Genomic DNA, 43,275 nt, shown 5'->3' on the forward strand with positions numbered 1-43,275 from the left:
AAAGAAAGACTCAGACCTATTCATTGCCATGCTGGAGAAGCTAAAGTGGCACTACCGCCGAGCCAAAAGTGTCACCTTGATACTGGATAACTACATCATCCACAAAAGTAAAAAAACGAAGGCTTGGCTCAAGAAGAACCCAAAGTTCAGGCTGCTGTTCCAGCCCGTTTATTGCCCTTGGGTCAACGTCATAGAACGATTGTGGAATGCTCTCCATGAGACAATTACTCGGAATCACAGGTGTAAACATATGTGGCAATTGCTCAGGAAGGTGAAGCACTTTATGGATAACGTATCGCCGTACCCGGGAGGTTGCCACGGCACGGCGAAAATGTAGCACTATTCGGATCAGTTATTTAGTTGACTTCCTTTTACCGAGTCAATTTCAGAGACCATTACCCCTAAAGTTTTGTTGAACTTATCCTTTCGTAAAGCAACAAAATCTTTGTCTTCTGCGCAATGTGTAAACCATAAGCCTTTAACATATGCTTCAAATAGGGGGCGTAACAAGGTACAAGCAGAACTGTACAATTTTCTTTCAACTAACAGAATGATGCTTCTATGGTGTTCAATTACGGTCGAATGAAAAAGAGAAGGAAAGAACTTATCATCATCAACCGAGATCTCTAAACCTTCATGGCACTTATTAATATCCACCGATAATTGATAGGCCTTTTCTATATCAACACTCATATTTTCCTCTAGGCTTATAACAATTAATTAGATCCCAAAGTGGGGTAATTAAACACATCACTTTAGGATTTTTACGCATCCGCTGGACACTTGGACTCAGCATAAGCGCATGTTTTAAAAAAGTATTATCATACGACGCATAATCACGAACGAGAAAACACGACAAGATGGCGTGTGTCTACAAAGCTCTGATTTTGTATTAGGAAATCTATCTAGATTTCTTGACGTAAGACTGACTGGTTTTGCATTTGCCAACAAGGAAAGGGGAAAAACCAACCAAATATCCCCTAACCTTCCCCTTGCAAAGGGAAGAATACAAAACCCTACCCAAACTCCCCCAACACCCACGCACACACGTCATTCGCGGTCAGCCTTTCCAGTTTAACCACTGAAAGGCAATGCTTTCTGGCATGAGTCAACAATGCTGGCAGATCAGAAACAATGGTTTCATTGCATGACATATAAAGACGCTTTTTGGTTTCGACAGCAACTTCAATCAACTTGAGAAGATCAGTTGTGTTTAAAAGATGGGCATCATCGACGGTGATAAATGGGTAATCGCGTTGTACGATTTGCTGCCATTCGGCATCAGTGATGGTAGTGTCGCCTCCGCAGTAGGCAAGCGTGGCTTTAGAGATATCAATGGCGAAATGCATATCACCATATTGTTCGACCAGAAACTTAGTTTTATCTGAGCGGTTGGGGCCAACGATGAAGCTAATATCGTGAAGTTCTAGCTGGTTTTGAACCTTATGCCAGAGCATGTTTTCCCTATATGCAACTGAATTAACTTAAAGAAAATTTATCTTAGTTGCGCTTGCCTAAGAAGTCTAATGATATGAATCTTTTATGTATGTAAAACGGGACATCAACAAGCTTGTTGTAGGATTGTGTCTGTTCTTACCTGACGTCTCATTCCTACCCCACCTCGAACTTCTCTCCTGTTCTATTCTCACTGGGATTTCTCACTTCTACCAACAGGAAGATCTATGAACGAGCTCGTGTCGCTGGCGCAGCCAGGTGTATTGTCTAATCCTACTACCCATGCTGAATTTCTGACTTTCACGCTTAAAGATCAGTGGCTCAATATTGACCAGATCAACGAGGCACTTTCCCAGCTACCGGGCATTGAAAAATCCATTCGACAGAAAGATTCCTCTGCCGGTTTGTCTGTCACTATGGGGTTTTCTGCCAACAGCTGGCCCATTTTGTTTCCCGATATACCAAAGCCTGCTGAGCTCCATGACTTCCGAGAACTGGTGGACGGCCCTCGCCTTTTCCCTTCCACCTCGGGCGACATTTTTCTGATGGTGAAATCAGAACGTAAGGATCTGAACTTTCAGGTCGCCAAATACGCAGCACGTGCCTTGGCGGATATAGCAGAACTGACTGAAGACATTCAAGGTTTCAAATATCTGGATAACCGCGACATGATCGACTTTGTCGACGGTACAGAAAATCCATTAGATAAGGAACGCGCAGAAGCTGTGTTGGTGAAGGAAGGCAATGACAGCGAAATGGGAGGTAGCTATCTCACTGTGCAAAGGTATATCGACCGTCATCAGGATTGGGACGCTCTGCCTACCGAACAACAAGAAAAAGTGGTTGGTCGCACTAAGATGGATGATATTGAACTCAGTGATGATGAAAAGCCCGCTTGGGCACACAATGAGAAAAGTAAGGTGGAAGTGGGTGGCGAGGAAATCAAAATGTATCGCCAGAACCGCCCTTACGGCAATGCCATTGAACACGGTACCATGTTTGTTGGATTCGCGGCGTCTTCATCTGTAGTAGAAACGTCACTAAAGCAGATGATCACCGCCGATGAGAACGGCGATTACGACAAGCTGCTTGATTTTGTTGAAGCGAAAACAGGTACTAATTATTTCGTTCCGTCACAACGTTTTATCGATGAGCGATTTGACGATTAATCACTTTCAACTGTGATCTTGGTGATCACAGAGTTGGCGATAAAACAATGCTTGTGTGCCAGTTTGTGCATCTTTGACAGCAGTTCGGATGTGGGTTGATTATTACCACTGAAAACAATCTTTGGTTTCAGTACAACATCCGTAACAGCTGTTCTGCCATTCTCTAACTCCCCCAACGTACCGATAGCTTCATCGGTATAGCTATCGACCGTAAAACGCTGTTTCTCCGCTACGGATAGAAAGGTCATCATGTGACAACTGGAAATGGCAGCGATGAAAGCTTCTTCCGGATCAATGGCATCTTCCTTTGCCAGTTCAGGCATGACAAAGGGAGAAGGTGAAGCATCTACCTTTATCCCTCCATCAAATATCCATTCATGAACAAAGCTAGTCTGCTTTGTAATCTTATTCTTTGTATTTATACGCAACCATTTGATTAAAATTGTATGTTTTGACACCTAAATTTCTCACCTTTAATACATTTTGCTGATATTTGTTCGGTATTTCCCAAATTTCTTGACACTCGAATCTAGAATTCATTCATAACGAAATATTTAGCAACATTTTACTTGCAACCACATTATTTCATTCCGAATTTTATTTAGAGGGTTAACAAGGAGTTCAAAGAATGTCTCTTCAACGTAAATTCTTTGCTGCCATAGCTACCTTAGGCATTATTGCCAGTGCTATTGCATTTGTACTGACCAATATTAACGAGACCAATCACATCAAAGAAAGTGTGTATGTCCAAAAGGAAAACCTCAGCCATGATTTAATTGGCTTAATGGACACAACACATAGCCTGATCATGGAACGCGTTGGCGCTAGCATGGCGCTACTAAAGAGAGAAGGTCAGGAGTTGGGTCCTCCTCGCCTTGGTGAAAGCGTCACGGTCAACAGCAGAGAAGCTTTAAACCTCTATCTTGGTGGAAATCCGCAAGCTAATAACTTTGATCTTGTGGACAGGATAACCAGCACCATGGGGGGAACCGCAACTCTTTTCGCTAAAGATGGTTCTGAATTTGTGCGAGTCGCTACCAATGTCAAAAAGAAAGGCAAACGCGCAACTGGTACGATATTAACCCCCGGTGGCGCTGTCGATATGAAAATAAAAGCTGGGGAAGCCTTTTACGGAAAAATTGATATCCTCGGAGAACCTTACCTGACTGCTTATGAACCGATTTTCGACCAACAAAACTCAGTGATCGGCATTTGGTATGTTGGGTATTCAGCAGATTTAGAGCAACTGGCTTCTACCATTGGTAAATCCAAGGTACTGAATAACGGTTTTGTTGCACTCTTGGACAATCAAAAACGCGTCAGGATGCATTCGGATTCCGTTGATGCTGCAATGGTTGAACTGGCGCTGAATGTTAACCCAGACTTATGGTCAGTTGCTCGATTTCCTTATGACAAATGGGGCTACGAAGTCGTGATCGCCTATCCTAATGAGGACGTTTCTGCATTAATCTTCCAATCAGCGATAAAAGCGTTCGCCGTTGTCGTCTGTTTTGTGCTTGCATTCCTGCTGGTTAATTTTTTTGTAATGAAGCAAATTGTCGCCAAACCTCTTGATACCTTTATCGCGACCATTAAGGATATAGCGGAAGGTAAAGGTGACCTCACCAAACGGTTTAACTCTAATGCTTCAGATGAATTCGGTGTCATGGCAAGGCACTTCGATAAAGTTCTCGAAAGAATTCAAAATACCATCAAAGAGGTGATAGCATCATCGAACAAACTCTCTTCAGAATCTGAGGTACTCGCCGGCATTGCTGTTCACTCATCAACAGCAATGAGTAAACAGAATCAAGAAGTCGATCGTGCTGAAGACTCAATTCTAAAGCTAACCAATTCCGCCCAATCAGTCACCGACAGTGCAAATGCTGCCTCTGACGCTATCAACAAAGTGGATCAAGAAGTAGTGCGCGGTAACGCTGTGGTTCAAAACGTGATTTTGAGTTTGGAGAGCCAAGACGAATCCATGGCTAAGTCTACCACTGTCGTGAATGAGCTAGCCAGAGCAACAGGCGATATCAGTGGCATTCTTGACGTGATTCTCCAGATTGCAGAACAGACAAATTTGTTAGCACTGAATGCAGCCATCGAGGCTGCGCGAGCAGGTGAGCAAGGTCGTGGCTTTGCGGTAGTCGCCGATGAAGTGAGATCACTTGCCAGCAGAACGCAGGATTCGACCGGAGAGATCCGAGTGATGATAGACCGGCTTCAAAACGGTACCCATGAGATGCTCTCGATAATGGAAAAGAACCGCGAAATTTCTGTCTCTAATTTAGAGGAAGCCAAGTCTGCCGGTGAAGTTTTAGAGCACATTTTGTCAGCTGTAAAAATGCTGACAGAGGCAAATGTCTCCATCAACAATGTCGCAAGCGACCAACATGTCGTGGCTGACGAAATTCACCACAACGTTTCTCAAATTGGCTCTATTAGTAAAGAAAATGCTAAGTATATTGAAGAAACCCAAAAGGCCAGCGAATCCCTTCGAATACTCTCGACACAAATGAACGATCAGCTCTCAACCTATCGTGTGTAAAGTTAAATTTGCTCTATCAAGATATATACCCAAACGACCTGAAGATGCAGGATTCAGGTCGTTTGGGTATACAAACGCCCAGCCGTATTGCTGGGCGTTTGTATTTCAGGCGACAAGGCTCCAGCTTAACGGAACTCTTCGCCAGCAGCAGCTACAAACGCCATCTCAACTAGATAATCTGGGTCAGCCAGTTCCGCTTTCACACATGCTCGGCTTGGTGCTGTACCTTCTTCAAACCAGTCATCCCAGACTTCATTTAATGCTTCGAGATTTGCAAAGTCAGTAATGTAGATAGTGACAGATAGAATTCGGGTTTTGTCTGAGCCCACTTTCGCCAACATTTCTTCTGCCTGTGCAAATATTTGTTGTGTCTGACCTTTGATATCTGCACTGAGGTCGCTTTCAGGCACTTCTACAAAGTTTGCAATGCCATTGAAAACGGTCACATCTGACCAACGTTTTGTAGGGTTAATTCGATGTATTTTCATTAGGTTACTACCATATCTAGTTTGAAAACACATACTAGCATTTGATTGATATGTTCGTCATCTTGGTCAGGTTGAATTATCGTCACTTAAGTCGTCAGTCATTAGGATAAAAAATATCATTTCCATTGTTTTATTTCTGAATCACTTGAAACAGATAGGAATCAATCGAAAATTTAGAAAAGAAAAATCGAAATAAAAACTTTTACAAACTGTCTACTGTCAACAAAGATAAAAAGTCAATCAATAAAAAGGAATTAAAAATGAAACGTATGTCGTCGGCAATACTGTTGGCTATGTCTTTATCGCCTTCCCTCGCTCTTGCCTCGAACGATTACGCTTTAGACAGTGAAGCTTCATCAATCAGTTTCGCTACCATCAAGAAGTCTTATGTTATAGAGCCTGCCAACCTAAGCGGTATTGAAGGCTCTGTTGACGCCTCCGGAAACTTCAGTGTTGCTGCACCACTCTCTTCGATTTCTACAGGTATTCCTATTCGTAATCAGCGTCTTAACGATCTCTTCTTTGACTCTAATAAATTTCCTACGCTCAAAGTAGAAGGCCAGGTGTCCATGGAAGGTTTGGTTAAAAACAGCACTCAGCTTCAACAAGCAATTCCAGCAAAGGTCACTCTGTTTGGTAATACTAAGGAAGTCACTCTTAACATGAATATTGTTAAATCAGGTGACAATATATTCGCATTTACCACCAAACCAGTAATTATCAGTGGTGCGACTTTTGGTATACCCAAAGAAAACCTAGAAGCAGTTTCAGCGACAGTCGGAAATATTGACATTTCCAGCACTGTGCCTGTCAATGTCAGCCTAGTATTTAAAGAAAAATAAAGAAATCCAATTAAAAAAATAAAGCCAGCAAACGCTGGCTTTATTTTTCATTAGAACAAAATCTAATTATTTTGAAACAGCAATAAGCGCGTCGGCTAGGTAATCAATTCGAGTTTCGGTTAAGCCCGCCACGTTGATACGACTATCACCGACCGCATAGATACCGAAATCATCACGCAGCTTTGCCACTTGCTCTTGCGTCAAACCCAACATGGAGAACATGCCTTTGTGTTCTTTGATGAAATCAAAGCGGGTATCACCTGTGCGCTTCGCCAATGCAGCACTCAGACCGTCACGCAGTGTAATGATTCGTCCGCGCATCTCATCCAACTCGTCTTTCCATTGCTTGGTCAGTTCATCGCTGGTGAGAATGGTTTCTACAATCGCGGCACCGTGATCTGGCGGCATGGTGTACGTTGCGCGCGCCAGTTGGAGAATACGCCCTTTTGCATTACCTGCTTCTTGTGCGTTTTTACCAATAACAATCGAGGCACCTGTGCGTTCACGGTACAAGCCGAAGTTTTTCGAGCAAGACGTTGCGATCAGCATTTCTTCTACTGAATCCGCCAGCAGGCGCAGGCCGTTTGCGTCTTCTTCTAAACCATCACCGAAACCTTGGTAAGCAATATCAACAAACGGCGTAAAGCCATTCTTCTGTGCCAGATCATTAATCGCCTGCCAGTGCTCAGGGCGAATGTCTGCCCCCGTCGGGTTATGACAACAACCGTGCAGAAGCACCACATCATCAGGACCCGCTTTTGACAGTGCATCAATCATGGCATCGGCATCAACCTGTTTGGTCTCGGCGTTGAAGTAAGGATAAAACTTCACGGTCAGGCCAGCCGCTTCCATCACAGGTTTGTGGTTCACGTAGCTTGGGTTGCTGATCCATACCGTGGTGATAGGTTTTGCCAGATACATTAAATCTGCCAGCATACGCAGCGCACCGCTTGCACCAGGTGTTTGCACTGCTGCGCTGCGTGAATAGCCATCTGTGCCTTTGAGAAGAAGATCTGTCATCGCCTGGTTGTAGGCTTCACTGCCTGCCAGACCGACATAGCTTTTGGTGGTTTGAGATTCGGCCAGTTGTTGCTGTGCTGCTTTCACCGCCTTCATGATGGGGGTGTTGCCCTGGCTGTCTTTGTAAACGCCAATACCAAGGTCCATTTTTTCGGCGCGGTTGTCTTCGCGGAAAGCAACGGAGAGAGACAAAATTGGGTCTTGTAGCGCCGGAGATAGCAGATCTAACATTCGATAACTTCCTTATTTAACGGCCGTGCTGTTTGCTAATGAAGCTACATTACTAAAAGCTCAGCGCCGCGCAACTAAAAAAGCGCAACCCAATATCAATGGATTGCGCTTTTGACTGTAAATTCGTCAAGTGTGATTTACTACTCGAGAATTTCCGGCTTTGGCTGCACATATTTTCGACTGACATCAACGACCGCGACATCTTTTAAATATGTCCTTCCCAATAGCACAGGGAAATTCAGGTGGTGTCTGTCACGCAGCGTAAATTCTGTGGTTTCAGTGACATCCCCAATGGTGATTGGCATTTCGACCACGTAACGGCGATCATACCCTTCGGCGCTCGACTGTATAATGCGTACGGTTCTGATGACAGGCAATTCCATCAAGTCGGTTTGCTTGTCGTCATGCGCCAACCGGAAACGTACCCACTCTTCTCCATCCCGCTCAATTTCTTCGATGTCGATAGCACTGATTGATGAAGTTGTTGCCCCTGTATCCACACGGGCTTTAGCGACAACGTTGATCTCGTCAACTCTGACCCACTCTTTCTCACCCATCACCAGTTTTCCGTCTGGCAGGTGTTCGTAGCTGTCTGGTGAACTGGCCGCAAAAGCGACTGAGATAGAACCCATAACGAGGAAGATTAAGAAGGCAGCAATACGATGTTTCATTGCGATGTCCTTGTAGTTAAAGCAAATTCATAGAGATGGACAGTGCGGATTGTTGAAAGTTTCTTTGTTTATGGTGACGAAGCCAGAATACATGATGTTTCTGAACTTTGCCTGACCAAACTAGATGTTGAGTATAACAACGCCGCATTGAAGCGGCGTTGGAAATGAGATTAGCAGTTTGCAACCGTACCTTTGTTAACGTGGTGTCAAACGGTGCACAACCTGATTCGAACTGCCTCGCCAAGGTAGCGAAGGATCTGCTAATGCTTTCTCGAATTTACCGTCCACCAGCACATCCACATAGTTCACCACTTCACGCTGTGCGTCGGAGAGGTTCGCTAGTGTATATCCCGTCCACATCCAAATGTCTCTGCCTTCGCATTCGTTTCTCACGCGTTGAACCAGCCTAAGAACGCTCTGTAGATTGACAGGAAGCAGCGGGTCACCACCGCTGATCGACAATCCACGACGCTTGATGCGAGTGTCATTCAAATCCGCAATGATGCGATCTTCCATCACCTGATCGAAAAGCTCGCCAGACGATGGTGACCAGGTACTTTGGTTATAGCAGCCTCGGCATTGGTGTTCGCACCCTGACACAAACAAGGTGCAACGTGTGCCTTCGCCGTTAACGACATCGACCGGATAATACTGGTGGCAGTTCATTCTCGTTCGCTTACATGTGTTTAACGCGACGTTTAACTTCTTCCTGCTTGCCGTCGTTGAATGGGCGCGCATCCGGGCTGCCCAGGTAGCCACAGACGCGGCGGGTCACTGACACTTTCGTTGAGTCATGGTTGCCACAGCTTGGGCAAACAAAGCCTTTGCTTGAGCAGTCAAACTCACCGGTGAAGCCACATTCGTAACACTCATCAATTGGCGTGTTCGTGCCGTAGTATGGAACGCGCTCGTAGCTGTAGTCCCATACGTTTTCCAACGCTTCAACGTTGTGCTGAATGTTTGGATATTCACAGTAGCAAATGAAGCCGCCGTTCGCGATAACTGGGTATGCCATCTCAAAATCAATCTTGTCATACGGGTTCACTTTCTTTTCAACATCCAAGTGGAAGCTGTTGGTGTAGTAACCTTTGTCGGTGACGCCATTTACCAGCCCAAACTCTTTGGTGTCAATCTTACAGAAACGGCTACACAGGTTTTCACTTGGTGTGCTGTACAGGCTAAAGCCATAACCGGTTTCTTCCTTCCAGCTGTCTGTCGCCGCTTTCAGGTATTTTACAATGTTCAGAGCTTTTTCGCGCAGTGCTTCTGAATCGTAAACGTGCTCTTCCACGCCATACAACGCATTCATGGTTTCGTGAATGCCGATATAACCAAGGGAAATTGAGGCACGGCCATTCTTGAAGATTTCGCTAACGTCGTCATCAGGGTTCAAGCGAACACCACAAGCACCTTCCATGTATAGGATTGGAGCAACGCGGGCTTTCACGCCTTGAAGACGGGCAATACGAGTGTCCAGACCTTCACGGGCAACGGCTAAGACTTCATCCAACAGTTTGTAGAAGGTTTCTTCACACCCATTGGCACAAATCGCAATACGTGGCAGGTTAATCGATACAACGCCAATGTTGTTACGGCCTTCGTGTATCAGTTCACCGTTTTCTTCATATGCAGACAAGAAGCTTCGGCAACCCATTGGGGTTTTAAATGAGCCTGTCACTTCTACCACTTTGTCAAAGTTCAGAATGTCCGGATACATGCGTTTTGACGCACATTCCAGCGCCAGCTTTTTAATGTCGTAGTTTGGCTCACCATCGTTCAGGTTCAGGCCAGATTTCAGGCTGAACACCAGTTTCGGGAAAACGGCGGTTTTACGGTTCTTGCCCAGACCAGCAATGCGGTTACGCAAAATAGATTGCTGAATAAGACGCGCTGCCCAGGATTCACCTAAACCAAAACCAAAGGTAACAAACGGCGTTTGACCATTTGCAGTGTGCAGCGTGTTCACTTCGTATTCCAGCGATTGGAAAGCGTCGTAACACTCTTTTTCCGTGCGCGCGCGGGCATAACCTTCTGCATCTGGAATATCCCACTCGCGCGCTACCATCAGGTGTTTTTCGTAGCTAATCTCAACGTACGGAGCCAAGGTTTCATCAATACGGTTAATCGTGGTACCGCCATAAATATGGCTGGCTACCTGCGCGATAATTTGTGCCGTTACTGCTGTCGCGGTCTGGATGGATTTCGGCGTGTCGATTTCCGCATTCCCCATCTTGAATCCGTGCGTCAGCATGTTCTCAAGGTCAACGAGCATACAGTTGAACATCGGGAAGAATGGTGCGTAATCCAGATCGTGGTAATGAATGTCGCCTTGCTCGTGCGCGCGAACCACCGCTTTCGGCAGCATGTACTGCTTCGCGTAGTGTTTCGCCACGATGCCCGCCAACAAGTCGCGTTGAGTTGGAATCACCTTGCTGTCTTTGTTGGCGTTCTCGTTGAGGATGTCGGAGTTAGTTTGCTCAACCAGACCACGAATTTCATGGTTCAGGCGGCTTTTCTTCTCACGAATGCTGTCACGATCATGTCGGTATTCAATGTATGCACGGGCAACCGCCTTGAATGGCCCAGCCATCAGGTGGTTTTCTACAGCATCCTGAATTTGATTGATATCCACTTCATCGCTGCGCATAAACTGCGCGAGCACGCCATCTGCTACTGCTGCTGCATAGGCTTGATCCATGTCTTCTACTGCAAACGCCGCGCTCAGTACCGCATCCTGAATACGTTGGCGCTCGAAAGGTACGCGGCCTCCATCGCGTTTGATGACAACAGGTTTCACAAATAGCTCCTCAACAAATAGGCCCTCTTTTACTGCAAGGGAAAGAAAATCAGGTTGACCACTTTGGCTAGTAAGTAGTCGTCACGTCTGGGAAAGTAGTCAGCCATATCCATGAAAAAGCGCGCCATTTCGCGTTAGTTGATCGAAATCGAACAAGGATCCAGCAAGATCCAATCGACCTACACGCAAATGTGAATGGCGTCAAGAAATACCAAATATGGGCGAATTCAAAGCTAGGACTACAATATGTGGTGTATTAGACCGTCGAGCTGAACGGGATACTTTGATTTAGATCATGGCCTAGGGGGATGCGATTTCTATCTAGTCGATTAGTGTGGACAAACTTCAAGAAATGAAAAAAGCCTGTCAAATTTTGCTACAGACTCCCCAAATTCTTTATGTTGTAAAAACTGTGCGATACCGTATGTACTACTATGAGCTTGAAAGCCTTGTATTTTCTGACTCTCAGCTCACCTATTTTAAGAACAAATACTTAGTAACCACTTAGCAACCATTTAATGAATTCAGCGAGCCCATCAAGACAGCGTATTTTATTCAGGCGGACCATAGGTTCTTGGCTTGCTTTTGTGGTGCCCGTGGTAATGCTGTTGCAGGTTTCCAGTGCGTATGCTTCCTTGTCTGTCGCTACCTGGAACATGGAATGGCTGAGTGATAAAGATGACATCATTCAAAGTAAACGAACGCCTGAAGATTACTTGATGATGCAAACCGTCTCTTCAGTGATTGATGCCGACTTAATTGCTTTTCAGGAAGTGGACAGCGAAACCTCTCTGGCAAAGGTGCTAAACCCTGACGAGTATGATTATTACTTTTCCGATCGCTCAAAGTATTTCAAGAAGAGTCGCCGCAGCCAACAGTTCACTGGCTGGGCAGTCAAAAAAGGCATCAAGGTCATCGACCATCAGGATTATCAGCCGCTCAGTTTACCCACTTTCCTATCTAGGGGTGATTTGCGTTATGGTGCATATATCGAAGTGGTACGCGAAAACCAACCTTCCCTGCATCTTCTTTCCATTCATCTAAAATCAGGCTGTTTCGAAACGCCTGTCCGTCGCAACAACAGTTGTAAGAAACTCGATAAGCAAATCGAAGCCCTTGGGATCTGGATTAACGCTCGCATCGAACTCGGGCAGGAGTTTGTGATTGCCGGAGATTTTAACCACTACATGAACGAAAAGAACGAGTGGGTGTGGAAGCAGCTTATTAAGGAAGTGGGCGAAGATAATCTGGTAAAACTGACTCACGATACGGATGCGAAGTGCAAAGCGAGAAAATACAACTATCGCACCAAGCGTTGGGAGCATGTTGTTTACCGCAAACTCATCGATCACATCGTCGTTAGTCCTGGCGCAGTACCACTGTCAAATATGCCGGAGCCGCGTCAATATCAATACTCTTATCACGCTGTGGCGACTTATCGTCTTTCCGATCACTGTCCTGTGATTGTCGACTTGTAGTTTTCTGATAAAAACCCCAAATGCCCCTTTTTGCGGCGCTTTAAAGCCGCTCTGACATCTCACTGACAATACAAGCAATACCCGCATTTACAATGCGCTAAAACGAGAACAACGGAACACCGAAATGACTTTTTCCAAAGCACCTTTGCTTGCTGCTGCCCTGCTGATTTCTTCTCCCTCTTTTGCTGCACCAGAATTGGTTCCTGCCACCATGCTAGATTACGGACACTACGAAAAGGTAGAAGAAGTGACCATTCATGGCGACATCAACCAGAACATTGTTAATCTGGCCGAATCCAACTTGACTGACAAAGACGCTGATCTGTTTGTGATTGACGAAATCAGTGAAGACATCGACCGCAATATGTTGGTATTGGACGTGTCTTTGTATAACGACCTGAACGACGGTTTGGTTAAGGCTAAATAAGCATCAAAGCGTTTTCAACGCGGTTTTAGTGGTTGTCCTTTCGTTGTAGAATCTCTGCACGTGAAGGACAACAATAAAATACAATGATTACTGGCACTCTGAGCAAAATGAAAAGCACGCTGGATAACGGCGTGAATTACTCCCTTCCTGTTGGTGACACCGACATTTCCCTGAACTCCCTGATTGGCAAATCTCTTACACTGACGTACACAGGCAATATCTATTGCGATGCTTGTGGTAACAAAACCAACAAGAGTTTCAGCCAGGGTCACTGTTTCCCCTGCACTAAGCGACTGGCACGTTGTGATATGTGCATCCTGAAACCGGAAACCTGCCACTTTGCTGAAGGCACTTGTCGTGAGCCTGAGTGGGCAGAACAGTTCTGTATGACCGACCATGTGGTTTACCTTTCAAATACTTCAGGTTTGAAGGTCGGCATTACCCGTGCGAATCAGATCCCGACCCGTTGGGTTGATCAAGGCGCGACACAAGCACTGCCAATTCTGAAGGTAAAAAGCCGTCATCTGTCTGGTTTGGTGGAAATTGCGATTGCGGAATTTCTGGCAGATAAAACCAATTGGCGGGCGATGCTTAAAGGTGACAATGTTGAGTTGGATTTGCATGAAGAGGCGCGCCGACTGCTGCCACAAATTGATGCCAAGATTTACAGCCTGCGCCTGCAATATGGTTTTGACGCCGTTGAACCGATTCAAAACGACATCATCGACATCAGCTTTCCGGTGACGGAATACCCAACCAAGATTACGTCACTGAACTTCGATAAAGATCCTGTGGTTTCCGGTGTATTGAAAGGTATTAAAGGCCAGTATCTGATCTTCGATACCGGTGTGATTAATATCCGCAAATTCACCAGCTACGAAGTGACGGCAGAATATTAATCGAAGGCTCCTCCTTCCATTAGGCAGGGGGAGCTTTTCGAAACTATTTCAGTGTGACCTTAAACTGCTTTCCACCCCAGCCATGCACGCTGTCATGGGCTTCCACATACACTTCTGCAATCTCTTCCGGAATCATTACACCTGAAAGGCTGCGGGTGAAGGGTTGCTCGTTGACATGGGGATGGTGTAGCACCCGCGTTCCCAGCACTTCGCCATCTGCGGTGACAACTCGCCAGGCATCGGCATAGTGTTCCCAACCTTCATCGGCATGTTCGACAGTGGCAGAAAAACGGTAAGACTCACCACTTTTAGTCGCTGTCGCGTTCACAACATCAGCCTTGCCAGCCCAAGCGGCTCCCGCAAAGAACATTAAACTTGCAGCGATCAGTCTTTTCATTTTTCCGTCCTTTTCTAGCGTTTAATGGCGATCCCTGTCGCTTCTGACACAGCATTCAGGTTTTCTTCTGAACCTAATGACAAGCTCCAATTCACCGTACCGCCATTGGCAATCAGCATACAGGGCGCGCCCAGCAGGCTGATATCATCAGTCTGTGCCTGAAGCGTCATCTGGTTTTCCTGAAACTTCACCATCACTTCATGCATGGTGGCAATCACACGGCCACCGGGAATCGTAATCACCATGACTATTTCCCTTTGTGCTGCAGCACCGCCATGGTCAGACGGCTTGTACACACTAAACGGCCGCGCTCGTCAGTTATTTCAATCTGCCATACCTGTGTGGTCGCGCCCATGTGAATCGCTTTGGCTGTTCCTGTGACGTGACCTGAACGCATAGCACGAATATGGTTAGCGTTAATATCCAGACCGACACAGTACTTGTTTTCTTCCACTGCCATATTGGCTGCCAGTGAACCTAAGGTTTCTGCAAGCACCACTGACGCGCCACCATGCAACATACCTAATGGCTGATGCGTTCGGGAATCTACCGGCATCGTGCCCGTGAGGCTGTCATCACTGAATTCGGTGTAAACAATACCGAGATGTTCCACCAAGGTGTTTTTCGAAGTGGCATTCAAGCCTTCAAGTGAAATGGGTTTCTTCCAGATAGACAAAACAAGTCCCTTCAATGATTTTTATGGTTTTAGCTATTATCTTTGTTGTCATTGCCTTTCGCTACCGGCTTCTATCGCAATCGGTGACATTTAAGGCTCTCCAAGGGTCTTTGTTGTTTAAATCAGGTCTATCGATGATTTATACCCAAACAACCTGAAGATGCAGGATTCAGCGAGATTGACTGGCGTTGTGATCGCGGCGTTCCTTTGCAGTTGTAGTCATCTCCATCAAAAAGGAACAACAATGAGCACGACGTCAGTCAACTCGCCCAAAGGGAGGCCCTCAAAGCGCCCACTTCTTCGTTAAATTCCACGGAAATAGGATGACTATTCCTCGCGGAATTTGCCTCGAATTGAACGCATTGATGACCTCTGAATGCGAGTATCTTCAGGTTGTTTGGGTATACTATATAGCCAGGATTATTAAGGGCTTAAGGAATAGCGTTATGAAAATCAACAAAATCAAATATACAGCCGTTGCTGCGCTGTTGAGTGCGTTGATTGCGGGTTGTACGACTTCGCCAACCGGACGCAGCCAGTTTATTCTCGTCTCGGGTACAGAGATGGCGACACTGGGTGCTCAATCTTTTTCTGAATTGAAACAAAACGAGAAAATCAGCACGGACAAAAAGACCAATGCTTACGTGCAGTGCGTAACCGATGCGATTTTGGAAGTGACGCCACCCCAGCCGGATTTTGATAAATGGGAAGTGGTGGTTTTCGACAGCGATCAGGTCAACGCCTTCGCTTTGCCTGGCGGTAAAATCGGTGTGTATACCGGACTACTTAAAGTAGCAAAGACGCAAGATCAACTGGCTTCAGTCATCGGTCACGAAATTGGCCATGTGATGGCAAACCATGGTAGCGAGCGCGTTTCCAGCTCACTGGCTGCCAACAGTGCCCTTCAAATTACCAGCATTGCACTTGGCGCCTCCGGAACTGCTGATGCAGATCTCATCATGGCAGGCTTAGGGGTTGGTGTGAACGTGGGGGTTTTGTTGCCGTTCAGCCGTACTCACGAATCTGAATCAGATTTGATTGGCGTAAGACTGATGAACGAAGCAGGCTTCGATCCTAACCAAAGTGTTTCCTTATGGCGCAATATGTCGAAGGCTTCGGGTGGTGCGCCGCCGGAGATCCTTTCCACTCACCCCTCACACGACACCCGAATTGCTGACTTACAAGCAGCCATCAGCGAATTACCCTCTCAAACCCGCAAAGCACCAAACTGTGGCAGCCCGAACCTGTTTGGTTAGTAAAATCTCACCAACAAAAATGCCAGCGACAACGCTGGCATTTTTTCGTTCTAACGGCTGTTATTCAGAAGCTAGAGCTTCGCCCGTTACATCAGCTACTGAGATAAACATGTGTTGCGCTTCACCGCGCATATTCACCATAGGGTTCAAGGTTACATTCTGATACATGAAGCTAGCCTGTCCAGTGATCGGACGAACATTTCGGCAATGGAATAGATAAGGACGTTGTTTCCAAACAACAAAGCTTCGGCATTTCAATTCAAATACCGGACGGCATTTGGCACGGAACCAACTTTCAGGAACCTCTGGAAACACATCGAACAATGATTGCCCTTTAACCTTGTTTGGATGTTTGCCTGTGTGGTGCACCATAAAGCCATTCCACATGTGGATATTAAAATCGCGGTCGACGACAATCAAACCCATGTCGATATTCTGAACCATATCGACCATCCAGTTGAATTGTTCAAATTCTGGTGAGTCAATCATGGTTATTCCTCGTCATCCATTAAGTAAGCCAGTTTTGCATCCAAAAGTGGCAAGGATTCGTCGACTAACAGCAGCAGCAAATCACACTTGATGTTGGTGCCATCAATGGCATAACTCACTTCAATCGTCACTGTGCGTTTCCACTTGCTACGCATTGTTTCCGCAAGCTTTTCAACCGACTGGTGTTGACCAATAATAACAGGATAGCTTTGCGCGAACGCCAGACCTGCTTGCTCACCGACCCCCCTCAGGAAAGCACTAATCAGCACGTTACCGACATCGACCAGCACTTCGAGATTATTATTGACGCTGCCATCATCCGGATAATCCAGAATATCCAATAGGTCTTTCATCGAAGAGTCTGAAATCAACATCAGAGCCTCTCCCGCGAGACCTTCTCCGCTGAAACCCTGACAAATGCCATTCATACTGTCATTGTTGGCGAGATGTTTGATCGTCATTGTCAGTTCACTTACCTCAAGCACATTGACCTGAGGCAAAGGCATATGAACAAACACGTCAAAGTACCGCGCAAGCGAATCTGCTGCCTGCCCCATCGCCAAGTTAACCACTTCCATATATATTTCCCGGCGACCAACTTTCATATCCTCTGACAATTCAGTGGGTTTATGTGGTGCAGAAGGTTCGCTGCTTTTGAATGGCTCTAGAAGCTCGACGAGTTTCTCCTGACTAACAGGCTTTTTTACAAAAGCCTTTGCGCCCAGAGAAATCACCCTATCTTGTGCTTTCGGTTGGATATCGCCTGATACTACAAAGACGGGAACATTGATGCTATTGGATCGCATCACTTCCAGTGTTTCGTAGCCATCCATTTCCGGCATAGTTAAGTCCAGAAACATCACATCAAAACTGGAAGACTGTAGCTGTTCAATGGCCACTTTGCCGTTTTCCGCGAACGTAATTTCTGCATTAACAAATTCCGGTAGCGACCGCGCCAGTTGCTTCCTTGCCAGTGCAGAGTCATCGGTAATTAATACTCGGGTTGTCAAAATCTCCACCCCTAAATTCGGCTGCGTATTCTATTGATTAGTATTTTTGCCATAAGCAAGGCTGCGAAATATAACGCAATTTTCAAAGAAATATGACCTTACTCCCATAAGCATAGTTGTTAAACAGGCCTGTTGGTCTCAGAGGGAGTAATTTAATGCGATAGGGAGATAAATTGGTCGCGTTTCGGCTCTCCCAATCCGGATTATGGATAGTCAGTAAGCGGCACATTGCCAAAGGCTGCAAGTTCCCTTTTCACTTTGTCGAGATCTGAGCTCATGTGGTCAAATTGCTCAATCATGGCGTTGTTTTCGGCTTTTAGCGTGTTGAAGTTGTCGCAATCACTTTCCGATACTTTGTTCCAAGAATTACCTTTTTTGAACTCCGAGCATGCCTTCTGGCTGAGCTCCAGCTTGTGCGCGCCTTTGAGGATCTTCTCATTCAGGTCACTGACCGCTTTAGTCAGTCGGTAACGCTCAGCGTACAATACATCGGTGTCCGTAACGCGTTTTTTGAGCTGGGCAATGGCGACAGACTTTTCTTCCAATGTCTTTTCCATTGCATCCGCTTTGCCTGCGTAAGCGCGGGATTTTTCACCCAGCGTCGCTTTCAATGCTGTTATCTCAGCCTGCTTTTCTTCGAGCTGCTGGGCGAGTGACTCAGCGTGCTCTGTCGCGGCTTCACCTTGCACGTTGACTTGCGCTAACGCTTCCTGCGCTTCGGCCAAAGCAACTTTTGTCTCGGATAGCTCGGCCTTCACGTCATCAAGTTGCAGTGAAGTGACGTTTTCAACCGAAGACCAATGGTTAGTGGCCACCAGTCTCCCCAAAAGTAAACCGCCGGCAAACAGCAATGCACCTTTTTTGTTTGTGCTTGTCATTATGTTTTCCTTGCAGTCGCAACTGCGTATTCCCCAAAAAATAACTGCCACCATGATAGCCTATGGTGGCAGTTATTAATGTTAGCTGATGGAAAAAATCTTTAGTTTTCCGCTATCTGCTTAAGGTTTGACCAAAGTGACGTCACCTTTTGGAATACAACAACATGCGAGCACAAGACCGTCTTCTTTCTCACCCGGGAACAGAGCCGGCATATCTGGTTGTTCTACTTCACCTTCGACCAAGCGAAGCTTGCAGCATCCACAAACGCCTGCGCGGCAGCTGTAATCGACATAGACACCTGCCTCTTCTGCCTGAACCAAAATCGGACGCTGGTTTTCACCGCGGATGAACTCACCTTCAATGTTTATGTTCACTTCCATCGCTGGCGCGTCATTGCCCACTGTTGGTGGTGTGAAGAACTCCTGGTGGCGTTTGCTTTCGGGCACACCCAAGGCTCCAAGTAGATTCATGGCGGACTCCATAAACCCTTCAGGACCACAAACAAAGACTTCACGTTGAGTGAGTTTAGGCACTAATGCGAGATGCTCCTGGCTCAAGCGGCCAAACATTCCCTGCCAATCCGCTGCAGGCTGACTGAGTATGGTCATGACTTTTAGACCCGCGTGCGCATCTTCCAATGATTTCAGTTCATCCGCGAAGGGAATATCTGCTTCTGTACTGCATTGATGCAGGAAAATCACATCATTGATTTCGTTGTTATCTGCCAGCGCACGAAGCATCGACATCATGGGTGTGACTCCGCTACCACCAGAAAGAAAGAGCAATATCTGACGCTTGCCTGAATCATCACTTAGGTGGAACTGACCGTCCGGTTGCTGTGCTTTGATTTTGTCGCCGACTTTTAGATTGTCGTGAAGCCAGTTTGACACCAGACCACTATCGACACGTTTAACGGAAATCGATAGCGTTTCGGGACGAGTTGGCGAGGAAGACAGCGTATAGCGACGCTGGATGCGTTCGCCATCAATATCCAATTCAATAGGAAGATGCTGACCGGCTTTGTAACTTGGTAACGTGCCTTGCTGGCTAGTAAACCAGAAGGTTTTAAAATCTCGTGCAACCTCTTCAACTTCGCTGCATTTGAGATTTAGCTTTGGCGTAGTGTTGTCTTCGTAGACTTCTGGCTCACGGTACTCGAGGACTTTGATCTCATCGTCTGCAGAAATCAAACCTTCATTCAGCGCAACCAAATTCATGCCGAAATTCACGTTGCCGTCTTTGTCGGTGCGGAACTGGCTCAATGTGGTGATAGGTTCGCCGTTCACACGGAATCGACCGCTTTCCAGATCCAGCGTGGTGAACACACAACGACTGCAAGGACGGTCAACTTGAAACGTCACACCACCAATACGGATTTTCTCCCAGCGGTCTTCTTCAAACGCTTTACAACCGGTTGCGACAATGTTGGTTCGGAACTGATCCATGATGTGTTTATCTGGCGAGCGCTCGTTCAATGCTTCGAGAGAGGCTTCTGAAATCACCAAAAGCGGATAACCATCAGCAAAACTCACCTGGGTTTGCGCACTTTGGGAGTAACGCGGCGACGATTCTTCGCCCGTAAACAGCAATTGCTTATTTCCACCTAACAGGTGACTGAACCAGGCATTGGCGGTGGATGTGGTGGAGTAACCCGCGAACTCGTCTTTCCAGACGCCCGTTTGCACTTCACTCATGGAGAATTGAGAGTACTTCAACACCAAAGGAGACATGGTGGGATGAGTCAGCGTAATACAATTGGACTGAATACCCACCGACACTTCAGTCAGCTTTGGCTCGGTGCGTCCGGTGACCATTTTCCCCGTGCTATCCGTCACCATAAAGCGGCGATCGAAACTCAGGCCAATTTTTTCAACCCAAGCATTAGAGAGCGAGATGCCTCCTGCCGATTTAACGGGAAATACATTTATCTGGCTGACTTTTGTGCTCACGCTGACTCCTTTCTTTTTATATGTAAACGCCGATTCCGTATTGTACAGAATCGGCGTTTGATTGCTCCAACAAACTGTTCAGTAAGAGAAATGCTTCACTTGTCTATTCGTGAACTAACTAGCAATGCTTTCTCTGTTTGCAGTAATGATCTGGTTGAGTCGGTCCGGTTCGCTCACCAGCGTCGGGAACTTAAGGTACAAGTGATGAAGGCAGGTTAGACACAGCGAAATACAGTCATTTGTTTTCTCACGGATTTCCTCTGCATCCCACCAAGCTTCGCCAGAAAGTATCAAGTTCCAGTCCTGGGTCAGCATTTGAGCAACTTCAACGGCCTCCTGAGCATCACCTTGAATCAACACGCTGACCGCCTGTGCAACATTCTCAGCTTGGGCTCCCGCCCCAAAAATATTTCGCAGAGCAAGAATCGCATCTAACAATCCATCCAGCCGTTCCGGCTGTCGGGCCGCACTGAATAACCTACCGAACGCAAGTCGAATACCCGTTGAGTCAGTATCCTCAAGAAGCAGACTCCAGCTTTCTAGGTCATCTAGCACACTGTTGGTCACTGAAACCGGTTCGTTCGCCTCTTTTACCGTATCGACAATCTGCTTCGCCCCTTCCAAAGAAAACGGATCGATATGCCATGCCCATTCTGGTGCGACAAATGGTGGTGTCTGCTCTAGGAAACACATCGCCATACAGAGCGTAATATTGAGCTCCGTAGCCACTTTATCGCTTTCAGCTTCCATCACATCTTCCGGCCATTCATCGTCTTCCAACAAATCACCGACGTTGATCGCATAAGCAAAACCGGATTCCAACATAAAACCGCTGTCTTTGCGTTTTGCCATTTGGCTTGGCAGTTGAAGAACATACTCTGCGATAGCTGGCGTATAGCGGCGAATGGTTCCCCATTTGGTATCCAAGGCATCAAAATCAGTCAGGGCTGCATTTCGAAAACCCACAAACAAAGGGATCTGCGCGACTTCTCCATCAGCGACACTACGCGCAATTTCAAGCATCTCTAGAACAGTTTCGACGAAGGTATCTACCGAGATTGGTCCACGTATACGCATCAGGTCGTAGCTGTTAATCAAAAGCGCAGCGGGTAGTGATGAAAGTGTGATCACCCCACGTTTGCCTTTGGAATCGGCATAGTGACCAAAGGTTTCACTTGGTTCATTACCAATTGTCTCGAAGACCCGTTCAAAAGAATGATCTTCGATAAAGTGTCGATACAAAGATTTTTGACTCGGCAAATGCATGATTGCTGCACTTAGATGCCCAGACGCACGATAGAATAAATGAGGACGAGCCCCTGCTTTAACCAGAAACAACGGATAGAGTTCCGCTGCAACCTTGGCTAAGCTACGAGCAAGAGGATCAGCCGCATTCACAACTGGCGTCGTGCCACCGTTTTGGTGACGCCAGACGGTAAACATATGTTGACCATTTTGCAGCACAAGAGGCAAACGATGGAAGAAGGACTGTTCAATGTCGCCTTGTGATACCGCCACCGCGCGCATTTGTCGGCACAGTTGGATGTATGAAGATAAGGTATCTTTTTGCTTCGCGTTCAGACGAGCCTGATCTTGCATCACCAGTCTCGCTTCCGCTTCGGAAACGTTCAAAATATAACTGACAACGCGATGCCCCATGGCTTTGACGAAATTCGGGATAGGTTCTTTCAACGGCATGTCACTCCCAGCGTCAATGAATCTCTGCTTCAACCCCAGTCAACAGAGAAGTCGTCCCCCCAAACAGCACATAGGCTATCTGTTCTCAATGCCACTAGCTTTATCTTGAAGGCAGGCTGTTTAGGTTTAGTTAGTTGTTCTAGTTATCGGCAGCGTGTTAGAAAAATATAGCAGCAACCGGACAAGATCTTTCCAGCCAAACCACTGTTTCTTGAATTTCACTATTTAGTTGAGAGAGTTACCGGTAGCAATTTTTTTCAGCGCCGACCACACTTTTTCTCCCGATGGATGCAATCGGGATTGATACCGATACGCATAGTAGGCCACTTGACGGACATACTTCTTATCTCCCATCACTATCAAGCGACCATCCCCGATTTCATCTCGAATCGAAAAGTCCGGTAGCCAGGCAACACCCTGACCTTTCAATGCTTGAAGTTTCAGCATGTCGACCATGGAAGAGAGAAACACGGTTGTTAGATTCAATTCAGCACGAAGGGAGTCGGTTTGCCTTCCCATGTAAGATGTCGGGTTATAGGCTAGCCATGGTGTCACCTTTTTAGATTCGAGCGAAAACTTTGGCAAACCTTTTTCGTTAGGCGCTGTGACTGGCAGTAAATCAGCATGACCTACCTGAATGTAATCAAACGGTGGTAATTTCAGGTGTTGGTTCTCAAATGCCATTAACAAATCACACTCGCCTTGCTGGAGCGCGTCTACGGCTTCATCCACGTTCATCGCATCGACACTCAACATCGGCAAAGTTTCTTGTGTGAAAGCCTGCTGAATAGCTAATGTCATATCAAGAGCCAATGAATGAGCAGAAGCAATACGAACCACGCTGCCATCGGAATAATTGAGTGCCGAAATCTGACTAATCCCCTCTTCCATCTGATGCACCAATGTTCTGGCGGTGACTCGGAAAATTCGACCACTGGCTGTTAAAGCAACAGGGGTTTGAGTGCGATCAACCAACTCTGCGCCAACGGATTGTTCCAGCATGCGAATACGGCGTGAAAAAGCAGGCTGAGTAATATTTCGCAGCCCTGCAGCAGTGGAAAAGTTCCTTGTTTCTGCCAATACCAGAAAATCTTCCAACCATTTACTTTCGAGATTCAAGTCAAGTTCCCTTACCTAATCTGTAGTCTCATAGGAATTGTAGTACTACCAGGAAGTCATAAATTGATAGATATCTCATATATATGTCTTTTGTATAACGAAACGGTATGGGCAAGTCACAAACGGCATTTTCCTACAATGCCTGACACTCCTATAGTGAAAACATCACTTTAGGACATTATGCAGCACGCTAAGGCGTGCGAGAGAAAAGGAAAACGATGAACATACCCGCCCCTTACCTGCTTATGCTTGGCGAAAGTCACGACCCACTCGCTATCAAAACCGCACGCGGTATTCATTACTGGCGATCAGAGAAATGTTTGGGACAATTGCGTTTGAATGATGGCGTGCCTTCACTCGGCCTTCCTGAAATGGACGCCAAAACTGCATACAGGCAAGGTGCGAAAACCTTTGTACTGGGTACCGCAAATGCAGGCGGTGTCCTTGCAGAACAGTGGATTCCGATGATTGTTGAAGCGATTGAACTAGGAATGCATGTCGCATCAGGCTTGCATCAGCGTCTTGCAGACGTACCAGCTATTGCTATTGCAGCGGAAAAGGCGGGCGTTCAACTTTTCGACCTCCGTTACTACGTCAAAAAGCTGGATGTGGGTAGCGGTAAAAAACGTTCTGGCCGACGTCTGCTTACTATCGGCACTGACTGTTCCGTCGGCAAAATGTTCACCACCTTGGCGCTCGAAAAAGCGATGAAAGCGCGCGACATTAAAGCAACCTTCTGTGCGACAGGGCAAACAGGCATCTTGGTGGAAGGCAAAGGTATCGCAGTAGATGCGGTGATCTCAGACTTTATCGCAGGTGCAACAGAAGCCTTGTCGCCAAAATGCGATGCCGATGAGTGGCAACTGATTGAGGGTCAAGGCTCCCTGCTCAACCCCGCATTTTCGGGCGTGACAATGGGTCTTTTGCACGGTTCACAGCCGGATGCGTTGGTAATTTGCCATGAAGCGAATCGCCCACACACACGCCATATGCCATATATGCCTATGCCAAAAGTGGAGGACATCATGGAGCTTACTTTAAGATTGGCAAAACTCACTAATCCGAACCCTCGCTTTGTCGGAATGGCAATCAATACCTCGGTACTAACTGAAGATGAAGCCAAGATATATCTTAAAGAGATGGAGGAAAAGCATGGACTGCCTGCTACAGACCCAGTCCGATTCGGTGTCGAAAACATCGTCGATCATCTGGTCAGCAGTTTCGGGGATTAAGATGCAAATCAACGCACAGATAGTCACTCATACCTTAAAGCGCCCCTTTACGATTTCCCGTGGTAGCCGAACTCATGCGGAGGTGATTCAAGTCGCCATAAAGAAAGACGGGAAGGAAGGAATTGGGGAGTGCTCTCCAACTGGCCGTTATGGAGAAACCTTTGAGAGTGTATTGGCACAGATTGATTCGGTAAAAGAAAAAGTTTTCGACCGCTCACAGTTGAAGGTGCTCTTGCCAGCGGGCGCAGCTCGCAACGCGCTTGATTGCGCATTGTGGGATCTAGAAGCCGATAACTTTCCCTATGATTTTTCTTTGCCGGATCACATCCAAACAGCGATGACCGTTTCAATAGCGACACCACAAAAAATGGCTGAAGAGGCGAAAGATTACGTTGAACAAGGCGCTAAGCTGATCAAGGTAAAGCTCAATGGCGATGATGTTTATGAGCGCTTATCTGCAGTGCGCGCGGCGGCACCGGACAGCACATTGATCGTCGATGCCAATGAAGCCTGGAGAAATTTAGATATAGAGGCGACGATTAAACAAATAGCACCGCTTAATATCGCCATGGTTGAACAACCCTTGCCTGCGGCTGGAGACGATGTCTTGCGCGAGGTTTCAAGCTCAATTCCATTTTGCGCAGATGAAAGCTGTCATACCGCAGATGATGTTGACGGTTTGGCAGGTAAATACCAGATGGTGAACATTAAATTAGACAAAACCGGCGGTTTAACGGCAGCATTTGAATTAGAACAAGCAGCACGCACAAATGGGATGCAAGTCATGGTTGGCTGTATGCTTGGAAGTTCGGTTGCCATGCGTGCAGCTCTGCCTATAGCTGCGAACGCGGTATTGGTTGATTTGGACGGTGCATTCCTTATCAGTGATGATATCCAGGGCGGATTAACCTACCAGAACGGTAGTATTATTATTATGTAGTCCCTTTTCATATCATTAGTTCACATTGCGGGTGAAATGCTTTCATGGCGTTTCACCCTTTTTTATTACTTTCGAGCGAGTCACCAAATTAGACGGCGAAATTGAGACAAATTGTTAACAGCTATCTTGACCCCCTAGATACCAGTCACTATTCTAGCGTACATGTGTACGCTGGAATTTTGCGGTATTTAACATGGAATCAACTAACACAAATAAACCGCCGATCATTTGGCTGAATGTCTCGGTGTTTGTCGCTACTTTTGCGGTGGCGATAATTGGTACGCCAATTTGGGCTTACTATCATGGATTTGACTGGGCACAAATCGCGATGTTGCTTGTCGCTTTCACATTTAGCGGTATGTCAATCACAGCGGGTTACCACCGTCTTTGGTCACACAAAACCTATGAAGCCCACCCTGTTCTGAAATTCATTTTTGCTCTTGGCGGAGCCTACGCTGTCCAAAACAGTATTCTTCACTGGTCCTCTGATCACCGCGTACACCACCGCCACGTTGACGACAATGACGTAGACCCATACTCTGCCAACCGTGGCTTTTGGTACTCTCACATCGGCTGGATGCTGCGTGAATACCAGAAACACCGCTATTCTGACTACAGTAATTGCCGCGATCTGCAGAAAGACAAAATAGTGATGTGGCAACATAAGTATTACCTACCGCTGGTCATTGCTACTAACTTCGGTATTCCCATCGCTTTCGGTCTCATTCATGGCGATTTTTGGGGTGCCATTATTCTGATTGGTTTCACCCGTCTGGTTCTCAATCATCACTGTACTTTCTTTATCAACTCGCTGGCACACATCTGGGGCAATCAACCGTACACCCAGAAAAACACAGCGCGTGATAATGGTATTCTGGCATTCCTGACCTTCGGTGAAGGCTACCATAATTTCCACCATATCTTTGAGAACGATTACCGCAATGGCATTCACTGGTGGCAATTTGATCCAACCAAGTGGCTCATCAAATCGAGCAGTTGGCTGGGACTGACCAAAAAGCTCCGCATCACACCGCCGGATCGCATTGAAAAAGCAAAGGCGAGGATGATGCTGAAAAATATTCAAGCGCGTCTAAGCCTTGCGCCAAATGCAACGCACCGATTACAGATTGTTGAGCAAGAATATGAAGCACTGGTGGCGCGCATGAGTGATTACTATGAAGCGAAAAAACGCTTACTCGACCTCAAGAAACGAAACCTCTTGAAGAAATACGAGCGAGCTATTCTGGTGCAGCAGTTACAGATTCTGAAATCTGATTTTCAAAAGCAGAAACGCAATTGGATGACGCTCACCGCTTCTTACGCCTAACCGCCCAATGATACTATCTACACAAAAGGGCAGAGAAATCTGCCCTTTCCATTTTTTAAGCGATAACCTTTTCAATCCACTCGAAACTTACAAGGAATTGTATGAATATTGGTCGCCTTCCCGTTTGGTGGTTTATCATTATCGGCGTTGCATCAAACCTTTTCGCTGAATGGGTCTTAAGCCGATTCGGCTTTCAATACGACATCTTCAACGAAGGCTTTCATCTTGGAAAACTGCTCATCGACTCCGGTGTATTTATCGCTTTTTTCATCTTACTTAGTCTTGTTTACTTCAAAAAAACAGCCACAGAAAAGCATCATCATGATTAAAATTCGCCGTTATCGCGAAGGCGATGCACCATTGCTTTGGTCACTATTCTTTAACACTGTCCGCAACGTCAACATCAAGGACTATTCACAAGCACAAGTTGAGGCTTGGGCGCCGACCGGGTTCAATGCAGAGATCTGGGCCAATAAGATTGAAGACCTCAATCCCTTTGTTGCAGAAGTTAAAGGGAAAATTGCCGGTTACGCCGATATTCAACATGACGGGCTTATTGATCACTTCTTTTGTGACATGGCATTTCAAGGGAAAGGGGTGGGCAAAGCTCTGATGCAGGCCCTATTTAGCGAAGGAAGTCAGTCCGGGCTCAATCTCTATCACGCTCATGTCAGTATCACCGCACGCCCGTTTTTCGAGCGTATGGGTTTTAATGTGGTGAAAGAACAGCAGGTAAACATTCGGAGCGCTGTTATCACTAACTTTCTGATGGAACGCGTGGAAACGAAAGGAAATTAAACTTGGTAATACGACAAGCCACCCCATCCGATATCGATGAGATATTCGGTATCTATAAACAGATTGCCCAAACACACTTCGATAACGCACCGAATGCATTTAACCCTCCATCACAAGAAGACAAACGTTTTCTGCTTTCCAAAATCCAAGATGATGCCTGGTGGTTTGCCGTAGCTGATTTAAAAGGCCAGATCGTCGGATATACCATGGCAAGGCTGGACAAAAATGAGACCGTTCCATTTCTCACCAACGCACTCATTTGCCGCCTAAATACCATTGTGGTTGACCAGAGTATTCAAACCAAAGGTATTGGCCGTGCACTTATCGATGCCTGCAAAAAGTGGGCGGAAGAAAATGGCGCTGTGGAAGTCCGCTTGGAAGTGATGTCATTCAATCAGAATGCGGTTGGTTTCTATGAGCATATCGGGTTTGAGAAGCTTTCCCACACCATGTGTCTGTCTCTCTAACCCACACGAAAAAGCCGGAGAGATTTTTCAATCCTCCGGCTTGGTTTTTAGCGATGAGCTTTCTGGCTTGAGACTCTTATAAAAGCAGCAAGCACCATCAGTGTCAGTAACCAAAGGGGAATTGAACCGCCACCTCCGCTGGTACTTTGGGTTAACGGAATGGTTCTGTCGGGCTCATAGCTAGAATTCAGATTAAAGATGTCCGTTGTGAAAGTAACGTCCGGTCGTTCATAGCCACCCATTTTTTCATCAATCCAGTCGTAGAACGTTGAAATCTGCGTAAAACCATCTGCGTAATCAACTAATCCACATCCATATCTTGATGTGTAGCTAACAACGCCAACCGCCACATAGCCTCTATCGTTATCGGATACCGCAGATGGATCCTGCCAAATTAGTGGGCCACCAGAATCTCCGAAACAAACACCCGTTGCTCTCTCACTGTTTGCACAGATAAAGGATTGAGAGTCACTTCCATAGCAACTTAAATCATCCATACCTGTCATTAAAGTATGCTTTAAGAATCGACTGCCTGATTCTGTCGTTCCCGTTCTTCCCCATCCAGATACGAATAGATTTTCGGTCGCTGCCACCGAAAATTGGGCATCCAAGTCACCCTGCTTTAATAAAGGTAGAATTGATACGGGAGTCGCAGAAGCAGCGATATCTGAAGAGAGGTGAATCACAGCAATATCTGATGTTAACCACTCATCATCATAGTCTGGGTGTACATCGATTTTTGAGACTGCAGAGATATTCTCATCAGGGATATACGCAACATCTTCATAGCCAGTGACGACATTCAGCGTTGACGTACTCACTTCCACAACACAGTGTGCAGCCGTTAAAATGTGACGCTGACCGATAATGATACCACCGCAGAATTTGCCTGAATCATCAATCAGAGCAGCTTGCCAAGGCACATCACCAATCTGCACATAAGCCCCATCAACGATGGCCGGAGTCGGCACATTTTCTGCCGCAATCGTGCTTCCCAAAAAAGAAGTGCTAGCTAAAATGCCACCCAACACTGTTAAAGACCAACTGTTAATCACAAGCACCTCAAATCTCGACATTCTTTTATGAGATTGAGGATATCCTGCAGGTAAGTCTGGGTCGTATACTATTCGAAAAGACGCGGCGAAGTTCTCAATATTCGGTTTTTAGTGAGAACACTTTACTTTGGTTCAATGTGCCAAGTAGCCAGACCTTTAGTGCTCTCTCCCCTCATCAAACTGCGGCAATTCATCGGTAATGTCATACCACTGCGCTTTAAATTTCTTGAAAATATGCGCATCAGGCTTGAGTGGAACATCAGTTTCCAGCGTGCCAAGCGTAAACTCAACCAAGCTACCGTCACTGTTAGCAGCCTCAAAAAGCAGGCTGGATCCACAATTTTCACAGAAGGTTCTTTTGGTGTCATTTTCCGCCACATAGACTTTCAGTTTGTCTTTGCCTTTCGTGAACCGGAAATCCTCCTCTTTGGCTTCACCAAAAGTAGCGAATGCGGCACCATGAAATTTTCGACACATTGAACAGTGACAATGCCCCATCTTAGGCTCGATATGAATCACTTCATATTGAATTTGACCGCACAAGCACTGGCCTTTGTAGCTGGCAGGTTTTGACATCGTAAACTCCTTTTACTGGTGAATGATCACCCTACCCCAGCCCCAACTGAATTGACAATGAAAATGGGCACCTCACTAGGTGCCCATTTTACTTTTTATAGGTGACTTTTTATAAATAACTTAACTCTGTCGCTTTCCCTTTAAATATTCGATAAATCATAAAGGTGTAAAGCAGTATCATTGGCATCACGATAGCTGCACCCACACCCACTATCATAAGGGTTGCAGGCGCACTCGCTGCTTCATTCGCAGTCATGATTCCTGGCACGACATCCGGGAAGAAGCTGTTAGCCAGTCCAAGAAAACTCAGTGCAAAGATCAGGCTGACGCCGAAGAAAGGCCACCTTGCTCCCAAATCATCTTTTACGGGTACCTGACGCAAATATCGGTCAACCAAATAGATAATAGACATCACCACCAGCGGCACTGGCGCAAGTAACAGCATTTCTGGGAAACTAAACCAGCGGGCTGCGACTTGTTCATTCACTAGCGGATTGACGATACTGACCGCCGCAATACCCAACGCTGCCAACCAACCTGCACGTCGTGACCATCTGGCAGCTCTGACTTGCAATTCCCCGTCAGTTTTCAGCACCAACCAAGCACCACCGATATACACATATGCTGCAGTCACACAGAGCGAACTCAATACCGCAAACCCGTAAGCTGAGGCTGAATCCTCAAAGCCCATAATGTAGCGACCCATCATGTAGCCTTGGGAAAGCGAAGCGATCAGTGAGCCCGCTTTAAAGCATAGGTCCCAGTTATCCTTTCTATCAGCCTTTGCCTTGGCACGGAAGTCAAACGCCACCCCACGCATGATCAACGCAATCAGCATAAACGCTGTGGGCAAGTAGAGCTCGGTCAGAATCAGACTGTGAGCAGTTGGGAAGGCAATCAGCAAAATGCCAACCGCCAATACCAGCCAGGTTTCGTTTGCATCCCAGAAAGGGCCAATGGATGCAATCATCCGGTCACGGTGCGCTTCATTGTTGGAAGGGAGCAACATCCCCACACCAAGATCATAGCCATCTAAAATCGCGTACATGAACGCGGAGAAGCCAAGGAGCAGCAGGTAAATTTCCGGTAAATAGTCCATCAAGCGCAGGCCTCCTTAAGGTTTTTATTTGGCTCAGTTGATTCAGCGTTCAATCCTTTCCTTGCGAGATAGAAAAGCGTACGAATATAGGCAACGAGTAAAACGGCATAAACAACCAAATACATCACCAGTGATAACATGACATTGCCGCTAGAAACCGTTGTAACGGCATCCGAAGTGCGAAGCACGCCATTGACCAGCCAAGGTTGACGGCCTATCTCAGTCACATACCAACCTGCCAAGGAGGCAACCCAACCTGAGAAAGTCATTGCGACCAATACATACAGGTAGGGTTTTGGAAGTTCGAGCTTCTTCAATATTTTGAAAGCTCCATACCCCGCCACCAGCAGCATCAGAACGCCAACACCAACCATGATCCTGAAACCATAAAACAGAGGAGACACTGGGGGATGGCCCTCAAAATCATTCAATCCCACCAATTTACCATTCAAGTCATGTGTCAGAATCAGGCTCGCCAACTTCGGAATCCCAACTTCAAAATCGTTGGAACGGGTTTCTTCATTGGGCACAGCAAACAAAAGTAAAGGCGCACCATTTTGTGTTTCCCAAACGCCTTCCATCGCCGCAATTTTTTCCGGTTGATGTTCAAGGGTATTCAATCCATGTAAATCACCAACAAAAATCTGAACCGGAATTAGACCTGCTGCCGCCAGCAATGCGACTCTCAGTCCGTTTCGGGCAGGTTTGTGGTCTGGTTTTTTCAGGTATTGGTAGGCGCTGATACCGGCAATCAAAAAGCTTGCGGTCAAACCCGATGCCAACAAGGTATGTGCGAGGCGGTATGGCATGGAGGGGTTAAAAATCACCTCCTTCCAGCTGGTGACGTGAACAATACCGTCAATCAACTCATAGCCCGCAGGAGTGTGCATCCAACTGTTGAGCACCAGAATCCAGAAGGCCGACAATGATGTTCCGATGGCCACCAAGAAAGTCGCCAGCGTATGTACCCATTCGGCAACGCGGTTACGTCCAAACAACATCACCCCGAGGAAAGTCGCTTCCATAAAGAAGGCAGTCATTACCTCATAACCGAGTAACGGCCCTGCCACATTGCCGACTTGCTCCATAAAGCCCGGCCAGTTAGTACCAAACTGGAAGCTCATGGTAATACCCGAAACCACACCAAGCGCGAAAGTCAGAGCGAATACTTTGACCCAGAAGTAATAAAGATCCAGCCAAGCCGAATCTTGGGTTCGGTTAAAGCGGAGTTTCAAAAACACCAGCATCCAGCCAAGTGCAATGGTGATGGTCGGGAAGAGTATGTGGAAACTGATGTTCGCGGCGAACTGTATTCGCGAGAGCATAAGGGTTTCTAACATCGTTGTACCTCAATCATAAACAACTCGAAAAATGGGCTTTGAAAACACGTTCAAACAAAGAAGTGAGATGCTTAGTGTGATGTCGAGTACCCGTGGCACTCTTGTTAATTGATCTATATCAATTTTCATTTAGGGTACGAAAGAAGGATTCAGTGAGGATCTACGTCGAATTGTTTAGAAATATTAAGGGTTAACACTGGCACAACAAGCCAATTACATACCCGTGATTTATGTGCTGCTAGACAGCGATTTCAAGGAGGCGTAAGATTTCGCTCCCTTTATTAGGGCCTGTTGACCTTTGGTGATGATTTTTGCAGCAGTTTGTGGGGATTTTGTGCAAGGCAGAGTCTTCGACGTGTAGCTAGCCTACATGAGAATCCGATAACGCAGCAGAAATTCCCACAAACGCTGCCCGAAGGGTTCTGCTCTAAGCGTTTTATGCTTTGTTAAGGTGTATTTGCTTAGAATGACTAGGCGGCACACACCTCGCCGCGCCTAAAACGCTTATAGCGAGAACAAGATTTAACCACCAAAGGGCAACAGACCCAAGCGAGTCATAAAAATGGCTAAAAAACCGACTCGCATGGATGCAATGAAACAGATTATTGAGCAGGTAAAGCAGGAGCTTCCTCTCTACGAATCCGACACTTTTGTGTGCGGCCCAGAAGGTAACTGTATTGGTTGTCCAAAGAAGCTGCTGGAAATAGTGGACTCAGAACTGAGTTATTGGGAATCAGCTATGTCTCGCGGTATCACACCGCAATTCGACGAAATTCGCCGTTTTGGCAAGATGTGTAACAACGTAAGGCGTGGTTTAGTACGCAACAACATTATTGCGGCTTGATAAAGCTCGGAGCTAGAGGCCAAGAAGTGGCTGTTTTCTTCTCGATTGATAAGTGAACGCCGCTTCAATGCAAACCCTCAAAGCCTTATCCGGAAAAGGCTGATTTAATGGGAACGAGAGCTCACGGTTTCCAGAATAATTAAACGCCTCTGGCATCACTTCCTTCAGCGTATCAATCATCAAACTTTGGCAGTGAAAGAAAATAGAAATTGATTCTGGCGATTTCGATTTCCAATCAAACCTCAGCGGCGTCCCGCCTTTTACAGAATAGCTAGGTTCACCCCATTTCAGACTCTCGTCGACACTAACACCGCTTTCAGCTGCGACAGCGAAAATCAGTTCCCTAAGTTGTAGTAATCTAGATTTTGTCGGCTCTGGGTAACTCTCAAACTTTGCCTTTATCTCTTCCTTCATCACGCTGAATTCCTTTTCCGATGAAAACGCCCGGCATTTAGCCGGGCGTGACAATTATTCTGAGATGAACGACAGCAGGATGTATTCAAGCTCGTCCCAAGGTAGCAGTTCTTTATCGATAACTTCGACGCGGGACTCAACGCCTTGCAAACTTATTGGACTGACTGTCACCATCTGGTTCACGACATTGAATGCAAACATACCGTCATCGGTATTCATCACGGCTTTCACCCGTTCCGCATTCAAGTTCGCAAACAGACCATAGAGAGAATCGAAAGGAAAAATGATTGTCGGTTCGAACACCCAACCACAACTGACATAGCCCTGCCCTTTGTTTTCTTTGCGACGGTATTTCTCACCCGGCTCCAGCTCAAACGGAGGCATTTCGTCATCGTCGTGTGAATGATGGTGCCCAAACTGCGCATTACGGTCGACTCTCGGCAAGGCTAACCAGTCAGGGTTGAGTTGTCCTTGTTCAACATACCCTGATGCTAACTTCGCGATTTCAGCGCTTTTGACATAGTCATCGAACGCTTCAATGTCGGCTGGTGAACTGAGGTCGGCTTTGTTCGCCACCACCACGTCTGCCAATGCCAACTGATCGCGGAAGTTCTGGTTTTCGGTATAACGCGCATCCGCAAAGTTACGCGGATCAACCAAAGTAATCGTCGCATTCAGCTCGATATAATTTTCGTAATGCTCTGAAAGCAGCTTACCGATAATGTCTTTAGGGTGTCCCAAACCAGTTGGTTCAATCAACAATCGATCCGGATTTTGTGCCAACAGTGCGTTGATGCCGATAGCCATGGGTAATCCCGCCACACAGCACATGCAACCACCCGGAACCTCTTTCACCATCGCGCCCTGCTCACTAAGGAAAGCTCCATCAACGCCCACTTCACCAAACTCATTCACGAGCACAGCCCAGTTTTCATTTTCTGGTTTTTGTTTGAGCAGATTGAGAATGGCGGTTGTCTTACCTACACCGAGGAAACCGGTGATGATATTGGTCGGGACTTTTTTAGTTAACTTGTCGGCCATGAAGGTTCCTATCAGTACGCTGATCATTGTCAGGCTCAGCAGTGTATCAACCCCGTGCAGATACGAAAGTACAATTTCTACATTACGTAAATGTTTTGAATGAATTTTAATCAAACAGTCTGCACCTATATCACTAAAAGGCACACACGATTGGTGCTCTGCTTGCAAGCTGTTAATCTCAAAGTAACAAATGAGGAAACTGACTCTATTTAGGAGGAAGGAATGTTAAATACCAGCACTGCCAAAGCAGTGATTGACCACGCTCTGTTCTTGGGCGCGGATTTTGCGGAGTTGTTCGTTGAACGACAGCATTCAGGAAGCGTAGAGTTACTTTCCGGTGAAGTTGATAAAGTGAATTCGGGTATCGACTTCGGTATCGGTATTCGTCTTTTTTTTGGTCACAAAGTGCTTTACGGCTATACCAACAGTTTGGACGAAGAAAAACTTAAGCAGGTTACTTCCCTGCTCTGCGCAAAAGATAAACGTGACCAAATCGCAAAAGCCGGCGCATTGAACTTCACCCAACATGATGATCGCCATCCGGTGAGCATGCCTTTCTCGGCAAACAACCATGTCGAAGAGAAAATTGCGTTTCTCAGACGTGTCGATGCGAAAGCCCGGTCGCAGAGCGATAAAATCTCTCAAATCATTGGTCGTATCGCCCAACGCGAGCAGCAGATAGAAATCTTCAACTCTACCGGTCTGCACGTTCTAGATACCCGCCACTATACCCGTATCGCCTCCTCTGTTGTTGCCACACATGGTAACGAGCAATCTACCGGTTACGAAGCGCCGGGTATGCTTTCTGGCTGGGAGTTCAACTCTCATGTTGATCCAGAGGAGCTTGGCGAGGTAGCCGCAAAGCAAGCATTGATTAAACTCGGTGCAGATGCTTGTCCATCCGGTGAAATGCCGGTTGTGATTGGTAATGGTTTTGGCGGTGTGATTTTCCACGAGGCATGTGGCCACTTGTTGGAGACCACTGCTGTCGCCAAGAAGGCATCTGTCTTCTACGACAAAATGGGTGAAATGATTGCCCATCCTGCTGTTAGCGCGGTTGATGATGGCTTAATGACAAACGAATGGGGCTCCATCAATATTGATGATGAAGGCATGGAAACCCAGCACACCCAACTGATTAAGGACGGCAAGCTCACAAGCTTTATGGTCGACCACATGGGCAGCTTGAAAACCGGATTCGAACGCACGGGATCTGGTAGACGAGAGTCCTATAAATATGCCCCAACCTCCCGTATGCGTAACACATTCATTGAACCGGGTGACGCGTCATTCGATGACATGATAAGCGGTGTGGAACGTGGTATCTACGCTAAGAAAATGGGCGGTGGCTCGGTTCAACCGGGTACTGGTGAATTTAATTTTGCGGTTCAGGAAGCGTATTTGATTGAAGACGGTAAAGTGACCAAGCCGCTTAAATCCGCCACGCTAATAAGCACTGGTCCTAAAGTGCTTAAAGAAATCAGCATGGTGGGTAAAGATTTTGCACTTGCTGCTGGCATGTGTGGTTCGGTCAGTGGTTCAGTACCCACCACCGTCGGACAACCAGCACTTAAAGTCGACAACATTCTGGTAGGAGGCGGTAACTAATGAGCGAGCAAAAAACATTAGAAAACGCCGTCGAGCAGGTGCTAGAACTGGCACAGAAAAGTGGTGCGCAGGCCGATGTCATCGCATCTAGCAGCGAGAGTTTTAGCCTGAAAGCTGACCAAGGCGAACTTTCAGAATATAAAGTCACCGCAAGTCAGGTCATCGGCGTCCGAGTGATAAAAGATGAGCATGTCGCCATCAGCTACTCTGAATCACTCGAGCCAGAAAATTTGGCGCAAATGATCGATCAGGCGCTGACCAACGCCAGCTTTACCAAGAAAGATCCTCTCCAAAAAATTCAAGCTGAAGGACTGAACATCAGCACGAAATACCCGGAGATTTACCAACAAGACGACGCGACGCCAGAACAGAAGATTGAGCTGGCTTTGTCGCTTGAAGGGAAGATCCGTGAAAAACCATTGGCAAAAGGCGCGCCTTACAATGGTTACAGTGAGAGTAGCGGCATCACGCTGTTAGGCAATACCTTGGAAACACGCTGTTTCCACCAATCTCGTTCGCTGAGCTGTTACACCGCCGCGTTAATTGACCACAATGATAAGCAAGCTATGCATGTCGCTGCGTCTGTAGCACGAACCTTCGATGGCTTGACGCCAGAGAAAGTCATCAACGATGCCTATGACATGGCAGAAGCACTGCTGGAAGGCACGCCGATTGCGACTGGCCAATACTCGGTGATTTTCGAGCAAGAAAGTCTAAACGAAGTACTGGGTGCTTTTGGCAGCGTATTCTCCGGTGAATCGGCAAAACGTGGAATTAACCCCTGGCGTGACAAGATTGGCCAGCAAGTAGCAAGTCCACTGCTGAGTTTCAGGGATGTGGCATACATGCCTGGCGGCCATGCTATTAAGTCATTCGATGGCGAAGGCTTCGAAACAGGTGACACGCCGCTTATCGAGAATGGCGAGCTGGTTGGCCTGTTACACAACTCGGCGACAGCGGCACATTTCGGAGTTGCACACACTGCCAACGCAGGGCGCTCGCCAAAAGGTACCTTGAGCGTCAGTTCGCGACATGATGTCATTGGGGCAGGCACCAGCAGTGAAGCAGAAGTCACGGCAGGTGAATACCTTGAGCTGATTGACTTGCAGGGTGTCCATTCCGGAGCAGACGCTATCAGCGGTGATTTTTCATTTGGTGCCAGCGGCTTCCTGTGCCGCGATGGCAAGCGAATCCAGCCAGTACGGGGCATCACTGTCGCGGGTAACTTCTACACCATGATCAAAGAAATTGAAGCGGTAGGTAACACCGTACTACCAAACTATGCTGGACAGTTCTACTCTCCGCTTATCCGTTTCGCACGATTAAACATCGCAGGTAAATAACTCATCTACACTGAAAGAGTCCTGATTTAAGGACTCTTTTTTCTTGGAGATTTTACATGCCACAACCGCTCCTCATCACGCCTCGCTTGACACTACGGAACCTTAACGAAAACGATGCTAGTTTCATCAACCGCCTCTACAATACTGAAGGTTTTCTTCATTTTGTGGGAGATAAAAATATTCGCTCTACTATTGATGCCGCGGTGTATCTTCGATCAACATTATTGCCAATGCATAAAACACCAATGATGGGTTTATTGGCAGTAGAACTAAAAAATACTGAAGATCCCATTGGAGTGTGTGGGCTGATAGATAGAGACTCTCTTGATGGCATTGATTTAGGGTTTGGCTTTTTCCCTGAGTTTCAAGGGCAAGGATATGCAAGAGAAGCCGCAACTGCAGTGTTAGACATGGCCAAAAAGTCACTTGATTTGGCAGAAGTGGTGGCGATAACACTTGAAACGAACATAGGATGTTTGAATTTGCTGGAGTCCCTAGGGTTCCAAAAAACCGAGGCTGAAAATCCTGAGCCCGAAGTCATGTTATTAAAGCTGGAACTATAGCAACAGGTCGTCTTCAATACGCATAAAGCAATCAACGCTGTTTATCAACGAATTAGCTGTCAGCATAGGCACTCCAAACACAATCGCCTCCTTGCCATAACGGATACGTACTTTATCCATCAGTAAATCAAAGTCGCCATCACCAGAAAGTAAAATCACCGCATCAACTTCTGGCGCCATTTCCATCACATCAATAGCAATACCGACGTCCCAGTCACCTTTGGAGCTACCATCACTGCGTTGAATAAAAGGCTTAAGCTTTACTTCAAAACCGATATGGCGAAGTGCATCCTGAAACTTGATTTGCTGATCGTCATCTCGGCGGATGGCATACGCGTTAGCAACTACCACTTCTCCCATTTCCTGAAGCTGTTGCCAGAGTTTTCGATAGTTAAACTGTCGACCATAGGCTTGACGGGTGGTGTAATAAATGTTTTGAACATCTGCGAATACAGCAATTTTCTTCAAGGGAAGTTCCGGTGTGCTTATTGAAGGACAAGAGGAGAATAACACACCGGGATAATAATATTTACAATATACCTAGATATAGCGACCAGAGTGCTGAAGATATCAAAACGCTAAAGGTCAGAAACATACCGTAAACACGGAATGCCAAAGGTTCACTGGGTTGACTCACCGCATAAGCATGAAGCAACCGCCCGATCAGCAACAAAGCACCCAGAATATGGAGGTATTGGCTTCCCTGGTCTAATTGGAGTTCCACCATAAGCATGAGTATCAAGGCAAACGGTACATACTCTGCAAAATTACCATGTGCACGAATCGCCTTTCTCAGTAGCTTTTCATCACCATCACCCAAAGCCACTTTATAGCCGTGCCGAAACTTAACTACCCTCAACGCCAGGAAGATAAACACTAGACAAAGTAGCGCAGCATAAATAGGTGTAATCATAAGTTTCTCTTACCAGCGATTTTCTACCCAATCAACTTCAGCTATTTGGGTAGACGTTAATTGAGCGACCGAGCCACGTCAGAAAATGCTTCTTTCAATGATTCGCTTTTCAGCACACGCCCATGACCCAACCCTTCCGTTTCCACCAAGGTCACATGATCATAGATGGTCGCTTCTTTTGACACTTCAAATGGCGCAAAACGGTCACCTTTGTCATGAACGATCACGACCGGAGATTGGCGTTTACCCAGCTTAACGAATGGATCGATATCTTCGATACGGACATTGTATTCACGCCCGACTGATGCAATCACCTCCTTGAACAGTTTAATTGAGTAACCAGACGCTTCAATGGTACCGAATAGATTGTCCCAGTACTTGAGAACAGGCGCGACCAGAATAATTGGCTTACCTTGCAGCGCTGGATGCTCGCTTTCCAGTAATGTTGAACCTCCCATGGAGTGGGCTAACACACCTTCAATCGTTTCCTGCTGGTTGAGAATACCGTCCAAGGCATTCAGGAAGGCGGGAATACTCCCTTCTTTGCCCTCACTTTTTCCATGGCCTGGGTGGTCATATGCAAGTGCGGTATAACCTACCTCAGCGATGTATTCCATCAATGGAAAGAACTGGTTTGAAGAACCAGACCAACCGTGTGTCAGCACCCAGGTTGGCCCAGAACCCAACTTATAAGTCATCATGTTGCCTTGCGCTGTTGATGTGGTTTCAACCACCATTCCTTCCGGCATAGGATTACTTTCTCGTCCTTTCGCCGGCGTTAAAAACAAACGACGCGCTGTTTTTACGGCTTGCTTCGGCGCAATTTTGTAATGAAGCCGACTGGCTACGCTCAATGCTCCACGTCTAAAACTGAACCGGTTGTTATTGCCAAAGTAGATTTTGCTACTCATGGATGCTCCTCAATTTTTAGAACGGTCGTGCTATTTGTATTCAAAGAAAAAGCAGACTGGGTATTCGTCTGCTTTCCGCTAGTTATTTTCGGACTTTATTGAACAGGCCATCGATCCCCGTCCAAAACTTCTGCGCCCCTTGAGATTCTAACTTCAGTGTTCTGAATAGATGGCTACTCAGGTACAAACCGTAAAGCTCATAAACAGCTTGCCAACAGTCCAATTCTTCACGAAACTCGCCGGATTCAATGCCTTTTTCGAACTGAATATGCAGATAGCTCAGCCACTTTTTGATTGTTCCTTCCAATGCCTGTTGCATCGGGTCTTCGTCATCATGGCTTTCACGCCAGGCATCAAGAAACATACAACTTCCCTGAAATGAGCTGTTCCAGGTTAACCAGTTATCCAGCATATGGCGGATCTTCGCTTCGATGCTTGGGTGTGATGCTTCCCGGCAAGGGACGATGATACGAGCAGCAAAACACTCACCGGCAAACATCACCACTGCAGCTTGAAGATTACTGCGCGAGTTAAAATGCGCAAACAGCCCACTTTTGGACATACCGACCCGCTTAGCAAGTTCTCCAATGGTGAGGCTCTCCAACCCTTCCTGACTCGCCATTTCAAAGGCGACGTTCAGTATCTGTTCCCGCGTCTGTTTTTTTTTGCTCATTCTACAATTCTCAAACTTCTAAAATTAAAAATAGCACGAACGTTCGAATTATCAATTACTGATAGCACTGGTCAGAGTAGTCTGTTAAACCATACTCTTATGGCAGTTTCCCTCGGAGCACATCCATTTAAACACCTTCTTTGCATTCATTGGCAGTCTCAATCCACTTACTCAAAACAACAGTATCCCATTTGCGATCGGCGAACAGCACGCCTCCTACTCTGTATTCTATTTCCACCATTCCCATTTTCTTACATAGGCGAATCGCCGCTTTGTTCGCTGCAAGCGTCTCAGCATAAAGCAAGTTAATGCCAAGATATTTAACGCCAAATGACAACAGCGAGATCATAGCTTCCTCAGCCAGACCCGAGTGATGAAACTGACGTCTAAATCCACAACCCACTGAGGCTTTTCCTTCCGACTCAAGTCTAAGCCCTGCTGTTCCGATAAACTCGCCAGTATTCCTATCACATACCGCTAACTGAAAGTGAGTACGCGGAATGGCTGTAGCCTGCTCTTGAAATAAGTGCACCAAAAATGCTGCCTTTTCCATACTCACATCTTCCGCAGAATAGAATCGCCGATACTTTTCATCCTGTGTCATACAGAAATAAGACGATAAGTCTTCTGGACGGAAGTCACGCAGCGTTAATCTTGTAGTGATCAGTTCAAACATCTAAACCTGCCGTCTTTCATGCTCATTGGGAAAGTCACTCAACCCCTAATATTTTCAAAATCAGCAGGTTGATTAAGCCAGCATTAAGGCTTATCACTGACGGTTAATCCTTAACGGACACATCGCAATTAACACTTTTCAACCGATTGTTTCATTGCGAACGCGATTTGCCTTCAACGTATTTATGACAAAAAACAATGAAAAATACTCTCGCTACAACTCTGCTCATGCTCGCGGCTTTGCCCGATTTCGCTGCTAACACCAAAATATAACGTTGTTCCCGTTCCTGGTAGCACTGTTTACCGCGACTGAATCAGATGGCCATGAGGTGAGCCAAACTCGCACCATCGAGTGAAACGGTTAAACCTATCACGCCCACAGAGAGAGCCTACCGTGCTCGCCTGTCCCATGTAACAAACTCCCTCAGAAGCAACGCTCCGATAAATACAGCTATCGAAACGATGGCTCTGAAAAGATTGGCGCGATTCCATTCTTTTCTCACAACTTCCCAGTCTGGTGGCAGCACTGAAGGGTCCCAAGACTCGGTGTAATAATTAAGTGGAAGATTAACTAAACGGGTAAACACAATAATTCCCAAGATGTAAGTCAGAGCAATCAGCAACCAACCCAAACTTATCATGGTTTGTTTTTCCTTTAACCAATAAACCCCTGTTACCAAAGGCAGCAATCCCGCGCCAAAGAAACAAACAAAAAATGCTGTATGCCTGACTTTTTGGTTAAAGAGAGATTGGACGCTGGCATAGGTCTCACCATTGACCTCAAGCATCGCCATATTCACATTGAAGCTGTATGTAGCAAAAAAGCCTGCCATCAACCCCAACAATATCGTTGAGCTCACGCCAAGTAACCTGTTCATTTCATTTGCTCCCTATTACTCACCATTTTCTAGTCAGAGATAGTTTGCATCGACAAACAGTTGTGCTCCTTATCATTTGGTAAGTTGGCGTTTAATCCTCGAAAGAGATTCAGGAGTCAATCCCAAGTAACTGGCTAGATGGAAGTCTGGAATATTTTCAATCCAGTCCTGCTTAGTCTTAAACAGCTTTTTGTAGCGCTCTTTGGCATTCAAGTGTAGCCAATCTCTTTCCCTCTCGAGTTTTGAGTTGAGCAATCTTTCGACCCAAAGTAACGCAAAGTGACGCCATTCTTCCTCATCAAAATGTTTCTGCAAAGATTCAACCTTCCATGAAACTACTTGAATATCAGTCAAAGCTTCAATGAAAAAGCCACTGGGGGAGTTTCTTAATCGCTCTGTAACTGGCCACAGAAAATCTCCCATCAGGAAGAACGCTTTGTTGTGCTCACGTCCATCTCTATCTAGGTAGTACATTCGAACAGCCCCTTTTTGAAGCCAGTAACAATGCTTCCAGATATTTGACGCTGAAAGTAATATCGTCCCGCTAGAAACTCTGAGGCCATTACCACTGTTTTCCAGGTGTGTTCTCACATCTATTGGCAGATCAACAAACGGGGACTTCATTCTCACTCATCCTAGACACAACGATAAAAGTACCAAAACCAATTCCACTCCTTTTCCATCCATAGCAATGAATTGTCCAAAACGACTTCAATTTATTTCTATTCAATTGCATATTTCGGAGCATTCCGATCAGTCATTTCGGGATTATCCGATCACCCATTTCGGTTTAAACCGATCACTGATTCCGCGATTATCCGATCACTTTTAGCCTCACTCCGAAATCGGCGATCGGAATAGCGGAAACCGCGATCGGAATGCCCGAAATCCTCCATTTTTCTCTTTTAAATCAATCGCTCGCTATCCTTACCCTTCTCACAGTGATGGTAAGGACGCGGCAATGGCAAAAAAGAGAACCCCTATGAACAAAATCAAAGAGGTGTTACGCCTCAAATTCGACTGCGGCCTGTCGCATCGCAACATCGCGCTCTGCCTCAATCTTGGTGTTGCCACCGT

At 46.4% G+C, this 43,275-nt stretch carries 48 protein-coding genes; 18 read left to right on the forward strand and 30 right to left on the reverse strand.

Going from position 1 to position 43,275, the window contains the following annotated elements; genetic code table 11:
- The first annotated feature begins 28 nt into the window (after positions 1-28).
- Positions 29-337, forward strand: a complete 309-nt coding sequence (locus GMA8713_RS18445; protein WP_062711365.1) for an IS630 family transposase — start codon at positions 29-31, stop codon at positions 335-337.
- An 11-nt stretch (positions 338-348) separates the two neighbouring features.
- Here GMA8713_RS18445 and GMA8713_RS18450 read toward each other — a convergent pair whose 3' ends face one another.
- Together GMA8713_RS18450 and GMA8713_RS18455 are read right to left on the reverse strand one after the other, a co-directional pair.
- The gene (locus GMA8713_RS18450; RefSeq protein WP_232314486.1) at positions 349-693 is read right to left on the reverse strand and encodes a DUF6988 family protein; all 345 of its coding nucleotides are present in this window, start codon (positions 691-693) and stop codon (positions 349-351) included.
- Between the two features lie 323 nt (positions 694-1,016).
- Complete coding sequence (locus tag GMA8713_RS18455; protein ID WP_062713004.1) at positions 1,017-1,457, reverse strand: hypothetical protein; 441 nt, start codon at positions 1,455-1,457, stop codon at positions 1,017-1,019.
- Between the two features lie 225 nt (positions 1,458-1,682).
- On the opposite strand from GMA8713_RS18455, the gene GMA8713_RS18460 reads away from it, so the two are divergent.
- Entirely contained in the window at positions 1,683-2,624 is a 942-nt protein-coding gene (locus tag GMA8713_RS18460; protein WP_062713006.1) for a Dyp-type peroxidase, read from the forward strand.
- Here the strand turns inward: GMA8713_RS18460 and GMA8713_RS18465 are convergent.
- Positions 2,621-3,082 carry an OsmC family protein gene (locus GMA8713_RS18465; RefSeq protein ID WP_062713008.1) on the reverse strand — a complete coding sequence of 154 codons (462 nt, stop codon included), beginning with the start codon at positions 3,080-3,082 and terminating at the stop codon, positions 2,621-2,623. The genes GMA8713_RS18460 and GMA8713_RS18465 overlap by 4 nt on opposite strands.
- A gap of 170 nt (positions 3,083-3,252) precedes the next feature.
- Here GMA8713_RS18465 and GMA8713_RS18470 point away from each other — a divergent pair, with 170 nt between their 5' ends.
- Positions 3,253-5,175, forward strand: coding sequence for a methyl-accepting chemotaxis protein (locus GMA8713_RS18470; protein ID WP_062713010.1), 1,923 nt, complete (start codon positions 3,253-3,255; stop codon positions 5,173-5,175).
- A gap of 125 nt (positions 5,176-5,300) precedes the next feature.
- On the opposite strand, the gene GMA8713_RS18475 is transcribed toward GMA8713_RS18470, so the two are convergent.
- On the reverse strand, positions 5,301-5,663 hold the full coding sequence (locus tag GMA8713_RS18475; protein WP_062713012.1) for a RidA family protein: 363 nt from the start codon (positions 5,661-5,663) through the stop codon (positions 5,301-5,303).
- Positions 5,664-5,923: 260 nt separating this feature from the next.
- Between GMA8713_RS18475 and GMA8713_RS18480 the strand changes: the two genes are divergently transcribed.
- Positions 5,924-6,505 (forward strand): YceI family protein, encoded by a 582-nt coding sequence (locus GMA8713_RS18480; RefSeq protein WP_062713013.1) that lies wholly within the window; start codon positions 5,924-5,926, stop codon positions 6,503-6,505.
- A 66-nt stretch (positions 6,506-6,571) separates the two neighbouring features.
- Here GMA8713_RS18480 and GMA8713_RS18485 read toward each other — a convergent pair whose 3' ends face one another.
- From GMA8713_RS18485 to nrdD, 4 genes are all read right to left on the reverse strand, one after another.
- On the reverse strand, positions 6,572-7,756 hold the full coding sequence (locus GMA8713_RS18485) for an amino acid aminotransferase (RefSeq protein WP_062713015.1): 1,185 nt from the start codon (positions 7,754-7,756) through the stop codon (positions 6,572-6,574).
- Between the two features lie 140 nt (positions 7,757-7,896).
- The gene (locus GMA8713_RS18490) at positions 7,897-8,427 is read right to left on the reverse strand and encodes an ATP-dependent zinc protease family protein (protein ID WP_062713017.1); all 531 of its coding nucleotides are present in this window, start codon (positions 8,425-8,427) and stop codon (positions 7,897-7,899) included.
- A 195-nt stretch (positions 8,428-8,622) separates the two neighbouring features.
- A complete protein-coding gene (gene nrdG, locus GMA8713_RS18495; protein WP_062713019.1) occupies positions 8,623-9,093 on the reverse strand; it encodes an anaerobic ribonucleoside-triphosphate reductase-activating protein in 471 nt (156 codons plus the stop codon).
- 10 nt (positions 9,094-9,103) lie between these two features.
- A complete protein-coding gene (gene nrdD, locus GMA8713_RS18500; RefSeq protein ID WP_062713021.1) occupies positions 9,104-11,224 on the reverse strand; it encodes an anaerobic ribonucleoside-triphosphate reductase in 2,121 nt (706 codons plus the stop codon).
- A 518-nt stretch (positions 11,225-11,742) separates the two neighbouring features.
- On the opposite strand from nrdD, the gene GMA8713_RS18505 reads away from it, so the two are divergent.
- The 3 genes from GMA8713_RS18505 to GMA8713_RS18515 all read left to right on the forward strand — a co-directional run bounded on the left by GMA8713_RS18505 (position 11,743) and on the right by GMA8713_RS18515 (position 14,028).
- Complete coding sequence (locus GMA8713_RS18505) at positions 11,743-12,702, forward strand: endonuclease/exonuclease/phosphatase family protein (protein ID WP_232314487.1); 960 nt, start codon at positions 11,743-11,745, stop codon at positions 12,700-12,702.
- 124 nt (positions 12,703-12,826) lie between these two features.
- Complete coding sequence (locus GMA8713_RS18510; protein ID WP_062713025.1) at positions 12,827-13,129, forward strand: hypothetical protein; 303 nt, start codon at positions 12,827-12,829, stop codon at positions 13,127-13,129.
- A gap of 83 nt (positions 13,130-13,212) precedes the next feature.
- Positions 13,213-14,028 carry a DUF2797 domain-containing protein gene (locus GMA8713_RS18515; protein ID WP_062713028.1) on the forward strand — a complete coding sequence of 272 codons (816 nt, stop codon included), beginning with the start codon at positions 13,213-13,215 and terminating at the stop codon, positions 14,026-14,028.
- Positions 14,029-14,071: 43 nt separating this feature from the next.
- Here the strand turns inward: GMA8713_RS18515 and GMA8713_RS18520 are convergent, their stop codons facing one another.
- Genes GMA8713_RS18520 through GMA8713_RS18530 form a run of 3 tightly spaced genes read right to left on the reverse strand, consistent with a single transcriptional unit; the run spans position 14,072 to position 15,101 of the window.
- Positions 14,072-14,425: a hypothetical protein gene (locus GMA8713_RS18520; RefSeq protein ID WP_062713030.1), complete on the reverse strand. Its 354-nt coding sequence runs from the start codon at positions 14,423-14,425 to the stop codon at positions 14,072-14,074.
- Between the two features lie 14 nt (positions 14,426-14,439).
- Positions 14,440-14,670: a DUF3389 family protein gene (locus tag GMA8713_RS18525; RefSeq protein ID WP_046305287.1), complete on the reverse strand. Its 231-nt coding sequence runs from the start codon at positions 14,668-14,670 to the stop codon at positions 14,440-14,442.
- Positions 14,671-14,672: 2 nt separating this feature from the next.
- The gene (locus GMA8713_RS18530) at positions 14,673-15,101 is read right to left on the reverse strand and encodes a hotdog fold thioesterase (protein ID WP_046305285.1); all 429 of its coding nucleotides are present in this window, start codon (positions 15,099-15,101) and stop codon (positions 14,673-14,675) included.
- Between the two features lie 446 nt (positions 15,102-15,547).
- Between GMA8713_RS18530 and GMA8713_RS18535 the strand changes: the two genes are divergently transcribed.
- Positions 15,548-16,357, forward strand: coding sequence for a M48 family metallopeptidase (locus GMA8713_RS18535; RefSeq protein WP_062713032.1), 810 nt, complete (start codon positions 15,548-15,550; stop codon positions 16,355-16,357).
- Between the two features lie 60 nt (positions 16,358-16,417).
- On the opposite strand, the gene GMA8713_RS18540 is transcribed toward GMA8713_RS18535, so the two are convergent.
- From GMA8713_RS18540 to GMA8713_RS18565, 6 genes are all read right to left on the reverse strand, one after another.
- Positions 16,418-16,846, reverse strand: coding sequence for a PAS domain-containing protein (locus GMA8713_RS18540; RefSeq protein WP_062713034.1), 429 nt, complete (start codon positions 16,844-16,846; stop codon positions 16,418-16,420).
- A gap of 2 nt (positions 16,847-16,848) precedes the next feature.
- On the reverse strand, positions 16,849-17,856 hold the full coding sequence (locus GMA8713_RS18545) for a response regulator (RefSeq protein ID WP_062713088.1): 1,008 nt from the start codon (positions 17,854-17,856) through the stop codon (positions 16,849-16,851).
- Positions 17,857-18,059: 203 nt separating this feature from the next.
- Positions 18,060-18,734: a hypothetical protein gene (locus tag GMA8713_RS18550; RefSeq protein WP_062713036.1), complete on the reverse strand. Its 675-nt coding sequence runs from the start codon at positions 18,732-18,734 to the stop codon at positions 18,060-18,062.
- A 120-nt stretch (positions 18,735-18,854) separates the two neighbouring features.
- On the reverse strand, positions 18,855-20,684 hold the full coding sequence (locus GMA8713_RS18555; RefSeq protein ID WP_062713038.1) for a hybrid-cluster NAD(P)-dependent oxidoreductase: 1,830 nt from the start codon (positions 20,682-20,684) through the stop codon (positions 18,855-18,857).
- Positions 20,685-20,798: 114 nt separating this feature from the next.
- Complete coding sequence (locus GMA8713_RS18560; protein ID WP_062713040.1) at positions 20,799-22,382, reverse strand: hypothetical protein; 1,584 nt, start codon at positions 22,380-22,382, stop codon at positions 20,799-20,801.
- Positions 22,383-22,607: 225 nt separating this feature from the next.
- Positions 22,608-23,501, reverse strand: a complete 894-nt coding sequence (locus tag GMA8713_RS18565) for a LysR substrate-binding domain-containing protein (protein ID WP_062713041.1) — start codon at positions 23,499-23,501, stop codon at positions 22,608-22,610.
- A gap of 218 nt (positions 23,502-23,719) precedes the next feature.
- Between GMA8713_RS18565 and dgcN the strand changes: the two genes are divergently transcribed.
- The 6 genes from dgcN (at position 23,720) to GMA8713_RS18595 (ending at position 28,265) form a co-directional block, all read left to right on the forward strand.
- On the forward strand, positions 23,720-24,733 hold the full coding sequence (dgcN, locus tag GMA8713_RS18570) for an N-acetyltransferase DgcN (protein ID WP_062713044.1): 1,014 nt from the start codon (positions 23,720-23,722) through the stop codon (positions 24,731-24,733).
- 1 nt (position 24,734) lies between these two features.
- Entirely contained in the window at positions 24,735-25,673 is a 939-nt protein-coding gene (locus tag GMA8713_RS18575) for an enolase C-terminal domain-like protein (RefSeq protein ID WP_062713046.1), read from the forward strand.
- 193 nt (positions 25,674-25,866) lie between these two features.
- Entirely contained in the window at positions 25,867-27,000 is a 1,134-nt protein-coding gene (locus tag GMA8713_RS18580) for a fatty acid desaturase (RefSeq protein ID WP_062713048.1), read from the forward strand.
- A gap of 101 nt (positions 27,001-27,101) precedes the next feature.
- Positions 27,102-27,329 (forward strand): hypothetical protein, encoded by a 228-nt coding sequence (locus tag GMA8713_RS18585; RefSeq protein WP_062713050.1) that lies wholly within the window; start codon positions 27,102-27,104, stop codon positions 27,327-27,329.
- Complete coding sequence (locus GMA8713_RS18590) at positions 27,322-27,798, forward strand: GNAT family N-acetyltransferase (RefSeq protein ID WP_062713052.1); 477 nt, start codon at positions 27,322-27,324, stop codon at positions 27,796-27,798. The genes GMA8713_RS18585 and GMA8713_RS18590 overlap by 8 nt, the downstream gene beginning before the upstream one ends.
- Positions 27,799-27,800: 2 nt before the next feature.
- Positions 27,801-28,265: a GNAT family N-acetyltransferase gene (locus tag GMA8713_RS18595; protein ID WP_062713053.1), complete on the forward strand. Its 465-nt coding sequence runs from the start codon at positions 27,801-27,803 to the stop codon at positions 28,263-28,265.
- Between the two features lie 47 nt (positions 28,266-28,312).
- Here the strand turns inward: GMA8713_RS18595 and GMA8713_RS18600 are convergent, their stop codons facing one another.
- From GMA8713_RS18600 to GMA8713_RS18615, 4 genes are all read right to left on the reverse strand, one after another.
- Positions 28,313-29,263, reverse strand: coding sequence for a serine protease (locus tag GMA8713_RS18600; RefSeq protein WP_198159542.1), 951 nt, complete (start codon positions 29,261-29,263; stop codon positions 28,313-28,315).
- A gap of 213 nt (positions 29,264-29,476) precedes the next feature.
- Positions 29,477-29,896 carry a GFA family protein gene (locus GMA8713_RS18605; RefSeq protein WP_062713057.1) on the reverse strand — a complete coding sequence of 140 codons (420 nt, stop codon included), beginning with the start codon at positions 29,894-29,896 and terminating at the stop codon, positions 29,477-29,479.
- A gap of 109 nt (positions 29,897-30,005) precedes the next feature.
- Positions 30,006-30,998 (reverse strand): cytochrome d ubiquinol oxidase subunit II, encoded by a 993-nt coding sequence (locus GMA8713_RS18610; RefSeq protein ID WP_062713059.1) that lies wholly within the window; start codon positions 30,996-30,998, stop codon positions 30,006-30,008.
- Positions 30,995-32,335 carry a cytochrome ubiquinol oxidase subunit I gene (locus GMA8713_RS18615; RefSeq protein WP_062713067.1) on the reverse strand — a complete coding sequence of 447 codons (1,341 nt, stop codon included), beginning with the start codon at positions 32,333-32,335 and terminating at the stop codon, positions 30,995-30,997. Before GMA8713_RS18615 ends, GMA8713_RS18610 begins: the two co-directional genes overlap by 4 nt.
- A 562-nt stretch (positions 32,336-32,897) precedes the next feature.
- Here GMA8713_RS18615 and GMA8713_RS18620 point away from each other — a divergent pair.
- Entirely contained in the window at positions 32,898-33,179 is a 282-nt protein-coding gene (locus tag GMA8713_RS18620) for a hypothetical protein (RefSeq protein WP_062713069.1), read from the forward strand.
- Between the two features lie 12 nt (positions 33,180-33,191).
- On the opposite strand, the gene GMA8713_RS18625 is transcribed toward GMA8713_RS18620, so the two are convergent.
- Both GMA8713_RS18625 and GMA8713_RS18630 read right to left on the reverse strand, forming a co-directional pair.
- Positions 33,192-33,593 (reverse strand): DUF1801 domain-containing protein, encoded by a 402-nt coding sequence (locus tag GMA8713_RS18625; RefSeq protein WP_062713071.1) that lies wholly within the window; start codon positions 33,591-33,593, stop codon positions 33,192-33,194.
- 54 nt (positions 33,594-33,647) lie between these two features.
- Entirely contained in the window at positions 33,648-34,634 is a 987-nt protein-coding gene (locus tag GMA8713_RS18630; RefSeq protein ID WP_062713072.1) for a CobW family GTP-binding protein, read from the reverse strand.
- Positions 34,635-34,856: 222 nt separating this feature from the next.
- On the opposite strand from GMA8713_RS18630, the gene GMA8713_RS18635 reads away from it, so the two are divergent.
- Genes GMA8713_RS18635 through GMA8713_RS18645 form a run of 3 tightly spaced genes read left to right on the forward strand, consistent with a single transcriptional unit; the run spans position 34,857 to position 38,148 of the window.
- Complete coding sequence (locus GMA8713_RS18635) at positions 34,857-36,242, forward strand: TldD/PmbA family protein (RefSeq protein WP_062713073.1); 1,386 nt, start codon at positions 34,857-34,859, stop codon at positions 36,240-36,242.
- Positions 36,242-37,585 carry a TldD/PmbA family protein gene (locus GMA8713_RS18640; RefSeq protein WP_062713074.1) on the forward strand — a complete coding sequence of 448 codons (1,344 nt, stop codon included), beginning with the start codon at positions 36,242-36,244 and terminating at the stop codon, positions 37,583-37,585. Before GMA8713_RS18635 ends, GMA8713_RS18640 begins: the two co-directional genes overlap by 1 nt.
- A gap of 56 nt (positions 37,586-37,641) precedes the next feature.
- Entirely contained in the window at positions 37,642-38,148 is a 507-nt protein-coding gene (locus GMA8713_RS18645; protein WP_062713075.1) for a GNAT family N-acetyltransferase, read from the forward strand.
- On the opposite strand, the gene GMA8713_RS18650 is transcribed toward GMA8713_RS18645, so the two are convergent.
- The 7 genes from GMA8713_RS18650 to GMA8713_RS18680 all read right to left on the reverse strand — a co-directional run bounded on the left by GMA8713_RS18650 (position 38,143) and on the right by GMA8713_RS18680 (position 42,822).
- A complete protein-coding gene (locus GMA8713_RS18650) occupies positions 38,143-38,616 on the reverse strand; it encodes an NYN domain-containing protein (protein ID WP_062713076.1) in 474 nt (157 codons plus the stop codon). The genes GMA8713_RS18645 and GMA8713_RS18650 overlap by 6 nt on opposite strands.
- Before the next feature lie 61 nt (positions 38,617-38,677).
- Positions 38,678-39,061, reverse strand: a complete 384-nt coding sequence (locus tag GMA8713_RS18655; RefSeq protein WP_062713077.1) for an MAPEG family protein — start codon at positions 39,059-39,061, stop codon at positions 38,678-38,680.
- A gap of 56 nt (positions 39,062-39,117) precedes the next feature.
- Entirely contained in the window at positions 39,118-39,972 is an 855-nt protein-coding gene (locus GMA8713_RS18660; protein ID WP_062713078.1) for an alpha/beta fold hydrolase, read from the reverse strand.
- Positions 39,973-40,054: 82 nt separating this feature from the next.
- A complete protein-coding gene (locus GMA8713_RS18665; protein ID WP_062713081.1) occupies positions 40,055-40,645 on the reverse strand; it encodes a TetR/AcrR family transcriptional regulator in 591 nt (196 codons plus the stop codon).
- Between the two features lie 127 nt (positions 40,646-40,772).
- Positions 40,773-41,321, reverse strand: coding sequence for a GNAT family N-acetyltransferase (locus GMA8713_RS18670; RefSeq protein WP_062713082.1), 549 nt, complete (start codon positions 41,319-41,321; stop codon positions 40,773-40,775).
- 388 nt (positions 41,322-41,709) lie between these two features.
- The gene (locus tag GMA8713_RS18675) at positions 41,710-42,198 is read right to left on the reverse strand and encodes an anthrone oxygenase family protein (RefSeq protein ID WP_062713084.1); all 489 of its coding nucleotides are present in this window, start codon (positions 42,196-42,198) and stop codon (positions 41,710-41,712) included.
- Positions 42,199-42,270: 72 nt separating this feature from the next.
- Positions 42,271-42,822: a Crp/Fnr family transcriptional regulator gene (locus GMA8713_RS18680; RefSeq protein ID WP_062713086.1), complete on the reverse strand. Its 552-nt coding sequence runs from the start codon at positions 42,820-42,822 to the stop codon at positions 42,271-42,273.
- Positions 42,823-43,275: the final 453 nt, after the last annotated feature.

This window comes from Grimontia marina (assembly GCF_900060185.1).
GTDB lineage: Bacteria > Pseudomonadota > Gammaproteobacteria > Enterobacterales > Vibrionaceae > Enterovibrio > Enterovibrio marinus.

Coding starts and splice junctions, on each gene's coding strand:
- GMA8713_RS18445 (WP_062711365.1), top strand. CDS start 29: ATGCTGGAGAAGCTAAAGTGGCACTACCGCCGAGCCAAAAGTGTCACC.
- GMA8713_RS18450 (WP_232314486.1), bottom strand. CDS start 693: ATGAGTGTTGATATAGAAAAGGCCTATCAATTATCGGTGGATATTAAT.
- GMA8713_RS18455 (WP_062713004.1), bottom strand. CDS start 1,457: ATGCTCTGGCATAAGGTTCAAAACCAGCTAGAACTTCACGATATTAGC.
- GMA8713_RS18460 (WP_062713006.1), top strand. CDS start 1,683: ATGAACGAGCTCGTGTCGCTGGCGCAGCCAGGTGTATTGTCTAATCCT.
- GMA8713_RS18470 (WP_062713010.1), top strand. CDS start 3,253: ATGTCTCTTCAACGTAAATTCTTTGCTGCCATAGCTACCTTAGGCATT.
- GMA8713_RS18475 (WP_062713012.1), bottom strand. CDS start 5,663: ATGAAAATACATCGAATTAACCCTACAAAACGTTGGTCAGATGTGACC.
- GMA8713_RS18480 (WP_062713013.1), top strand. CDS start 5,924: ATGAAACGTATGTCGTCGGCAATACTGTTGGCTATGTCTTTATCGCCT.
- GMA8713_RS18485 (WP_062713015.1), bottom strand. CDS start 7,756: ATGTTAGATCTGCTATCTCCGGCGCTACAAGACCCAATTTTGTCTCTC.
- GMA8713_RS18490 (WP_062713017.1), bottom strand. CDS start 8,427: ATGAAACATCGTATTGCTGCCTTCTTAATCTTCCTCGTTATGGGTTCT.
- nrdG (WP_062713019.1), bottom strand. CDS start 9,093: ATGAACTGCCACCAGTATTATCCGGTCGATGTCGTTAACGGCGAAGGC.
- GMA8713_RS18505 (WP_232314487.1), top strand. CDS start 11,743: ATGAATTCAGCGAGCCCATCAAGACAGCGTATTTTATTCAGGCGGACC.
- GMA8713_RS18510 (WP_062713025.1), top strand. CDS start 12,827: ATGACTTTTTCCAAAGCACCTTTGCTTGCTGCTGCCCTGCTGATTTCT.
- GMA8713_RS18515 (WP_062713028.1), top strand. CDS start 13,213: ATGATTACTGGCACTCTGAGCAAAATGAAAAGCACGCTGGATAACGGC.
- GMA8713_RS18520 (WP_062713030.1), bottom strand. CDS start 14,425: ATGAAAAGACTGATCGCTGCAAGTTTAATGTTCTTTGCGGGAGCCGCT.
- GMA8713_RS18525 (WP_046305287.1), bottom strand. CDS start 14,670: ATGGTGATTACGATTCCCGGTGGCCGTGTGATTGCCACCATGCATGAA.
- GMA8713_RS18535 (WP_062713032.1), top strand. CDS start 15,548: ATGAAAATCAACAAAATCAAATATACAGCCGTTGCTGCGCTGTTGAGT.
- GMA8713_RS18540 (WP_062713034.1), bottom strand. CDS start 16,846: ATGATTGACTCACCAGAATTTGAACAATTCAACTGGATGGTCGATATG.
- GMA8713_RS18550 (WP_062713036.1), bottom strand. CDS start 18,734: ATGACAAGCACAAACAAAAAAGGTGCATTGCTGTTTGCCGGCGGTTTA.
- GMA8713_RS18560 (WP_062713040.1), bottom strand. CDS start 22,382: ATGCCGTTGAAAGAACCTATCCCGAATTTCGTCAAAGCCATGGGGCAT.
- dgcN (WP_062713044.1), top strand. CDS start 23,720: ATGAACATACCCGCCCCTTACCTGCTTATGCTTGGCGAAAGTCACGAC.
- GMA8713_RS18575 (WP_062713046.1), top strand. CDS start 24,735: ATGCAAATCAACGCACAGATAGTCACTCATACCTTAAAGCGCCCCTTT.
- GMA8713_RS18580 (WP_062713048.1), top strand. CDS start 25,867: ATGGAATCAACTAACACAAATAAACCGCCGATCATTTGGCTGAATGTC.
- GMA8713_RS18585 (WP_062713050.1), top strand. CDS start 27,102: ATGAATATTGGTCGCCTTCCCGTTTGGTGGTTTATCATTATCGGCGTT.
- GMA8713_RS18590 (WP_062713052.1), top strand. CDS start 27,322: ATGATTAAAATTCGCCGTTATCGCGAAGGCGATGCACCATTGCTTTGG.
- GMA8713_RS18605 (WP_062713057.1), bottom strand. CDS start 29,896: ATGTCAAAACCTGCCAGCTACAAAGGCCAGTGCTTGTGCGGTCAAATT.
- GMA8713_RS18615 (WP_062713067.1), bottom strand. CDS start 32,335: ATGTTAGAAACCCTTATGCTCTCGCGAATACAGTTCGCCGCGAACATC.
- GMA8713_RS18620 (WP_062713069.1), top strand. CDS start 32,898: ATGGCTAAAAAACCGACTCGCATGGATGCAATGAAACAGATTATTGAG.
- GMA8713_RS18625 (WP_062713071.1), bottom strand. CDS start 33,593: ATGAAGGAAGAGATAAAGGCAAAGTTTGAGAGTTACCCAGAGCCGACA.
- GMA8713_RS18630 (WP_062713072.1), bottom strand. CDS start 34,634: ATGGCCGACAAGTTAACTAAAAAAGTCCCGACCAATATCATCACCGGT.
- GMA8713_RS18635 (WP_062713073.1), top strand. CDS start 34,857: ATGTTAAATACCAGCACTGCCAAAGCAGTGATTGACCACGCTCTGTTC.
- GMA8713_RS18640 (WP_062713074.1), top strand. CDS start 36,242: ATGAGCGAGCAAAAAACATTAGAAAACGCCGTCGAGCAGGTGCTAGAA.
- GMA8713_RS18645 (WP_062713075.1), top strand. CDS start 37,642: ATGCCACAACCGCTCCTCATCACGCCTCGCTTGACACTACGGAACCTT.
- GMA8713_RS18655 (WP_062713077.1), bottom strand. CDS start 39,061: ATGATTACACCTATTTATGCTGCGCTACTTTGTCTAGTGTTTATCTTC.
- GMA8713_RS18660 (WP_062713078.1), bottom strand. CDS start 39,972: ATGAGTAGCAAAATCTACTTTGGCAATAACAACCGGTTCAGTTTTAGA.
- GMA8713_RS18665 (WP_062713081.1), bottom strand. CDS start 40,645: ATGAGCAAAAAAAAACAGACGCGGGAACAGATACTGAACGTCGCCTTT.
- GMA8713_RS18670 (WP_062713082.1), bottom strand. CDS start 41,321: ATGTTTGAACTGATCACTACAAGATTAACGCTGCGTGACTTCCGTCCA.
- GMA8713_RS18675 (WP_062713084.1), bottom strand. CDS start 42,198: ATGAACAGGTTACTTGGCGTGAGCTCAACGATATTGTTGGGGTTGATG.
- GMA8713_RS18680 (WP_062713086.1), bottom strand. CDS start 42,822: ATGAAGTCCCCGTTTGTTGATCTGCCAATAGATGTGAGAACACACCTG.